The organism is Nereida sp. NH-UV-3, from assembly GCF_042939535.1.
Classification (GTDB): Bacteria; Pseudomonadota; Alphaproteobacteria; order Rhodobacterales; family Rhodobacteraceae; genus Nereida; species Nereida ignava.
Window position 1 is genome coordinate 908,250 of record NZ_CP132157.1, and the last position, 54,311, is coordinate 962,560.

The 54,311-nt window shown below is 51.7% G+C and carries 62 protein-coding genes and 2 tRNA genes (2 of these 64 cut by a window edge); 31 read left to right on the forward strand and 33 right to left on the reverse strand.

Going from position 1 to position 54,311, the window contains the following annotated elements; genetic code table 11:
• The 4 genes from NeNHUV3_RS04405 to NeNHUV3_RS04420 form a co-directional block, all read right to left on the reverse strand.
• A protein-coding gene (locus NeNHUV3_RS04405; RefSeq protein ID WP_048597307.1) for a hypothetical protein crosses the window boundary here: on the reverse strand, window positions 1–449 show its 5' portion. Its footprint begins 355 nt before the window's first position; only the first 449 of its 804 coding nucleotides appear in the window; the start codon lies at window positions 447–449; its stop codon lies beyond the left edge, outside the window.
• A gap of 107 nt (window positions 450–556) precedes the next feature.
• Complete coding sequence (gene gatA / locus NeNHUV3_RS04410) at window positions 557–2,035, reverse strand: Asp-tRNA(Asn)/Glu-tRNA(Gln) amidotransferase subunit GatA (RefSeq protein WP_391482709.1); 1,479 nt, start codon at window positions 2,033–2,035, stop codon at window positions 557–559.
• Window positions 2,036–2,040: 5 nt separating this feature from the next.
• The gene (gene gatC, locus NeNHUV3_RS04415) at window positions 2,041–2,328 is read right to left on the reverse strand and encodes an Asp-tRNA(Asn)/Glu-tRNA(Gln) amidotransferase subunit GatC (protein WP_341246004.1); all 288 of its coding nucleotides are present in this window, start codon (window positions 2,326–2,328) and stop codon (window positions 2,041–2,043) included.
• 177 nt (window positions 2,329–2,505) lie between these two features.
• A complete protein-coding gene (locus NeNHUV3_RS04420; RefSeq protein WP_391482710.1) occupies window positions 2,506–2,955 on the reverse strand; it encodes a nucleoside deaminase in 450 nt (149 codons plus the stop codon).
• Window positions 2,956–3,108: 153 nt separating this feature from the next.
• Here NeNHUV3_RS04420 and NeNHUV3_RS04425 point away from each other — a divergent pair, with 153 nt between their 5' ends.
• The 8 genes from NeNHUV3_RS04425 (at window position 3,109) to dtd (ending at window position 11,131) form a co-directional block, all read left to right on the forward strand.
• Entirely contained in the window at window positions 3,109–4,236 is a 1,128-nt protein-coding gene (locus NeNHUV3_RS04425; protein WP_391482711.1) for a pseudouridine synthase, read from the forward strand.
• Window positions 4,237–4,333: 97 nt separating this feature from the next.
• The gene (locus NeNHUV3_RS04430) at window positions 4,334–5,161 is read left to right on the forward strand and encodes a TerC family protein (protein WP_391482713.1); all 828 of its coding nucleotides are present in this window, start codon (window positions 4,334–4,336) and stop codon (window positions 5,159–5,161) included.
• Window positions 5,162–5,323: 162 nt separating this feature from the next.
• Window positions 5,324–6,223 carry a 5-bromo-4-chloroindolyl phosphate hydrolysis family protein gene (locus NeNHUV3_RS04435; RefSeq protein ID WP_391482714.1) on the forward strand — a complete coding sequence of 300 codons (900 nt, stop codon included), beginning with the start codon at window positions 5,324–5,326 and terminating at the stop codon, window positions 6,221–6,223.
• Between the two features lie 4 nt (window positions 6,224–6,227).
• Window positions 6,228–7,424, forward strand: coding sequence for a toxic anion resistance protein (locus tag NeNHUV3_RS04440; protein ID WP_391482716.1), 1,197 nt, complete (start codon window positions 6,228–6,230; stop codon window positions 7,422–7,424).
• Window positions 7,425–8,417 (forward strand): DUF2927 domain-containing protein, encoded by a 993-nt coding sequence (locus NeNHUV3_RS04445; RefSeq protein ID WP_391482717.1) that lies wholly within the window; start codon window positions 7,425–7,427, stop codon window positions 8,415–8,417. It begins immediately after the preceding gene.
• 42 nt (window positions 8,418–8,459) lie between these two features.
• Window positions 8,460–9,578 (forward strand): SPFH domain-containing protein, encoded by a 1,119-nt coding sequence (locus NeNHUV3_RS04450; RefSeq protein ID WP_391482718.1) that lies wholly within the window; start codon window positions 8,460–8,462, stop codon window positions 9,576–9,578.
• 12 nt (window positions 9,579–9,590) lie between these two features.
• Window positions 9,591–10,691: a primosomal protein N' (replication factor Y) - superfamily II helicase gene (locus tag NeNHUV3_RS04455; protein ID WP_391482719.1), complete on the forward strand. Its 1,101-nt coding sequence runs from the start codon at window positions 9,591–9,593 to the stop codon at window positions 10,689–10,691.
• Entirely contained in the window at window positions 10,688–11,131 is a 444-nt protein-coding gene (dtd, locus tag NeNHUV3_RS04460) for a D-aminoacyl-tRNA deacylase (RefSeq protein ID WP_391482720.1), read from the forward strand. The genes NeNHUV3_RS04455 and dtd overlap by 4 nt, the downstream gene beginning before the upstream one ends.
• A 125-nt stretch (window positions 11,132–11,256) precedes the next feature.
• Here dtd and NeNHUV3_RS04465 read toward each other — a convergent pair.
• Window positions 11,257–11,331 (reverse strand) — tRNA-Thr (locus NeNHUV3_RS04465).
• On the opposite strand from NeNHUV3_RS04465, the gene NeNHUV3_RS04470 reads away from it, so the two are divergent.
• The 11 genes from NeNHUV3_RS04470 to NeNHUV3_RS04520 all read left to right on the forward strand — a co-directional run bounded on the left by NeNHUV3_RS04470 (window position 11,301) and on the right by NeNHUV3_RS04520 (window position 18,192).
• Complete coding sequence (locus NeNHUV3_RS04470; protein ID WP_391482722.1) at window positions 11,301–11,576, forward strand: hypothetical protein; 276 nt, start codon at window positions 11,301–11,303, stop codon at window positions 11,574–11,576. The genes NeNHUV3_RS04465 and NeNHUV3_RS04470 overlap by 31 nt on opposite strands.
• Window positions 11,577–11,591: 15 nt before the next feature.
• Entirely contained in the window at window positions 11,592–12,863 is a 1,272-nt protein-coding gene (murA, locus tag NeNHUV3_RS04475; protein ID WP_048600118.1) for a UDP-N-acetylglucosamine 1-carboxyvinyltransferase, read from the forward strand.
• Window positions 12,860–13,336, forward strand: coding sequence for a DUF2948 family protein (locus NeNHUV3_RS04480; protein ID WP_391482724.1), 477 nt, complete (start codon window positions 12,860–12,862; stop codon window positions 13,334–13,336). The genes murA and NeNHUV3_RS04480 overlap by 4 nt, the downstream gene beginning before the upstream one ends.
• 95 nt (window positions 13,337–13,431) lie before the next feature.
• Window positions 13,432–14,745, forward strand: coding sequence for a histidinol dehydrogenase (gene hisD / locus NeNHUV3_RS04485; protein ID WP_391482725.1), 1,314 nt, complete (start codon window positions 13,432–13,434; stop codon window positions 14,743–14,745).
• Complete coding sequence (locus tag NeNHUV3_RS04490; protein ID WP_391482726.1) at window positions 14,742–15,221, forward strand: UPF0262 family protein; 480 nt, start codon at window positions 14,742–14,744, stop codon at window positions 15,219–15,221. The genes hisD and NeNHUV3_RS04490 overlap by 4 nt, the downstream gene beginning before the upstream one ends.
• Before the next feature lie 2 nt (window positions 15,222–15,223).
• On the forward strand, window positions 15,224–15,685 hold the full coding sequence (locus NeNHUV3_RS04495; RefSeq protein WP_391482728.1) for a low molecular weight phosphatase family protein: 462 nt from the start codon (window positions 15,224–15,226) through the stop codon (window positions 15,683–15,685).
• Between the two features lie 312 nt (window positions 15,686–15,997).
• Window positions 15,998–16,216, forward strand: coding sequence for a translation initiation factor IF-1 (gene infA, locus NeNHUV3_RS04500; RefSeq protein ID WP_007205486.1), 219 nt, complete (start codon window positions 15,998–16,000; stop codon window positions 16,214–16,216).
• On the forward strand, window positions 16,216–16,794 hold the full coding sequence (locus NeNHUV3_RS04505) for a Maf family protein (RefSeq protein WP_391482732.1): 579 nt from the start codon (window positions 16,216–16,218) through the stop codon (window positions 16,792–16,794). The genes infA and NeNHUV3_RS04505 overlap by 1 nt, the downstream gene beginning before the upstream one ends.
• Entirely contained in the window at window positions 16,791–17,822 is a 1,032-nt protein-coding gene (locus NeNHUV3_RS04510; RefSeq protein WP_391482733.1) for a ribonuclease E/G, read from the forward strand. The genes NeNHUV3_RS04505 and NeNHUV3_RS04510 overlap by 4 nt, the downstream gene beginning before the upstream one ends.
• Window positions 17,822–18,016 (forward strand): DNA gyrase inhibitor YacG, encoded by a 195-nt coding sequence (locus NeNHUV3_RS04515; protein ID WP_391482735.1) that lies wholly within the window; start codon window positions 17,822–17,824, stop codon window positions 18,014–18,016. Before NeNHUV3_RS04510 ends, NeNHUV3_RS04515 begins: the two co-directional genes overlap by 1 nt.
• A gap of 101 nt (window positions 18,017–18,117) precedes the next feature.
• A tRNA-Phe gene (locus tag NeNHUV3_RS04520) sits at window positions 18,118–18,192 on the forward strand.
• A 155-nt stretch (window positions 18,193–18,347) separates the two neighbouring features.
• Here the strand turns inward: NeNHUV3_RS04520 and NeNHUV3_RS04525 are convergent.
• Complete coding sequence (locus tag NeNHUV3_RS04525) at window positions 18,348–18,899, reverse strand: histidine phosphatase family protein (protein ID WP_391482737.1); 552 nt, start codon at window positions 18,897–18,899, stop codon at window positions 18,348–18,350.
• 136 nt (window positions 18,900–19,035) lie between these two features.
• On the opposite strand from NeNHUV3_RS04525, the gene NeNHUV3_RS04530 reads away from it, so the two are divergent.
• Window positions 19,036–20,277: a tyrosine-type recombinase/integrase gene (locus NeNHUV3_RS04530; protein WP_391482739.1), complete on the forward strand. Its 1,242-nt coding sequence runs from the start codon at window positions 19,036–19,038 to the stop codon at window positions 20,275–20,277.
• A 218-nt stretch (window positions 20,278–20,495) separates the two neighbouring features.
• Here NeNHUV3_RS04530 and NeNHUV3_RS04535 read toward each other — a convergent pair whose 3' ends face one another.
• The 8 genes from NeNHUV3_RS04535 to NeNHUV3_RS04570 all read right to left on the reverse strand — a co-directional run bounded on the left by NeNHUV3_RS04535 (window position 20,496) and on the right by NeNHUV3_RS04570 (window position 27,702).
• On the reverse strand, window positions 20,496–21,356 hold the full coding sequence (locus NeNHUV3_RS04535; protein WP_391482740.1) for a TauD/TfdA family dioxygenase: 861 nt from the start codon (window positions 21,354–21,356) through the stop codon (window positions 20,496–20,498).
• 33 nt (window positions 21,357–21,389) lie between these two features.
• Window positions 21,390–22,181, reverse strand: coding sequence for an SDR family NAD(P)-dependent oxidoreductase (locus NeNHUV3_RS04540; RefSeq protein WP_391482742.1), 792 nt, complete (start codon window positions 22,179–22,181; stop codon window positions 21,390–21,392).
• Window positions 22,178–23,614, reverse strand: a complete 1,437-nt coding sequence (locus NeNHUV3_RS04545; RefSeq protein WP_391482744.1) for an AMP-binding protein — start codon at window positions 23,612–23,614, stop codon at window positions 22,178–22,180. Before NeNHUV3_RS04545 ends, NeNHUV3_RS04540 begins: the two co-directional genes overlap by 4 nt.
• Window positions 23,614–24,201 carry a thermostable hemolysin gene (locus NeNHUV3_RS04550; protein WP_391482745.1) on the reverse strand — a complete coding sequence of 196 codons (588 nt, stop codon included), beginning with the start codon at window positions 24,199–24,201 and terminating at the stop codon, window positions 23,614–23,616. Before NeNHUV3_RS04550 ends, NeNHUV3_RS04545 begins: the two co-directional genes overlap by 1 nt.
• 95 nt (window positions 24,202–24,296) lie before the next feature.
• Entirely contained in the window at window positions 24,297–25,622 is a 1,326-nt protein-coding gene (locus tag NeNHUV3_RS04555; protein WP_391482747.1) for a sensor histidine kinase, read from the reverse strand.
• Window positions 25,623–25,657: 35 nt separating this feature from the next.
• Window positions 25,658–26,335, reverse strand: coding sequence for a response regulator transcription factor (locus NeNHUV3_RS04560; protein ID WP_391482748.1), 678 nt, complete (start codon window positions 26,333–26,335; stop codon window positions 25,658–25,660).
• Between the two features lie 13 nt (window positions 26,336–26,348).
• Window positions 26,349–26,957 (reverse strand): DUF6134 family protein, encoded by a 609-nt coding sequence (locus NeNHUV3_RS04565; protein WP_391482750.1) that lies wholly within the window; start codon window positions 26,955–26,957, stop codon window positions 26,349–26,351.
• Window positions 26,958–27,135: 178 nt separating this feature from the next.
• Complete coding sequence (locus tag NeNHUV3_RS04570; protein WP_391482752.1) at window positions 27,136–27,702, reverse strand: tyrosine-type recombinase/integrase; 567 nt, start codon at window positions 27,700–27,702, stop codon at window positions 27,136–27,138.
• 376 nt (window positions 27,703–28,078) lie between these two features.
• On the opposite strand from NeNHUV3_RS04570, the gene NeNHUV3_RS04575 reads away from it, so the two are divergent.
• Window positions 28,079–28,519: a BLUF domain-containing protein gene (locus NeNHUV3_RS04575; RefSeq protein ID WP_391482753.1), complete on the forward strand. Its 441-nt coding sequence runs from the start codon at window positions 28,079–28,081 to the stop codon at window positions 28,517–28,519.
• 670 nt (window positions 28,520–29,189) lie between these two features.
• Here NeNHUV3_RS04575 and NeNHUV3_RS04580 read toward each other — a convergent pair.
• From NeNHUV3_RS04580 to NeNHUV3_RS04595, 4 genes are all read right to left on the reverse strand, one after another.
• Window positions 29,190–29,477 (reverse strand): hypothetical protein, encoded by a 288-nt coding sequence (locus NeNHUV3_RS04580; RefSeq protein WP_391482755.1) that lies wholly within the window; start codon window positions 29,475–29,477, stop codon window positions 29,190–29,192.
• Window positions 29,478–29,531: 54 nt separating this feature from the next.
• Entirely contained in the window at window positions 29,532–29,858 is a 327-nt protein-coding gene (locus tag NeNHUV3_RS04585) for a DUF3768 domain-containing protein (protein WP_391482757.1), read from the reverse strand.
• Complete coding sequence (locus tag NeNHUV3_RS04590; protein ID WP_391482759.1) at window positions 29,851–30,309, reverse strand: hypothetical protein; 459 nt, start codon at window positions 30,307–30,309, stop codon at window positions 29,851–29,853. Before NeNHUV3_RS04590 ends, NeNHUV3_RS04585 begins: the two co-directional genes overlap by 8 nt.
• Window positions 30,310–30,398: 89 nt before the next feature.
• Window positions 30,399–30,683, reverse strand: coding sequence for a hypothetical protein (locus NeNHUV3_RS04595; protein ID WP_391482760.1), 285 nt, complete (start codon window positions 30,681–30,683; stop codon window positions 30,399–30,401).
• Between the two features lie 407 nt (window positions 30,684–31,090).
• On the opposite strand from NeNHUV3_RS04595, the gene NeNHUV3_RS04600 reads away from it, so the two are divergent.
• Together NeNHUV3_RS04600 and NeNHUV3_RS04605 are read left to right on the forward strand one after the other, a co-directional pair.
• Entirely contained in the window at window positions 31,091–31,417 is a 327-nt protein-coding gene (locus NeNHUV3_RS04600; RefSeq protein WP_391482762.1) for a DUF6626 family protein, read from the forward strand.
• A 156-nt stretch (window positions 31,418–31,573) separates the two neighbouring features.
• Window positions 31,574–31,930 (forward strand): hypothetical protein, encoded by a 357-nt coding sequence (locus tag NeNHUV3_RS04605; RefSeq protein WP_391482763.1) that lies wholly within the window; start codon window positions 31,574–31,576, stop codon window positions 31,928–31,930.
• 410 nt (window positions 31,931–32,340) lie between these two features.
• Here NeNHUV3_RS04605 and NeNHUV3_RS04610 read toward each other — a convergent pair whose 3' ends face one another.
• Together NeNHUV3_RS04610 and NeNHUV3_RS04615 are read right to left on the reverse strand one after the other, a co-directional pair.
• Window positions 32,341–32,706: a hypothetical protein gene (locus NeNHUV3_RS04610; RefSeq protein ID WP_391482765.1), complete on the reverse strand. Its 366-nt coding sequence runs from the start codon at window positions 32,704–32,706 to the stop codon at window positions 32,341–32,343.
• 216 nt (window positions 32,707–32,922) lie between these two features.
• Window positions 32,923–33,432 carry a helix-turn-helix transcriptional regulator gene (locus NeNHUV3_RS04615; RefSeq protein WP_391482766.1) on the reverse strand — a complete coding sequence of 170 codons (510 nt, stop codon included), beginning with the start codon at window positions 33,430–33,432 and terminating at the stop codon, window positions 32,923–32,925.
• Between the two features lie 908 nt (window positions 33,433–34,340).
• Here NeNHUV3_RS04615 and NeNHUV3_RS04620 point away from each other — a divergent pair.
• The 3 genes from NeNHUV3_RS04620 to speB all read left to right on the forward strand — a co-directional run bounded on the left by NeNHUV3_RS04620 (window position 34,341) and on the right by speB (window position 36,976).
• Complete coding sequence (locus NeNHUV3_RS04620; protein ID WP_391482768.1) at window positions 34,341–35,072, forward strand: hypothetical protein; 732 nt, start codon at window positions 34,341–34,343, stop codon at window positions 35,070–35,072.
• Window positions 35,073–35,090: 18 nt separating this feature from the next.
• A complete protein-coding gene (locus tag NeNHUV3_RS04625) occupies window positions 35,091–35,666 on the forward strand; it encodes a PepSY domain-containing protein (protein ID WP_391482769.1) in 576 nt (191 codons plus the stop codon).
• 341 nt (window positions 35,667–36,007) lie between these two features.
• A complete protein-coding gene (speB, locus tag NeNHUV3_RS04630) occupies window positions 36,008–36,976 on the forward strand; it encodes an agmatinase (RefSeq protein ID WP_391482771.1) in 969 nt (322 codons plus the stop codon).
• Between the two features lie 164 nt (window positions 36,977–37,140).
• Here the strand turns inward: speB and NeNHUV3_RS04635 are convergent, their stop codons facing one another.
• The 4 genes from NeNHUV3_RS04635 to NeNHUV3_RS04650 all read right to left on the reverse strand — a co-directional run bounded on the left by NeNHUV3_RS04635 (window position 37,141) and on the right by NeNHUV3_RS04650 (window position 41,508).
• On the reverse strand, window positions 37,141–37,866 hold the full coding sequence (locus tag NeNHUV3_RS04635) for an alpha/beta fold hydrolase (RefSeq protein ID WP_391482772.1): 726 nt from the start codon (window positions 37,864–37,866) through the stop codon (window positions 37,141–37,143).
• On the reverse strand, window positions 37,863–39,416 hold the full coding sequence (locus tag NeNHUV3_RS04640; protein ID WP_391482773.1) for an ABC transporter permease: 1,554 nt from the start codon (window positions 39,414–39,416) through the stop codon (window positions 37,863–37,865). The genes NeNHUV3_RS04635 and NeNHUV3_RS04640 overlap by 4 nt, the downstream gene beginning before the upstream one ends.
• Entirely contained in the window at window positions 39,413–40,465 is a 1,053-nt protein-coding gene (locus NeNHUV3_RS04645; protein WP_334067949.1) for a betaine/proline/choline family ABC transporter ATP-binding protein, read from the reverse strand. Before NeNHUV3_RS04645 ends, NeNHUV3_RS04640 begins: the two co-directional genes overlap by 4 nt.
• Before the next feature lie 77 nt (window positions 40,466–40,542).
• Complete coding sequence (locus NeNHUV3_RS04650) at window positions 40,543–41,508, reverse strand: glycine betaine ABC transporter substrate-binding protein (RefSeq protein ID WP_391482775.1); 966 nt, start codon at window positions 41,506–41,508, stop codon at window positions 40,543–40,545.
• A gap of 253 nt (window positions 41,509–41,761) precedes the next feature.
• Here NeNHUV3_RS04650 and NeNHUV3_RS04655 point away from each other — a divergent pair, with 253 nt between their 5' ends.
• On the forward strand, window positions 41,762–42,646 hold the full coding sequence (locus NeNHUV3_RS04655) for a LysR family transcriptional regulator (protein ID WP_391482777.1): 885 nt from the start codon (window positions 41,762–41,764) through the stop codon (window positions 42,644–42,646).
• Between the two features lie 11 nt (window positions 42,647–42,657).
• On the opposite strand, the gene NeNHUV3_RS04660 is transcribed toward NeNHUV3_RS04655, so the two are convergent.
• Window positions 42,658–43,671, reverse strand: a complete 1,014-nt coding sequence (locus tag NeNHUV3_RS04660; RefSeq protein WP_391482779.1) for a D-cysteine desulfhydrase — start codon at window positions 43,669–43,671, stop codon at window positions 42,658–42,660.
• A gap of 171 nt (window positions 43,672–43,842) precedes the next feature.
• On the reverse strand, window positions 43,843–44,442 hold the full coding sequence (locus tag NeNHUV3_RS04665) for a dimethylsulfonioproprionate lyase family protein (protein WP_391482780.1): 600 nt from the start codon (window positions 44,440–44,442) through the stop codon (window positions 43,843–43,845).
• A gap of 327 nt (window positions 44,443–44,769) precedes the next feature.
• Here NeNHUV3_RS04665 and NeNHUV3_RS04670 point away from each other — a divergent pair, with 327 nt between their 5' ends.
• Window positions 44,770–45,900, forward strand: a complete 1,131-nt coding sequence (locus NeNHUV3_RS04670; RefSeq protein WP_391482782.1) for an aminotransferase class V-fold PLP-dependent enzyme — start codon at window positions 44,770–44,772, stop codon at window positions 45,898–45,900.
• Between the two features lie 558 nt (window positions 45,901–46,458).
• Here NeNHUV3_RS04670 and NeNHUV3_RS04675 read toward each other — a convergent pair.
• The 4 genes from NeNHUV3_RS04675 to NeNHUV3_RS04690 form a co-directional block, all read right to left on the reverse strand.
• Window positions 46,459–47,832 (reverse strand): SLC13 family permease, encoded by a 1,374-nt coding sequence (locus NeNHUV3_RS04675; protein ID WP_391482783.1) that lies wholly within the window; start codon window positions 47,830–47,832, stop codon window positions 46,459–46,461.
• A gap of 185 nt (window positions 47,833–48,017) precedes the next feature.
• Window positions 48,018–48,887: an MBL fold metallo-hydrolase gene (locus tag NeNHUV3_RS04680; protein WP_391482784.1), complete on the reverse strand. Its 870-nt coding sequence runs from the start codon at window positions 48,885–48,887 to the stop codon at window positions 48,018–48,020.
• Between the two features lie 63 nt (window positions 48,888–48,950).
• Window positions 48,951–49,394, reverse strand: coding sequence for a Dps family protein (locus tag NeNHUV3_RS04685; protein WP_391482785.1), 444 nt, complete (start codon window positions 49,392–49,394; stop codon window positions 48,951–48,953).
• 93 nt (window positions 49,395–49,487) lie between these two features.
• Complete coding sequence (locus NeNHUV3_RS04690) at window positions 49,488–50,132, reverse strand: peroxiredoxin (RefSeq protein WP_391482787.1); 645 nt, start codon at window positions 50,130–50,132, stop codon at window positions 49,488–49,490.
• A 104-nt stretch (window positions 50,133–50,236) separates the two neighbouring features.
• Here NeNHUV3_RS04690 and NeNHUV3_RS04695 point away from each other — a divergent pair, with 104 nt between their 5' ends.
• Window positions 50,237–51,112: a hydrogen peroxide-inducible genes activator gene (locus NeNHUV3_RS04695; protein ID WP_391482788.1), complete on the forward strand. Its 876-nt coding sequence runs from the start codon at window positions 50,237–50,239 to the stop codon at window positions 51,110–51,112.
• Window positions 51,113–51,595: 483 nt separating this feature from the next.
• On the opposite strand, the gene NeNHUV3_RS04700 is transcribed toward NeNHUV3_RS04695, so the two are convergent.
• Both NeNHUV3_RS04700 and NeNHUV3_RS04705 read right to left on the reverse strand, forming a co-directional pair.
• Entirely contained in the window at window positions 51,596–51,880 is a 285-nt protein-coding gene (locus NeNHUV3_RS04700) for a hypothetical protein (RefSeq protein ID WP_391482789.1), read from the reverse strand.
• Window positions 51,877–52,170, reverse strand: a complete 294-nt coding sequence (locus tag NeNHUV3_RS04705; RefSeq protein ID WP_038010195.1) for a DUF1330 domain-containing protein — start codon at window positions 52,168–52,170, stop codon at window positions 51,877–51,879. The genes NeNHUV3_RS04700 and NeNHUV3_RS04705 overlap by 4 nt, the downstream gene beginning before the upstream one ends.
• 140 nt (window positions 52,171–52,310) lie before the next feature.
• Here NeNHUV3_RS04705 and NeNHUV3_RS04710 point away from each other — a divergent pair, with 140 nt between their 5' ends.
• Window positions 52,311–52,784 (forward strand): winged helix-turn-helix transcriptional regulator, encoded by a 474-nt coding sequence (locus NeNHUV3_RS04710; protein WP_391482791.1) that lies wholly within the window; start codon window positions 52,311–52,313, stop codon window positions 52,782–52,784.
• A 155-nt stretch (window positions 52,785–52,939) separates the two neighbouring features.
• A complete protein-coding gene (locus NeNHUV3_RS04715; protein WP_391482793.1) occupies window positions 52,940–54,166 on the forward strand; it encodes a tyrosine-type recombinase/integrase in 1,227 nt (408 codons plus the stop codon).
• Window positions 54,167–54,191: 25 nt separating this feature from the next.
• On the opposite strand, the gene NeNHUV3_RS04720 is transcribed toward NeNHUV3_RS04715, so the two are convergent.
• Window positions 54,192–54,311, reverse strand: partial view of a rod shape-determining protein gene (locus tag NeNHUV3_RS04720; RefSeq protein ID WP_391482794.1) — the end only. 897 nt of this gene lie beyond the right edge of the window; 120 of the gene's 1,017 nt are visible here — the last part of the coding sequence; the start codon falls outside the window, past its right edge; its stop codon occupies window positions 54,192–54,194.

The following is a 54,311-nucleotide window of genomic DNA, read 5'->3' on the forward strand; positions in this document are numbered from 1 at the left end:
ATATCGCGTAACTGCGAAACCGCGTCAAAGTCGTTCTCACGGCTGATACCGGTCACAGCAACGGCTTCGGGGGCGGGATTGCTCGGGGATGCCTCAAGGGGTGCTTGGCCCGAATTATTCAACGCAGCCGTTGTGGCCGCTGCAATCTCTTGGGCGTCAGTCAGGCCTGAGGTTTGTGCGCCACTGACCCCTTGCGCGGCCCCGTTCACTGGGCCCGTTCCTGCGGGAACTGTGATGCCATTTACCTGCGGGTTAAGCGAAGCGGTGGTCACTGCGGGTTCGTTTTCAACCGGCAAGCCAACAGATCCTGTGCCGCGCAATTCTGCATCGCGTTGCTGGCTGCGCAATTTGAAATCATCAAACCCAACGCCGCGTGCACTGTTGGGCACTGCTGGCTGACACGCCGCCAAAAGAGCCACACCAAGCCCCAAGATCACAAAGTTTTTCACCGCAAATACGTCCTTACACTCAATTCAATTGCGTGCGTGGATCACGTGGCGGCTTCGGGCGACAAAACGTCAAAGGCCACGCGATTTTTTACCGCACGGCCAAGGGATTACCACCATTTGGTTGGTTTTGCTACAAATCCTGCGGCGCGTTCCAACGCGTAGGCGGAATTCAACAAATCGCCCTCTTCCCAAGGACGACCGATCAGCTGCAAACCAAGCGGCAGCCCTGACGCATCTGTCCCCGCAGGAACAGCGATGCCCGGCAGACCAGCCAAGTTAACTGTGACGGTGAAAACGTCATTAAGATACATTTGCACTGGATCCGCTGACTTCGCCTCACCAAGGCCAAAAGCCGCAGACGGGGTCGCAGGGGTCAAAATGGCATCCACACCCGCATTAAAGACGTTCTCGAAGTCTTGCTTGATCAACGTGCGCACTTTGCGGGCGCGGTTGAAATACGCGTCATAAAAACCTGCAGACAGCACATACGTACCCACCATGACGCGGCGCTGAACTTCGGCGCCGAACCCTTCGGCACGGGTCTTTTCATACATCTCAGTAATGCCATCACCCGCATCAAGCGTGGCGCGATGGCCGAACCGAACGCCATCATAACGGGCAAGGTTTGAGGACGCCTCGGCAGGGGCAATCACGTAATACGCAGGCAGCGCGTATTTGGTGTGGGGCAGCGAAATATCAATGATCTCGGCACCTGCGTCTTTGAGCATTGCTTGGCCATCGGCCCAAAGCTGTTCAATCTCGGCGGGCATGCCCTCCATGCGGTATTCTTTGGGAATACCAATCTTTTTGCCGCGAATATCACCAGTTAGCGCCGCTTCAAAGTTTGGTACAGCAAGGTTGGCTGATGTGCTATCCTTGGCGTCAAAGCCGCACATAGCCTCAAGCATAATAGCCGCGTCGCGCACATCTTTTGTCATAGGACCCGCTTGATCGAGCGATGACGCAAACGCCACAACACCCCACCGCGAGCACCGCCCGTACGTAGGCTTGATACCGGTGATGCCCGTAAAGGCCGCCGGCTGACGAATTGAGCCACCAGTATCCGTGCCTGTTGCCCCAAGGCACAAATCAGCAGCAACCGCAGCTGCCGACCCACCAGAAGAACCACCCGGCGTCAGCGCACGGTCATCGTGTTTCCACGGATTGATTGCGTCACCATAAACAGAGGTCTCGTTTGAGGACCCCATGGCGAATTCATCCATGTTCAACTTACCAAGCATTACCGCGCCCGCGTCGAACAACTTGCCAGACACCGTGCTTTCGTACTCGGGGCGGAAGCCTTCAAGAATACCCGAAGCGGCCTGCGACGGCACGCCCTTGGTGCAGAACAAATCTTTGATGCCCACAGGGACACCGTTCATATCCGGTGCATCTGCACCGCGACGCGCATCAGCGGCTTTGGCTTGCTCACGGGCGATCTCGGGCGTGTTGTGAACAAATGCGTTCAGCGCCGAGGCACCTTCAATTTCAGACAGGCACGCATCAGTCAGTTCAACGGACGTCAGCTCACCTTTGCGCATGGCGTCACGGGCAGCGGCGATAGTAAGTTTAGACAGATCAGACATCGGGTTTACTCCACCACTTTGGGCACGGCGAAAAAGCCTTCGCGTGCATCGGGGGCATTTTTCAAAACTGCTTTGGGTTGGTTGCCATCAGCGACCACATCTTCGCGGCGATAAAGGCGCTGCGGCGTCACGGATGTCATTGGCTCAACGCCTTCAACATCGACCTCGTTGAGCTGTTCGATAAAGCCCAAGATATTGCTGAATTCCGTGGCGAGCGCGGGCAGCGCGTCGTCTTCCACTTTGATCCGGGCCAGCTTGGCCACTTTGCGGGCGGTATCTATATCAATCGACATTTGGGGTGCTCCGAAACCTATTTAGGGCGGTTTAGCGGGGCGCGCCGGAATTGCCAAGCACGTGCCGCGCCCGCAACGTGCAATAGAGCCTAAAAACGTCAATTACCGTTTTGTTTTCGCACATTGATCGGCTTGAGGTAATCTTCGCCCCAACGCACAACGCATCAGGTCGTTTATTTAGCCGCGCAAACCAGAAAAGAAACGAGTTAACATATCTTGGGCCGCAGAGGCGTTGATGCCGTCATAGACTTCAGGGGCGTGATGACATTGTGGGTGGCTAAAGACGCGCGCGCCTTGGGCAACACCACCGGATTTCGGATCAGCCGCGCCATAATAAAGCCGCGCAATCCGAGCGTTGGAAATAGCCGCTGCACACATCGGACACGGCTCAAGAGTGACGTAGAGATCACATCCCGTGAGCCGCTCAACCCCCAACATTTTACACGCGTCACGGATGGCTAATATTTCCGCATGTGCGGTGGGGTCCGATCGCGCACGCGTCTCATTGCCCGCAGCCGCGATCACATCTCCTTGCCGGACAATCACTGCACCTACGGGAACCTCGCCGCGCTCTGCCGCGGCCGTTGCTTGGCCTAAGGCCACATCCATATGAGTTTGAAACCGCATAGACGCAGTTTACGCCCGCCTGTGCCTGCGTGAAAGCTCTTTGTGAAGTTTCCGCCATCCCCGCCCGCCGTTTCACGTGCTGCCCACAAACGGATCAACGCAGCAAAGGTTATGCGCTAGCCGTGGGCGGGCTTGCGTGCTACGAGCGCGCGTATGAGCAACACACCCAAAACGCCCGCCGACAAAACCGCCGCGAAAACGCCCTCCTCTGCTGCTGAGGCCATTGGTGCGCCGCGCCCTGACGCCAGCGGTGAACCAGTCAAAGGTGAGCGCATCGCCAAGGTTCTGGCTCGCGCCGGTGTTGCCAGCAGGCGCGAGGTGGAGCGTATGATTGAAGCCGGGCGCGTAAGTGTGAACGGTAAGATTATCGACAGCCCCGCGTTGAATGTCGGTCCCGGCGCGCGGTTGATGGTGGATAATGCCCCCATTGGACCCGCTGAAAAAGCCCGTCTGTGGCTATATCACAAGCCAAGCGGCTTGGTGACAACGGACCGTGACGAAAAAGGCCGCACAACTGTCTTTGACGATTTGCCCGAAGACATGCCCCGCGTGATGTCTGTGGGCCGGCTTGATCTTACATCCGAGGGGCTTTTGCTGCTGACCAATGACGGTGACATCAAGCGCCGTTTGGAGCTGCCAAGCACAGGCTGGCTGCGCCGTTACCGCGTGCGGATCAAAGGTAGCCTGTCGGAGAGCAAGTTGGATGAGTTGCGTGCAGGGATTACCGTTGACGGGGTGAAATACCTTGGCATGGACGTGCAGTTTGACCGCCAGCAAGGGGCCAATGCGTGGCTAACGGTGGGTATCCGCGAGGGCAAAAACCGCGAAATTCGCCGCACGATGGAAGCGATGGGCGTGGTGGTGAACCGCCTGATCCGCATCAGCTACGGTCCGTTCCGCCTTAACAATCTCAAAGCCAGCGAAGTAGAAGAAGTCAAAGGCCGCGTCCTGCGCGACCAACTCGGGATCGAGGCTGACGACGACACAGGCTTCGCCAAAAAGGCAGGCAAGAAGCCAGCGTTCAAAGGCAAAGGTAAGCCAGCCTTCAAGTCGCGCGGCGATACAGATGACGCAAGCGGCAAGCCAAAGCGCACCGTAACGCGCAGCGCGCAACGTGATTTTGACCGATCCGGCCGCGTAGCACCTGGCAAGCGCGCGGGCAGTGCAACACGTGTAGGCCGGATGGAAAATCCGAATGGACCCAAAGGACCGTCCAAAGGACCGGGACGCGGACCAGCCAAAGGCCCCCAAGGTGGTGGCAAGCCAAAAGGCCGCCGGTAAACACGGGCGTTAAGCCAAACTGAACAGCCCTGTTCCTTTCTCCGCCAAGCTGCTTTACCCATAGGCCAAGTGTTTATGGTGTGAGGAGCCGCGTTTTATGGCTGATATTTTAACGATCGAAAACCTCGGTAACTTGTTGATGCTGTGCTTTTTGCAAGCGGTACTGGGCTTTGACAACTTGCTCTACATCTCAATCGAGAGCCAACGCGCCCCCGTCGCCAGCCAGAAAGCCGTGCGATTTTGGGGAATCATCATCGCTGTGGCGCTGCGCGTTGTCCTTTTGTTTGTGATGATCCGGCTGATCGACGCGCTGGCAGAACCGTTCTTCATTATGAACTGGGACGGTGTGCTAACGGGCGGCGTAAACTTTGCCACCTGCGTCTTTTTGTTGGGCGGTATTTTCATCATGTACACAGCCGTAAAAGAAATCAGTCACCTGCTGACTGTTGAGCACCTTGATCACGACGTTGAGGGCAAGTCGGGCAAATCTGCAATGAAAGTCGTGATGCTGATTGTATTGATGAACCTGATCTTTAGTTTCGATTCCGTGCTATCGGCATTGGCCATCACAGACGTGTTCTGGGTGCTTGCCACCGCGATTATTCTATCAGGCATCGCCATGCTGGCCCTTGCAGACGCGGTGACTGCGTTTTTGGAAAAGAACCGCATGTACGAGGTTCTTGGCCTTTTCATCTTGTTGATCGTCGGCGTTGTCTTGTTGGGCGAAAGCGGCCAAGCCGCAGCCCACGCCATGCATGACGACAGCCTTGCCTTGATGGTGTTCGGATATGAAGTCATCCCAATGTCTAAAACCACGTTTTACTTCAGCGTCGTGGTGCTGTTTGCGGTGGAAATCATCCAATCGGGCTATACCCGCAAACTAAACGCCGAGCGGCGCACAGGGGCGCGGCCTGGTGGGCACTAAAGGGTCCACAACCGGGCGCCATTGGTAGTTTTGCAAACCGTACATATGTAATCTGGTAAGAGAGTGAAAAGGTAAGCCGATGGAAGAAACGGGCCTTAGAAAAATTGCGTTCTTTTTGTTGATCGCGCTGATTGCCTATGTTGCGGCATCGGGGGGCGCGTGATGGCAAAACGGTATTCCAGCACGCATTCGCCACGCCAAAGCGGTGACCAAGCCACTAGCTCCGCTGTCCGTGCCGAAAGTTTTGCGGGCAAAAAACGCACCAAAGCGGGTGGCCGCGTAAACCTGATGTTTTTTGTGGCAATCCCTTTGGCGATCCGCGCATTCCAAGGCACCCCAAACGAGCTTGCACAGAACTTACTCGCATTTGGGCTGCTCATTCTGGCAGCTTGGCTAACCCGCGAAGGCGTCATCGCCCATGAGGCCTATGACGCGCGCAAAACCGCCCGAAAACCCGCCATACCACGCAAGATTTTAGCCAGCGTCGCTTTGGCGTTGGGGCTTGGCCTTGCTGGCTTCTCGGGGACTGCGTCGTTGATGAATGTAGCCGTATTTATGGTGGTGGGGGTCGTGCTGCATTTGTTTGCGTTTGGTCCTGATCCCCTGCGCGACAAGGGACTTGAAGGGGTCGATAGTTTTCAACAAGACCGCGTCACGAAGGCCGTTGATCAGGCTGAGGCGCACTTGCAAAATATGAAACGCGAAGTGCTGCGCGCGGGCGACCGCCGCCTCACCGAACGGGTAGAGCAATTTGGGGCAACCGCGCGCACGATGTTTCGCACAATTGAAGACGATCCGCGTGATCTGACCGGAGCGCGCAAATTTTTGGGCGTCTATTTGCAGGGCGCGCGGGATGCTACTGCAAAGTTTGCGGATCTTTATGCGCGAAACGGCAATGCGGATGTGCGCGCAGATTACGAGGCGCTGTTGGATGATCTGGAGTTGAATTTTGCAGCACAGACCGAAAAAATGTTGCTCGATGACCGAACAGACATGGACATTGAAATCAAAGTGTTGCGGGATCGACTGCGACGTGAAGGCTTAAGCGCAAGTGGGGAGTGAAAGTATGACGAGTATTCAAGCAAACAAGCAAAAGGCTGAGGCGGCGCTTCAGGATGTGGAGAAGGTCACAAAGGCTGTCTTGGCAGAACCCTCAAACGCGTTGGTAACGTTACAAGAGGCAGACGCGCCCGCAAGCGAGCAGATCAAAAAGCGTATGGCCGAATTGGACATGAGCGATACACAATCGATCATCAGCTTTGGATCAAACGCGCAAACCGAATTACAACAAATCAGTCAGTCCATGCTGGCAGGCGTGCGTAACAAAGACGTAGGCCCCGCCGGTGACAGCCTGCGCGGCATCGTGAGCACCATTCGCGGCTTTTCGGTTAGCGAGCTTGATGTGCGCCGCAAACAATCCTGGTGGGAGCGGCTGTTAGGTCGCGCCGCACCGATGGCAAAATTTGTGGCCCGTTTTGAGGATGTGCAGGGACAGATAGACAAAATCACCGATGATCTTTTGGCCCATGAACATGTACTGTTGAAAGACATCGAAAGCCTTGATGTGCTTTATGAAAAAACGCTGAACTTCTACGATGAGCTGGCGCTTTATATCGCGGCCGGCGAAGAGAAACTGGCGGAACTAGACACAAAAACCATCCCCGCCAAAGAGGCCGAAGTGAGCGCTGCCTCCGAAGAAGACGGTGTGATGAAGGCCCAAGAGTTGCGCGACATGCGCAGCGCCCGCGATGATCTGGAACGCCGCGTGCATGACCTTAAACTGACGCGACAAGTCACAATGCAATCACTGCCCTCGATCCGCTTGGTGCAGGAAAATGACAAATCACTGGTCACGAAAATCAACTCTACGCTGGTCAACACAGTGCCTCTTTGGGAGACACAACTGGCCCAAGCGGTGACCATCCAACGCTCGGCCGAGGCGGCGGGTGCGGTGCGCGATGCCAATGATCTGACGAACGAGCTGCTGACCTCAAACGCCGAAAACTTGCGCAGCGCCAACAAGGTGATCCGCCAGGAAATGGAACGCGGTGTCTTCGACATTGAAGCAGTCAAAAAGGCAAACGCGGATTTGATCGGCACCATTCAGGAAAGCCTCGAAATTGCCGATGAAGGCAAACGCAAACGCGCCGAGGCCGAGACCGAATTGCAAACCATGGAAGCCGAATTGAAGGCGACCCTTGCCGCAGCTACAGCCAAACGCACAGGTCTTGGTGACGCCGCGGGCACGTCTGTTCCTAAGTAAATGATAGGGCGCTGTTCATATCGCGCAGCGCCCTATTCTTTGGGCCGCCTTTTGCGCCACAATGCGCGTAAATTCGCAGCTACTTTTGGCCTTTTGGCAGCAACGGGCTGTGTTACGCCCGGACAAAACGATGCGTTCTATGACAACACAATCAGTATCGATGCCCTCCGCCCCGAGGTGATCCGCTCTGCCAAAAGCTACAAAATTGAGGCCCACTATAAAAAACTGCAGGACTACTTGTTGGTGCGCGGTCTTCTTCGCAAGGACGGCGGCGGTGTAGATACCCCCTTTAGCACCGAAGACTTGGTGCAAAACTTTGTGCGCATTGCGTTTTTTGACGAATACGACACCAATGGTGGCCTTCAAGCCGTTAACAATAAAGCTAGCCCTTTGCGTCGGTGGGACGGGCCCATTCGGATGTCGATCGAATTTGGCGATACAGTCAGCGCGCAAATCCGTAAAGACGACTTGCCGCGCATTAAGGCCTATGCAAAGCGCCTTGAGCGGGTCTCGCGCAAGCGGATCAATCTGACGAACCGCCACGCAAATTACCATGTGTTAGTGCTCAATGAAGATGACCGCCGCCAAATCGGACCACGCCTGCGTGACATGATCCCTGGTGCCTCTGACGGGTTGATCCGCACAGTTGAGAACCTGCCTAAGACGACCCTATGTTTGGTGCTGGCCCTGTCCGACGCCCAAAGCACCGGCGGCTATACCAAAGCGGTCGCCATCATTCGCGCAGAACACCCTGATTTACTCCGCTGGTCGTGCGTGCATGAAGAAGTTGCCCAAGGGCTGGGCCTTGCCAATGACAGTGCGGCTGCACGCCCATCTATTTTCAATGACGACGAAGAGTTTGCTTTGCTGACATCCCATGACGAGTTGTTACTGCGCATGCTTTATGATCCCCGCCTGAAGACAGGCATGAGCGCGCAAGATGCGCTTCCAATTGTGCGCCGCATCGCGGCTGAATTAACGGGTGGCACCTAGCGGGCCTGCCTTTATTTGTTTCTCCCCCAGCGAGGTTATTTCATGGGTATTTTTGATTTTCTAAGCGGCGAGTTCATCGATGTTATTCACTGGGTTGATGATACGCGTGACACAATGGTTTGGCGCTTTGAGCGTGAAGCCCACGAGATTAAATACGGCGCAAAGCTAACTGTGCGCGAAGGCCAAGCGGCTGTGTTTGTTCATGAGGGTCAACTGGCCGATGTGTTCACGCCGGGGCTTTACATGTTGGAAACCAACAACATGCCTGTTTTGACCACCCTGAACCATTGGGATCATGGATTTAAATCCCCCTTCAAATCAGAGATTTATTACGTCAACACAACACGTTTCAATGACCTGAAGTGGGGCACGAAAAACCCGATCATCTGCCGTGATCCTGAGTTTGGCATGGTGCGGTTGCGCGCATTTGGCACCTATTCGGTAAAGGTCAGCGATCCAGCAAAATTCTTGGTCGAGATCGTCGGCACGGATGGTGAGTTCACCATGGATGAAATCAGCTATCAAATACGAAACATCATCGTGCAAGAGTTCAGCCATGTCATTGCAAACGCTGGAATTTCGGTGCTGGATATGGCAGCCAACACCCGTGATCTGGGCAAGCTGGTTGCCCAAGCGATTGCACCCGCAATTGCAAACTACGGGCTGACCATCCCCGAACTTTATATCGAAAACATCAGTCTGCCACCCGCTGTTGAGACCGCCCTTGATAAACGGACCTCAATGGGAATGGCCGGTGATCTGGGCGGGTTTATGCAGTACTCAGCAGCCGAGAGCCTGACGAGCGATGGCGGTGCTGGCGCAGGTATGGGAGCTGGCATGGGCGCCGGATTGGGAATGGGGCTCGGCATTGCGATGGCGCAACAGGCAGGGCCATGGGGCCCACGCCCGAGTGGCTCTACGGGGGCGGTCGCCCCTCCTCCTCCGCCTGTCGAACATGTTTGGCACATCGCCATTAACGGAGAGACCCGTGGGCCGTTTTCAAAAGCAGCAATCGGACAGATGGCAAGCAAAGGCGAGATCGATCGCGCGACATACGTGTGGACCCAAGGCCAAGACGGCTGGCTCAAAGCGGATGATGTCACCGAATTGGCCCAGCTTTTCACGATTTTGCCGCCCCCACCACCTGCCCCAGACCGGTAGACCACAGACGCAATGGACGAAAAACTTGAACATCGCTTTCCATGCGACAGTTGTGGCGCGGACATGCGCTTTGCCCCTCAGCAAGGGCAGCTGGAGTGCGATCATTGCGGTAGCACCGACGTTCTTGAAGGATCTGGACATCACTTCAGTCCCATCCGCGAGCAGGACTTTTCCAACGCGCTGAAAGGCCAGCTTGACGCCAGCGAGACAGAACAAACGAACGTACTGGCCTGCACAAATTGCGGTGCGCAGGTAACGTTTGAAAGCGCTGTCCACGCCGCAGAATGCCCGTTTTGCGCAACACCTGTTGTCACGGGAACAGGCACGCACAGACACATCAAGCCCAAAGGGCTGCTGCCCTTCGCCCTTGACGAACGCGAGGCAAAAGCAGCCATGAACGACTGGCTGGGGCAGTTATGGTTTGCGCCAAATTCGCTCCAAGCGTACGCTCGCAAGGGCCGCAAGATGGAGGGCATCTACGTGCCCTATTGGACATTCGATGCCGCTACCAAAAGTACCTATCGCGGCCAACGGGGCCGGTATTATTCGACGACCAGAACAGTACGCGTGAACGGCAAAAGCCAAACACGGCAAGTGCGCAAAATTCGTTGGACCGCTGTGCGCGGCCGCGTTGCACGGGCGTTTGACGATGTTCTTGTGTTGGCCTCTACATCACTGCCGAAACGCTTCACTGACGCGCTAGAGCCGTGGGATTTATCCTCTTTGGAACCTTACCGCCCCGCGTTTTTGGCCGGTTTCCGCGCCGAGGCCTATACGGTACCCCTTGAGCAAGGATTTGATGAGGCGCGTCAAATTATGGACCGTGTGATTGAGCGTGACGTAAAGTTCGACATTGGCGGCGATGCCCAAAAGATCACCGCACTTGATACGCAAGTCAGCGATGTCACGTTCAAACATATCCTGCTTCCTGTGTGGATGGCCGCCTATAAATACCGCGGACAAACATACCGCTTTGTGGTGAACGCGCGCACCGGCCGCGTACAGGGTGAGCGCCCTTGGTCCGCGTGGAAAATTACGTTAGCCCTGTTGGTCGGTGCCCTGCTTGCAGGTGTGTCGGGCTATTTTTATGCGCTAAGCGAGGGGCTGATATGAGGGCATTGATCCAACGGGTAACACGGGCTGAGGTCGTGGTTGAGGGCAGCGTTATTGGAAAATGCGACGCGGGGTTGTTGGTGCTGATCTGCGCGATGCAAGGCGACACAGACGAGGACGTGGCGCAACTGGCACGCAAAATTCCCAAGCTGCGCATGTTCAACGATGAAAACGGCAAAACCAACGTGTCATTGCTGCAAACCGGTGGTGAGATGTTGATTGTCAGCCAATTCACTTTGGCCGCCGACACCAAAAGCGGCAACCGCCCCGGCTTTTCCGCCGCCGCCCCGTCCGATGAAGGCCACGCAAAATATGAAGCATTCATTGACGCCATCCGTAGCCAAAACATCGTTGCCCAAACCGGCCAATTCGGTGCCGCGATGGAAGTGTCTTTGGTGAACGACGGCCCGTTCACGATCTGGATGGACACGCGCGCTTAGGCCACAACAGTAATCTAACGGCCTAGCCGTTAAACTCGACCCATGCCGCCCGCGGATACAATTGGTGCTCACCGCGAAGACAAACGCAGACTGAGCGTAATAGGCGACAACATCTGGCTGGTAAATGGTGCTGCTGGAGAGAATTGAACTCTCGACCTCTCCATTACCAATGGAGTGCTCTACCTCTGAGCTACAGCAGCGCCGTAAAGTGAAGCGTCTTTACGAGCAATTGGGAAATCGTGCAAGCGCAATCTGGACCCTTTTTGGCAACTGCGGTATGCCGCTTGATATGAGCGATAAACAAAAAACAACCCAAGCCAAAAACGCCGCACAAGCCCGTGACGTGCGATTGAAAGCTGCGCTGAAAGCAAACATGAGCCGCCGCAAGGCACAGGCCCGTGCGCGCGCATCAGACACGGATGAAAAAGCCCAGACGGGCGATTGAGGATAGGACACCCCGATGGATAGTATTTTGGTAAAAGGCGGCGGTGCTGTTTCTGGACAAATCCCGATTGCTGGCGCGAAGAACGCAGCACTGACACTGATGCCGGTCACGCTGCTGAGTGATGAGCCACTGACACTGACCAACACGCCGCGATTGTCAGACATCAAGACTATGACAACGCTGCTGGAAAGTCTCGGCGCGGAAGTAACCAGCCTGCAAAACGGCAAGGTTGTTGCCATGTCGACCCACGGCACAATCAACACCACCGCGCATTACGATATCGTGCGCAAGATGCGCGCCTCTAATCTGGTGCTTGGCCCCCTCTTGGCCCGTGAGGGGCATGCAGTTGTGTCTTTGCCCGGTGGCTGTGCGATCGGCGCGCGTCCAATGGATATCCACACAGATGGTCTGGCCAAAATGGGCGCCCAGATTGACCTTAAGGACGGTTATTTGCACGCCAAGGCGGACGGCGGAAAGCTCAAAGGTGCCGTCATTGATTTCCCGTTTGCATCCGTTGGTGCCACAGAAAACATCATGATGGCAGCGACCCTTGCGAAAGGGACCACTGTTATCAACAATGCCGCGCGCGAGCCTGAAATTGTTGATCTGGCGACCTGTCTGCGCAGCATGGGCGCGCATATTGACGGCGACGGTACATCAACCATTACGATCGAGGGCGTTGAGCGTCTTGGCGGCGCGACCCACCCCGTTGTCACCGACCGGATCGAGCTTGGCACATATATGCTGGCCCCTGTCATCGCGGGTGGCGAGGTTGAGTGTCTGGGTGGCACATTGGCTTTAGTTGGCGCGTTCGCCGAAAAACTGGATGCAGCAGGCGTCAATATTTCCGAGACGAAGAACGGCCTCAAAGTCAGCCTGCGCGGGGACCGTCCCAAAGCGGTTGACGTCACCACAGAGCCTTTCCCGGGTTTTCCAACGGATTTGCAGGCGCAAATGATGGCGATGTTGTGCTTTGCGGACGGTACATCGGTTTTAGAAGAGAAAATCTTTGAGAACCGCTTTATGCACGCCCCAGAGTTGGTACGGATGGGGGCCAACATCGATGTACAGGGCGGCGTTGCCCGCGTTACCGGTGTAGACAGCCTCAAAGGTGCGCCAGTGATGGCCACAGACCTGCGCGCATCCGTTTCGCTTATTCTGGCGGGTCTTGCGGCCCAAGGTGAGACGCTTGTGAACCGCGTTTATCACCTTGATCGCGGCTATGAGCATGTGGAAGAGAAACTGGCTGCCATCGGCGCCAATGTTCAGCGTGTGCAAGGCGCATGAGCGACGCGCGTTTTGAAGACGCGGCAGACAAGCCCCTTCGCCTATTGGGGCACACACCCGAAGATATCCCCGTGATATCGGCGTTACTTCAAGACGCGGTTTTTCCTGCGTCAGAAATGGCGTGGCAACCAAGCAAGCGTCGCTTTGCTATTCTGCTCAATCGGTTCCGTTGGGAAGATGCCCCAAAAGCCCGCAAACGTGGGCGCGCCTTTGAGCGTGTTCAATCGCTGCTGGCCGTGGAGGACGTTCTGAAGGTGTCCTCAATGGGCATCGACCGTGCTGACAAAGAACAAATCCTGTCCCCCTTGGCGCTTGAATGGCAAGCCGGTGATGACGGCGCAGGGATCTTGACGCTTGTGCTTGCGGGTGACGGCGCTATCTCGCTGCATATTGAGGCAATAGAGGTAAGCCTGCGCGACGTGACACGCCCCTATGTTGCAGCCGCAAAAGACGCACCGCATCACCCCGAATAACACCCTCATTTCGCCTTTGCCGATCTGGCTCACCATTTGAAAATCGCGCGTCTGTCCGTATTGAGGCGCACAGGACAACAAGATAGACATATCATATGCCCCAGTTTTTGACCCACACAGACCCTGACTTTGAGACGCGCTTTACCGCCCTTTTGTCCGCAAAGCGCGAAGACAGTGTGGATGTGGATGACGCTGTAGCGGCCATTATTGCAGATGTTCGTAAACGCGGCGACGCAGCGGTGATTGAGCTGACATCCAAGTTCGACCGGCTTGATTTGACACCCGACACCCTTGCGATCAGCGCAGATGAAGTTGACGCCGAAATCGCCAAAGTAAGCGATGCAGATCGCGCAGCGCTCGAAATGGCCGCCGAACGCATTCGTGCCTACCACCTACGCCAGTTGCCAAAAGACGAAAGCTGGACCGATGACACAGGCGCGACCCTTGGATGGCGTTGGACGCCTGTATCCGCGGCAGGCCTTTATGTGCCCGGAGGCTTGGCCTCTTACCCATCGTCGGTATTGATGAACGCGGTGCCTGCAAAAGTGGCTGGTGTGGGCCGTCTTGCGATCACCGTCCCCACGCCCGATGGCATCATCAATCCGTTAGTGTTGCTGGCCGCACGTATCTCAGGTGTTGATGAAATTTACCGTATCGGCGGCGCGCAGGCGGTTGCTGCCTTGGCGTATGGCACACAGACCATTCCCGCTGTCGATAAAATTACCGGTCCGGGGAACGCGTTTGTCGCGGCTGCAAAGCGTCGTGTGTTCGGCAAAGTAGGCATTGATATGATCGCCGGTCCATCAGAGATTTTGGTCATCGCCGATAAGCACAATAATCCTGCCTGGATCGCGACTGATCTGCTGTCACAAGCCGAACATGACGAGAGTGCGCAAAGCCTGTTGATCACCGACGACGCTGCATTTGGTCAGGCCGTAGCCGACGAAGTTGAAGCGCAACTCAAAACCCTTGAGCGGACGGCTATTGCCACGCCAAGTTGGCGCGATTACGGCGCAATTATTGTGGTCAAAGACCTTGATCAGGCTGCAGAACTCTCGGACCGTATCGCGCCTGAGCACCTTGAACTTTGTGTTGAAGACGTTGATGCACTTGCGGCCAAGATCACACACGCAGGTGCTATTTTCTTGGGCCAATGGACCCCAGAAGCGATCGGCGATTATATTGGCGGGCCAAACCACGTTCTGCCCACAGCGCGTTCTGCGCGGTTCAGTTCCGGTCTGTCCGTCATGGACTTTGTCAAACGCACGACCTTGGCGAAAATGACCCCCGCCGCCTTGCGTGCAATTGGCCCCAATGCAGTTCGCCTTGCGACTTCGGAAAGCCTAGAAGCGCATGGTCTGTCAGTGCAGGCCCGCCTTGATCACCTGAACGAGCCGCAACCTGAATGAGCCATATCGCCGCCATAGATTTGGACGACAGCAACCTCGCCCCGCCGACGCCCGAGATCGAGCAAGAGCGCAAGGTAGCAATGTTCGATCTGTTGGAGGACAACAGTTTCGCCCTGCCCACGCGCGACGACCGCGACGTGCCAGCCGGCCCCTATAACTTGCATCTATCGATCAAGGAAAAGCGGCTGGTCTTCAGCCTGACCACTGCTGATGCTAAGCCAGCAGCACAGTTCTTGTTGTCCCTCGGGCCGTTTCGTCAGGTTGTGAAAGACTATTTCCAGATTTGCGAAAGTTATTTCGAGGCAGTCAAAACTCTGCCTCCCCACCAAATTGAAACGATCGATATGGCACGGCGCGGCATTCACAACGAAGGGGCCCGCGTGCTGCAAGACAGGCTAGACGGCAAAGCCGATGTCGACAATGACACGGCCCGCCGCCTCTTTACGCTTATCTGCGTCTTGCATTTCGGACGATAGATTTGGAACAGCACCTTCCCACGTCAATCTTGTTTTGCTGTGACCACAACGCGGTCCGCTCACCGATGGCCGAAGGATTGATGAAAAAGTTCTACGGCCAAGAAACATACGTGCAATCGGCCGGCGTCAAATCCGACATGGATATAGACGGCTTTACAGTTGCCGTTTGTGAAGAAATGGGGATCGAGCTGTCACGCCACCGTGCGCGCTCGTTTGATGAAATGGAGCAATGGGGCGACGATTTGGGCAGCTTTGATGTGATTGTCGCCCTGTCGCCTGCGTCCCAACGTGCGGCCCTTGAACTAACCCGCACCCATGCACTTGAGGTTCTGTATTGGCCCATCATGGACCCGACCGGAATGGGTGACCAGCGCAACGAAAAGCTTGAACATTACCGCGCGGCCCGTGACCAGATCATCAAACACATGACTGATAATTGGGGCGCACCTGTCGTTTCAGAGTAAGATCAGTAGTTGAGTGCGCCCGAATAAAGCCGCCAACTCTTGAGCCTGCTATTGGCAACAAACCAAACCAAACGGCTACCTACGCTGAAATTGCCACAAAAAAGCTGCACCCAGGAACCATGCAACCGCGTAAGGTTCGACAAGTCGCACGTCAGTTTCATGCATAAATGATACAACCACGTGCTAATTCAGCAGATAAATCGCTGTTTCGACGCTCTTTGTGGTCACATTTCAGAAACGCCTTGAAAACAGCGCGGCGCTGCATCATATCGTGCCGTGTTCGCACAGGGCGGACGCATTACAGGAGTGAACATGGCTAAGGAAGAACTGCTCGAATTTCCAGGTGTCGTTAAGGAACTCTTGCCGAACGCGACATTCAGGGTCGAGCTGGAAAACGGCCATGAAATTATCGCTCATACGGCAGGCAAGATGCGCAAAAACCGCATCCGTGTTCTGGCTGGAGACAAAGTCCAAGTCGAGATGACACCGTATGATCTGACCAAGGGTCGGATCAACTACCGCTTTAAATAATGAAGCTGATCCTCGGATCTGGCAGTCCCCGGCGGCGTGAGTTGCTGGGGCAGTTGGGTGTGTCGATCACCGAAACCCGCTCACCAGACATTGATGAAACACCGCTAAAGGCCGAGCAACCCCGCGCCTACTGCATGCGCATGGCTGTTGAAAAGTCTAACGTCCTTGCTGCGGCTGAAGATGAAATTATCCTTTGCGCTGACACAACCGTCGCCCTTGGCCGCCGCATTCTTGGCAAGCCCGAGGACCGCGATGAGGCCGAGCGTTTTCTACGCCTTCTTTCGGGCCGTCGTCATAAAGTAATCACGGCAGTAAGCGTCAAGACAGCAACCAAGCTATGGACCCGGGATGTTGTGACGGACGTACGGATGAAACGCCTGTCTGAGCCAGAGATCACGACCTACCTCAATACAGATGACTGGCAAGGAAAAGCCGGCGGCTACGCCATTCAAGGCCCTGCTGGCGCATTCATCCCGTGGATTTCTGGCAGCTACTCTGCCGTCATGGGCTTGCCGCTTGCACAAACCGCCACGTTGCTTGAAGCAGCGGGCTACCCAATTTACGGAGCCGCCTCATGAAGGGTCGCCAGATTGCACTCGATCACCTCAACGGCATCGAAGCCGCGGCACTGCTGGTCGATGGACGTCTTGACGATATCCTGATCGCGCCTCCGGCCGGAACGCCGACTGTTGGGACCATTTACGCAGCACGCGCAGACCGCCCTGTCAAAGGCCAAGGCGGCATCTTCGTCAGCACACCAGACGGCCAAGGATTTTTGCGTGGTACCAAAGGCATTGCCCAAGGGGCCCGCATCTTGGTTCAGGTGACAGGGCACGCCGAAGACGGCAAAGCCATCCCCGTGACGGCGAAACTGCTTTTCAAAAGCCGCTACGCAATTGTAACCCCATCCACGCAGGGGCTGAACATCAGCCGCCAAATACGCGACGAAGAAGAACGCGTCCGCCTCAAAACAATCCTGCATGACGTGGCAGGCGATGCCCCCTATGGCGTGATCCTACGATCGGCCAGTTTTGGCGCGGATGACGATGACATCGCCGAAGATATTGCCGCAATGTTGACTGCGGCGGATACAGTTTTAGCATCCGAAGTAGAGGCGCCTGCTGTTTTGTCGCAAGGGGATCAGCCACATCTGTTGGCTTGGCGCGAGTGGACCGAACCTGCCGAGGTTGCCCAGCAATCTGGCAGCTTTGAAGACTGCAACGTTCTCGATCAATTGGACGGGCTAACCAACATAGACGTACGGTTTGCCCAAAGCACGATGTTCATCGAACCAACCCGTGCATTAGTCGCCGTCGACGTAAATACCGGAGCAGACACATCGCCCGCATCAGGGCTGAAAGCGAACCTTTGGGCAGCCAAAGAGCTGGCGAGGCAACTTAGATTGCGCGGCCTTGGCGGACAGATCACAATCGATTTCGCGCCAATGACCAAAGCCGACCGGCGGCAAGTTGAAGGTGCGCTGCGCCAAGCGTTCAAGAGCGATCCAATCGAAACATCTCTTGTAGGTTGGACGCCGCTTGGCCACTTTGAAATTCAACGCAAACGCGAACGCCTTCCCCTTAATGTGCTTCTCGGAGACAGCTGATGCCCTGCCCTATCTGCAAACGCGACGCGGATAAAAGTTACAAACCGTTTTGCAGCAAACGTTGCGCCGACATCGATTTGGCCAAGTGGCTTTGCGGCGATTATGCAATTGCCAGCACAGATCCAGATGACGTGGATCAGATCGTAGATGCACTTGAAATAGAAGCCGAGCGGGCCGCGAAAAATATTCACTAGCGCGAATTGCAGTGAAATACACAATTGGGCAAAAAGGCGCTGGACACCATCTAATGCCTGACCTAGAACGACGCCACCCAAGGGGTTCAACCCCATCCCGTGCCCGGGTAGCTCAGGGGTAGAGCAGTGGATTGAAAATCCTCGTGTCGGTGGTTCGATTCCGCCCCCGGGCACCATTTATCAAGCAATATCAATGGCTTAGCAGGGCGTCACACACGCTTAAGTTGTGTTTTTCAAAAACACACCAAACACACACTTTTTGCCGTGTTGCTCGCTATTTTAGGCGCTGAATCACGGTGTTGAACACAGTGTTGGCTGGAGCGCTTAACGACTAGCTAACAGTAAGCCTTCGGGAAGCCTTAGACGTCGTGTCGTAAGCCACTAACCCTCCAGATTGAACACTGAGCGAGGTAACAGACCGAATTACTACTTGGTGTGTAACCATCAGCGTTAATTTATCTTTTGGAAGCGCGTCTAATTTTTCTGCTAGCAATTCAAGGGTTTGCTTCTTGGGAGCATGTGATTGGAAGAATGAATTTAGCCCAGCAAAAGTTTGAACCTCTCCTACATCCAGAAGCTCTGCAGTTTCTCGACAGCGACACCATTGGCTTGAGTAAACAGCATCAAAGTCCAATCCATTCAGTGTTAGCATTGATCCAATTTGCTGTGCTTGCCTCCTGCCCTCATCGTTTAAATTCCGCTGTGTTGCACAGTTACCAATTTCAAAGTTGTTTGGATCGCCAAAACCTGGAGCTAGCGCGTGCCGCATGAACAATACGTTAGAGCCCTCAGGTAGCAGCCCTAGCGCTTGATTACCCGCTCTTACGTAAGGAGCAGCTAAGGTAAAAAGCCCTATACCCGCTACAAACTGTCGTCTTTTCATGACTGGTCTCCTAACTCTCTTAGCTAATCACATTTAGCTCTAAGGCAGCAGGCTTAAAATCTGTCTGCTTCTCAAACACACACTTTGATAGACTTGTTGGTGCACCCTGCCATAGTGTTGCTGTGAGGAGCAGGACATGCGGCAGCTGCGCGAAGACACACATCTGATACTAGACGGCGAGGTGCGCGTGTATCGTCGCGAGCGCAGCAAGCGCTGGCAGGCTGCCTTTGTGATCGACGGGCACACCATCCGCATCAGCACCGGCAAGCGTGATTTGGCTGAGGCCAAGGAGTATGCCTGCGAGACTTTTCTTGAATACAAGTTCCGCCACAAGAACGACCTGCCTGTAGTCACCAAGAAGTTCTCTGACGTTGCCAAGCTGGCCATCGCCGATATGCGTAAACAGCTGGATGCCGGCTTAGGACGCAAAGTGTTTGCAGACTACATCGTGTGTATTGAGCGCTACCTCATCCCCTTTTTTGGGGCACAGTATGTAACCACCATTGATTATGAGAAGGTGCAGCAGTTCTACGACTGGCGACGAGCTAAGATGGGGCGTGAGCCAAAGGCTAGTACGCTGAACACACACAACTCGGCGATGAACCGAGTGTTTGAAGAAGCTGTGGCGCGGGGCTTTATCGCACACAAGAATGTGCCACTGCTGGTAAACCGTGGTGAGAAGAGTGAACGCCGCCCTGACTTCACCCGGGAAGAATACGCCACACTGATCCGCAAGCTGCCCAGTTGGATCAATGCGGGCAAGGCAGGCAAGCCCACAGACATGCGGCACCTCATGCGGGACTATGTGTTGATCATGGCCAATACGGGCATGCGGCACGGGACAGAAGCGCTGAATCTCAAGTGGAAGCATGTGACGCTGTTTGAGGAAAAGGATCTGCAGTATCTAGAGATGAGCGTCACGGGCAAGACCGGTCGCAGGGACATCATCTGCCGCAGTGGTACGATTAACTACCTCAAACGCATACACGAGCGGTCAGAGGACATACGGCACATCCCCTTTGAAGATCTACTCAAGCAGCGAGTAGATTTGCCAGTGTTCAGATTGCCCGATGGTACTGTGTCAAAGAACATCCACCAGACCTTCCGCAAGTTCCTCACAGACACAGGGCTGATCACATGCCCACGCACAGGGCAGAACAGAACCCTGTATAGCCTGCGCCACACCTATGCGACCTTTGCCCTACTCAACGATGGGATGGATATACATGCGCTTGCCGTACAGATGGGCACATCAATCGGTATGATTGAGCGGCACTACAGTCACCTCACGCCAAGGCTCAAGAAGGACATGCTCACGGGGAAAAGGTATGAGTTGAGCAGCGATGAGTTTGAGAACCAGAAAAACATCAGCGAGTGATAGAGGGCTACACCTTGGACGAAATGCGGACCTTCGCTGCACAGAGCATCAAGGTCAGCTATGCGGACAAAGCACCATTTCGCTGCGGTTGCGCTAATGGCTGCTTTCGATCCTTTACGGCACTGGCAGATAGCACGGCGTTACAAAAGAATGCCATCCGGCATAGTTGAGGATCACTCCGTGGCGCTAGCGCGATCCTCAACAGTGTTAGGGACAAATTAGAGGCGGCCCATTCCAATAAATAACTGCCGATCCTGGTCCTTTATTGCGCGACGGCCATGCATGACGCGCGTGTTATCGATCACTGCGACATCACCGTCCTGCCAATTGATCTCGACTGTGCAGGTCTCGGCAATGTCTCTAATCTCTTCAATTTCCTCATATGTCACAACGGTACTGTCATCTAATGTATAAACCGGCGGCTCGTAATTATGCGACGGCCCCAGAATTGCGTTTGCAAAAGCATGCCCGTTTGACAAAGACGATGGACGCACGGGTGAAACTTTGATGCGATATTCTAGAGACCCGTCCTCATTCAGCGTAAAATCTTGGTCTGGAATGGATGCTTTGAATTGTAGGATATGTTCCTGCGTGACCTCTTCGGGTTCGCTTATGGCCGGGTGTTCGTTTGCTAGGTAGCGCTTCCACAGAACCTCAGGCAGTGTTCTTGTGACCATCATACGCTGAGACCAACGCGCCTTTTGCGCATCCGAGAAGGCCTCAAAAACGCGGCGGCCATCGCAGATCGTGGTTTGAGATCCTTCAAATGCTGCTTTGGTGCTGTAGAATGCAACGATGTCGGGGCAAACAGGGGTATTTCCGTTCTCGATATGAAGGCCAATTGGCCCAAGGCCTGCATCCACTTTTTGAGTGCTTTTATTCGTATTCTCACGTGCAGGATCAAAGGTGATGGTCTTGCAAAGCTGTGATGTGATGGCGCTGAACGATGTCATGTCCATATCAAAGCCACGGAGCAGGGCCCAGCCGTCTGATTTCAGGTGGTCCTTGATTTTGGAAAGTATAGCCGGGGTAACGGAAGCCTCACCAACTTCCGAAGCGCGGATTACATTGTAGCTCATATCATGTGTCCTGTAGATTTTAGATGTTTTGCATCAAGATTGGTTTGACGGACGAAGAGCCGCCAAGGTTTTTGGGTCACGCGCCTGTGCGCCCACCGATTTGTCGACCAGCGATGGAAACAGACGCTGCACCTTGACGAAAAACCGCTCTTTGCCTCTGGGGAAGCTCTCGCGTTGGCCTTTAAGGATCGCATCCCAAGCTTGCGCAGCTACTACTTCAGCAGAGTCGAGCGTCATATCCAAGGGCTCAACCAGTACGCTGAATGCGCTTTCTGCTGCTGTGCGCGCTGCGCGCGGTGCGATGTAAGTTACGCCAATACCAGCCCCCGACAGTTCGCGGCGCATGGCATCCGAAAACCCGCGAAGACCAAATTTTGTCGCGGAGTAGCCTGCGAAAAATGGATAGGCTATGTCGCCGAAAACCGACCCGATGTTGACGATACGGCCCTTTGATTTACGCAGTGCAGGCAGCAGATCGCGGGTCAACGCTATGGGTGCGACAAGATTAGTGGTCGTCATCCTCTCTAAGTCAGCATCAGCCATGTCTGCGAGGTGTCCAACGCTCAGGACACCGGCATTGTTAATGAGAATGTCCAGCGTTCCAGCAACCGAGTCAGCGATCAAAGCCCGCCCCTCGACAGTTGTTACATCCGCGATGATACAACGGGCATTTGGAGTGTCACATTTGGAACTCGTTTCTTCCAACGTCGCGGAGGTGCGGCCAACAAGGATCAAATCAAAGCCATTTTGCGCGGCCTCAATCGCCAATGATCTGCCAATGCCAGTTCCTGCGCCGGTGATTAGGACTTTCTTGGTGGGGCTCATGATGCGATGCTTTCTGGTTTGGCGTTCAATGGTTGCGTCAAGCGTGTGTTGATCAAGGATGCCGCAACAGAACGGTTGGGTGTTCCAACGGGGAACAACAGACCAACCTCGGTCGGATCAGCCATGATCAACGCGGTTGGCTGCGCATAGATCGGCAGGTCTGATAGGTAAGCTTCGATCTCGCTGGGCGACACCGGTGCCACTGCCACGACTATCAAAACCAATGCGCCGTCAGATTTGCGAAGACCTAAGGCAGAACTGACAACGCGCGGATCAACGTTGACGCGCTGTTCTACCCATTCAGGAGAGATGTTGCGCCCTGCGCCTGTAACCAGAAGTGCGTCTTTCCGGCCATCAATAACCAACCTGTCATCGTCAAAATGGCCCAGATCGCCGGTGTGCCAGACCTCCGGTGCAGGATCGCCGTTCAAATACCCCTGCATGACTGTAGGGCCTGAGACGACTATCTCACCATTCTCAAGAGATACATTCAGCCCATCCAATACCGGCCCAACTGTGCCGGGGTGATTGTCTCCAGGCCGGTTCATTGCAACGACGGCACAGCATTCGGACAAGCCGTATCCTTCATGCACAGGAATCCCTGCATCTTGCGCCGTATTGATTAAGGAGGGTGAACTGGACGCGCCCCCAACGGCTACAAAGCGAAGGCTGTCTGGCGCGTTTTTGTTTCCAAGTGCGTTTACCCAACGTCCCAAGATGGCCGGTGCCAGAAGGCTTGTCGTGGGCCGTGTTGTCTCGAATGCATCCAGAAGAGGTTCAATCGGCGCGCCGAACAATGACTTCGTGGCTTCAAACCGGAAAACCGTTTTAGCACCAGCCACAACTGGCAAGAATATCCCGCAAATCTGCTCCAGAAGCTGTGCGAGGGGGAGAATGGACAGATGCGTGTCCGTCGCGTCCGCAGCAATGACGCGGCTTAAGGCACTGATAGAAGCTTTCAATTGACGATCCCCCAGCACCACGCCTTTGGGATTACCGGAAGATCCAGAGGTATAGATAATCCGCTCGGCACCGCCAGCGTAAGAACGCAAAACGCAAGCTTCACTTGATATGGCCACTGGGCTGATGGGTTTTAGGTGCGGTAAGTCTGCAAACATCTCTGGATTGCTGGTGATAACCGTGCCGACTTTTGAATCCATCAAGACATGCACATTTTGGGCTGTGCTGAAAAAGAATGGTAATGGCACTTGCCGCTTCCCGCTGAGTGTCAGCGCCAAATCAGTGACGACATAGTCGATACCACCCGCAAGGCCGATGCCGATGGTGCCATCCACCGCGTCTAACGCGCAGGCGAGGCTCTCGACACGCATGGCCAGTTCGCGCCAGCTTATCTGGCCTGTGTCATCCTCGAATGCGATGTCATCTGGGCGGGTTTGCGAATGGCGATTTAGCGCGTCAAAGACCTGTTTCATTAGGAGGCCTCCGAAGCAATTTGCGTGGCGCGCGCGCGGGGGGACAAGACAACGGATTGAGACAAAGCCTCGCTGAAAGCGCATACTTTCGGGTCAGTGTCGTAATAGGAACCCCAAGCCTTTGGATTTGAAACCTGAGATATGTCCGCTGGCGCCAATTCTACATAGTTCAGCGGGGTTCTTTTCAGTAGACGACGTAGGGGTTTGGTTGCGGTAAATACCCCACAGGTCATCCCGTTTTCTCGGCCCCATTCGATCAATTTGTCCAGCATGGGCAAAACTGGAAAAGGGGTCGTGGAGGCTAGAGAAACAACTTCCATTATTTCTTGTGCTGGGACATCAATATGCGCTGCGTGTTGTAGAGCGGTTGAAAAGTCGGACTTCAAGTAAGTATTTGAAAAAAATCCGTCTTTTTTAGTTCGGATGCCTGCCGCACAGAGGATTTCTCCGTCTACACGCTTGGCAACAACCAGCAATGGTGCGAACTCAGTTACTTCTGCGCCGTATACATGGCTATAGACCCCCTTGATGTGTTCTTGGGCCTCTTTGCTTCCGGGGCAATCCCCACTTAAAAACTCGATCTTCATATCCAACCTCAACGTGCCTTCTCATGACGTGTTGAGGTTGTTTTTGCCGATCAGGCTTACAAGAGACTTACATCAATCAAAAAAATCAAAAGGTCTTAAAGATTTTGGTCAAACATAAAGGAAAAAATGCTCCCACCTCCGTCACGGTCTTGGATAGAGATGGTCGCGTTGTGTGATTGTGCGACTGACTTTGCGATAGCCAGACCGATGCCCGATCCCTTAGTGCCTAGGTTTGCTTGATTGCCGCGATTGAACCGCTCGAACAATTCCATCTTGAGTGCGTCTGGCACACCTGGCCCACGGTCAAGAACCCGCCATCCGGCCGGGTTCGTGTGCAGCTCGATTTCGACTTCGTTGCTCTCTGTTGTATATTGCAAAGCGTTGCGTACGACATTGGCCAGAGCAATTCCCAACAGGCCTGCATTACCGTGAACAAGTACGGTCTCGTCCCCGATCACGGATAGGCGACGACCGGACCGGAGGGCCGCTGGTGCCAAACCAGAAGCAACCTCAACAACCACACTTCGTAAGTCCACAGCCTCAAAACCCGATTGCAAAGCGGCATCGGCCCGCGACAAGTCAATAAGTTGGCCAAAAATACGGTCCAGTTGTTTTGCATCTTGCGAGAGGATTTTCTTCAATGCAGGGTCATTGATCCGGTCGATACTGGATCTAAGCACCGCGATTGGTGTGCGAATTTCATGCGCTACGTTTGACGCAAAATCCCGCTGTGCTTTGTACCCTTGCTCCAGACGATCAAAGGCCATGTTCACATCTTTAATCAACGGGGCAATCTCGGCGGGTACACGGTCAGTCGCTAACCGCTGATTTGCTGCTGTTGGTCCGATTAGATGCGCTTGATCTGATAGTATTTTCAAAGGCAACAATGCACGACGGGTCGCAAACAGTGCGAAAGTTAGCACCACTACAACACCTAAAACCACCCACCAGATTCCCTCTTCGATCTCGTGCAAAAGTTTGCCGAACTGTGTTTCGTTATTTGCCTTCGGAGATGTGGATACCAAGACAAAAACATCCTGATCCGCGATCCGGGATTTCAATCCGATACCAAGCCTGTCACCAAGAAGCGCAATCGCTTGTGGATTACCCAGTTTAATCTGCGATAGTTGCTGCCAGACGGCATCAGACCCCTCACCACCGGCTACCATGCTGCCAGTTTCGTCATAGACCGTGTATCGATACGTTCCTTCGACACCCTGAAAACGTAGCGAACCAGCATCAAGGCCATGTTGCGGAGCAGCTGGGTCAACCTGGCCAACGATCTCCAGCGCTTCATCCAACATCGCGTCTTCGAGGCTTTCTTTCAGATGTTCGTAAAACTCACTGATCAGGACGGCTCCCGCGAGGAGGATGCATAGGCTTAACGCAGTGATGATGTTGAGTAGCAGGCTTCTCTTCAATGATCTTCGCTGTCCAAAAAGAAAATTCACAACCATCATGCAGAATTTTCCTGAAGTACGTATCCGATCCCACGCAGGTTGTGGATTTCGATACTGGCTCCGTTGTCGATCAACTTTTTTCTCAGACGATGAGTCAACACCTCGATGGCATTTGGTGTTGCTGCCTCATCAAACCCATAGAGCGCGTTTTCAATCGCATCTTTCGATACAACTCGCTCGGCACGGCGCAGAAACAGCTCCAGTAGGGCGAGTTCGCGCTTCGAGAAGCTTGTCAGTACTTCGTTGATAACAACCGATCGTTCGGCTGTCTCATACCTCACATTCCCCAATGTTAACGTCATCCCGAGCGCGCCGCCTGGTCGCCTCAGAACAGCATTTATGCGGGCGACCAGTTCTGAGATCGCAAATGGTTTGACAACATAATCGTCAGAGCCTGTATTCAGACCTTTGATCCTATCATCCAGCGCATCACGCGCAGTGCATATGATAATCGGTGTTTGTGGCTTGGACATTTTGATCATTGGCAAAACGTCTAAACCATCTTGATCTGGCAATCCAAGATCAAGAATAACCCCATCATATTCAAAGCTTTTCACAGAATGCAAAGCATCCGCCGCAGTATGGACAACGTCCACTACAAATCCGGCGTCACGCAAACTGGCGCTCGTATTGAGCGCCAGCTTTTCGTTGTCTTCAATATAAAGTATCCGCATTCGGCGCGTCGTCCTATTTTCGGATATACATCACAGTTGAGCCATCATCGGCCTTGAACATGACCTGTGCAAGGTTGCCCTCGCCGTCATACCAAACGTCGCGGGCCAGCCCACCTGAAAGCCGGTAATGATGCGCAGAAACATTGCCACCTTTTGTTTTTACCGTCTCCGACCCTAGATCTGCCGCGCGTACGCTCATGATCTTCCCGTCAATGGTATTCATCAACTTGCCACTACGCACGATATCGTCGTTCCAAAGGCTGGCCGGCAATGCGCCTTTATTCGCGGTTTTCAATTGGTGCGGTTCGCCATCATCATTTGTTGATGAGCTGAGTTGCTGCAACTTGCCGCCTTTCCAGCTCTCCACACTTTTATGTTTGAAGCTGTAGGCGGTTGTTCTGATCAAAGGTACCTTGACCGCGATATCAGTGGCTACTTTAACCGTGAATGAACCAGGATTCCCTGCAAAACTGTAGCTGTGATCGCCAATATCCTTGCCCTTTCGGACGACATCAAAACTTAGCTCACCGTTCGAAGGCAATGAGAGGGCGTTTACAGGGGCCGCAAGAGCGACTGCAAAACCAAGGGCAATTCCAAAAAGACGCATATCAATCTCCATCATGCTTTTAGATTAACCCGCTCATGGTCAGTGAGGCTTACATAAAACTTACAATCATGAAATATTGCGTTGGCAGTATCACCGAAGCAGCCGTTCGTAGATGGCGCAGCATCGGTTAAAGTGGGCTCAAAGAAGCCCTTCGCGGCAGCATGCTCGAAGGTCCACTTGGGGCTGAGAGCCCCTACAACAATTCCACCGCTTCACTCAGCTGTTCAGAATTCACGTCTATGTACCTCTGCGTGGTGGATATATGCGAATGCCCCGCCAGTTCTGCCAATAGGCGCACCCCTACCCCTTTGTTGGCCAACCTCGTGATGTAAGTACGTCTTCCCGAATGGCTTGAGGCATCCTTAAGCCCCACTGCTTTGTAGATATCCAAGAACAGCTGGCACATGGTGTTGGCTGAGAAGTGCCCACCCTTTTGACTAGCGAACAATGCGTGATGCGGCTTGGCTGTGCGGATTGATGCGCTGTACTCGACTAGTGCTTTGCGTAAGCGCTGGTTCATGTACACCGTGCGTGTGTGCCCACCTTTGCTTTGTTCCGCTGTAAGTATGAACTGCTCACGTACGTTACCTGCCTCATCAAACACATTGCCCACAGTGAGCGCTGCAATCTCCTTGGCCCTCAGCCCTGCGTAGAAGCTCGTCAGTATAATAGTCTCATCCCGTGTTGGATGACGCCGGCTGCGACAGTACTGTATAACCCTGCGCAGCTGCGCCTCGTTCAATGTCTGTGCTTGGCGCATGGCGCTATCTCCTCAAAACCTAATCATTTGTTAGCTTTGAGCATAAAGTCTGAGATTTTGGTCTTCCTACCGGAAAGACGACTTTCTTGAAGTCTATGTTTTACAATGACTTACGCAATAATCTCATGCTATGTGTGTTCTATGAGGTTTTGGGCTGTGTGATTGCGCTCAGTACAAGCCTTGCTGCTATGCTCCGCTGCCTACAACACATCCCTCCCAAAACATGGAGACAGCGGAGCTTTGCAGCGCCATAGGCACTGCGAAGCCAAGAACCTGGCATTTAAATCACCTCATGCCAAGTTATAATCCAATCAGCGAAGCAATAGCTGCTCAGGCTCAATTTGAAACTTTCGGCAATTTCAACTACGCATCGTGTATGACCCTCGACCCAAAGCATAACGACTTAGTGCGGCGCAGCTCTACGATGATCCGCTCAATATTGTACGAAAGCACTGCCACTACTGATTTTCCAAGTCCTGAAGACAAAGACATCATCGATACAGCATTAGCTCATAATGACGAGATGGACGTCTCTGGCTACTTGGTCAGGACAAGATTGAAGTATTATCAGGTGCTCGAAGGAGAGCACGACGTTCTTGAGGACCTATTGGGTATGATCCAACGAGATCGTCGCCACACAAACGTCAAAATACTATCGGACAAGACCACTGATAAACGACTGTTTGCCAAGTGGGGCATGGGTTACCATCTTGTAACTGAGCAAGAGCGTGATGTCTTTTTAGGTTGGGCAAAACAAGACGAAGAGTTTGTCGAATGCATGATTGATTACATGCGTAAAACAGCTGCACAGAGCTAACGGACAAAATGAGTGAACTGCATTTGCTCAATTACTAAGATCAGAGCTCTGCCAACCCTATCGTGTTTTATGTTTCTATCTGTTCAAGCTCAGCTTCGCCGAGCTGACTTTCGTTGTTTGTTCAATCGCTCACGCTCAATCACAAACACCTTCAGTCTTTTGCTTCACGATTCATTAGCTCAAACACATTTTATGATTTTGATCATATATGAATGGGATCTCATCCAGATTGTGTAGTCATACCAAGGCTGTCCGCAGCCTTGGTATGACGAAGACCTCATCCGAGTTGCTTTCGTCTGTCATGAGCGCAACCTTGTTTCAGGAAGCTGGGGTTTCTCGATCAGCTTTACACGCCACCTTTTCAGCAACGCACCCAATGCATCCAAAGCCATGACAAACCGTGGACACGGGCGTGGGGTTCTCTTGCGAGCCTTGTACTCCCACTCCTGCCATCTCTCTTTGCTGACGCTGGATGACACAGCGACGGTTGAACATGCAGCTCGGCTACTGCGCGGCATCCCTAACATCCTCCGCCACAGCGTGACCTGTGTTCGGATCTTCTTGGGGCATCTTACGATGCATAGAGCCTGTCGCCGATCTTAAAGACAGCACAACCATTTTAGTCTTCACGTGTATTTATCAACGACAGCAAAAAACCGTTTAAAACTGACTATTCTGCAGCCATTGGAACAGGCGCTCTCTTCGTGGTTTTACGCGCAGCGCTTTTGGCCTCAGCTTCTTTGATGATCTTTACAAATCTTGGGTGCACAAAGTCAGGTTCAAGTCCTGCCAGCATACACACTTCGCTAAACTCACGGGTTGGATAGCTCCCAACCCACCTTGCTGCAGTGGCAAAGTCTTTATGTCCTTCATGACTGCGGTTTGCGTCACGAATGTCCCGAAGAACTTGGAACAATACTGCCTGCCAGAGCAATTGGTGTGAGGAGGAATCGGACATTGTGATAGATTAGCCGAAATGCACAAAGTGTAACTCTGATAGTTAACAAATTGATTAATATTCTTCTGCTAGCATGATGGTGAGCACACTGGTGGTCACAGCAGGATCGCTGGGATCCGGCGACTGCATTTGCAGGTCTACGTCGTAGATATCGATCTTCCAGAAGATGGTTATGTCGCCGTGACGGAATGATCCAAAGTCATGCTCGCCATATGGATCGTTATCGGGCGTGAAGGCATCAAAGCGGCGTACTTGGTCCAGCACTGATGGTACGTCATCTAATGTCTGCACGCCTCGGGTGATCACAACACGACAGTCTGTGAATGAGCGCCGTGCGTGATCATTAAGTGCTGCTATTTTGGCTGTGGTTGCATCATGCATTTGCTGCAGCTTTGGCAGCCCCTGGCTTTAAGCGGGGCTGCCGCTCAGCTACTTTGGTGATGGCTGTGTCTAACTCCCCTGCAGCTGCTGCATTCAGGAAAGCATCTAGAACACCAGCGACATCTTCTAGTGTTTTGACCAGTACCGCGTTGTTGGTGCCATCGGCTGCAATCACACGTGCTCCGTATCTGCACTGCACGTACCAGCCACCGTCTTGTTCAAAAAACCATGGGCGCACTCGGCGGTGGGTTTTGACCATCACACGCTCTCCCATGTCATTGGTCATCCATTTGTGCCGCTCAACCCGGTGATCTTCATTCTTCAGCGCTGCCGCATGCACCAGCTTTTGCTCTTTGAGCCCTGCGACGAGTTTGTCACGTCGCGCTATGATGGGATCGCGTTTTGCACTGCGATCTACTGTCTTGAATGTAAGCTTTGCCAGATGTGTCATATCCGCTCCTTGCTGTGTGGTTACAGCTAAAGCGTATGTTCAAAGGAAACATTGGACGACCAGAAAGACAGTCAAGTGACTGTTTTTGCTTAATTAAGCTTAGATCCGCCTGAGTGAGTGATCGCTTCTTTGCGCCGCTTGCGCATCGTACAATCCTCAGGCCCGCACTTCATTGGCGGCAGCTCGTTGTAGCCGTTCAGCACATAGAGCTGCACTCGTTCTTCAAGTTGATCCCAAATCGGAAAGAACGCGTTACGCTCACCATCACTCATCTCAGATGTCGCCAAGCTCACAGTATCCGCCAGCATATGCTCTACTCGACCAAAGACATCGACGTTGAACTGCGCCGCGCCAAGCGTAAAGCCATTCAACATGATTTACGCTGTGCTCAGCATCTTATCGAAGGCGTTGGCAAAGGTCAGTTCCCTGTACGCACAAGCGGCTAACTTGGCTTGTAAGGTTGATAACCTTTAACGCTAGCTTATCGACCACCGACACAACCTAAAGAATATTAACCTTACCTCCTGATTTTGGAAGTTTCGCGCTTAGTTACAACGCCTTGTAGCCAGTGCTTAATCTAACCTCCCCAAAAACTTCACTGGTTTAAACCAGCAAACTAGTTTGCGGTGTTTGACAGCAAAATTTCCTCAAAACACAAAAAGGAGAGCTGTGTTTCACTTGTTTTGAACGGGTAAATCCTGAGCACTTCATCAATAAGTATGGCCGTGGGCCGGCTCATTTAAACTAAATAACAATGAACATCAGTTAACGAGGAGATGTCATGAGTATCAAACTTCTTGAACATATTAGAGATGAGCTAATCAGCTCAGGGGCTGCCGCCAATACACCTGAGTTTTGCCAAGCCTGGCTGGGCCGCAGTGAGGGATACATCCGCGTATTGCGCTACAACCGCATTGAGCCAAGTGTGGAGACACTGACCGTCTGCGCACACAAACTAGGGCACTACGCAGACAGTTTACGCGCCAGTGACGCCCAGTCCCACCAACAATGGGTAAGGCGCTTTGATCGTCTTAAAGCCCTCTGCGATCAGGCCATAGCGCGCCAAGCAGAGGCGGTATGGCGTGAGCCTGCAAGGATGGGCGCATGACATACATATATACGTTTTTGCATGTGATGTTGCAGCGTTCTTCGAAACGGGTTCTGCACCCGCAAAAATCTGCGCTGCGGTTTTTTAGCGGGAAGTACTTACAGAAGCTGGGTGGTGATTTTGCATCACCCCATTTTGTACAGTTGGGTGTTGCGCATGGATGACCGTGATGAACTGCGCAGACTAATCGATGTCATAGAGAAAGGCTCTGGCACGGGCAGTCTTGAGCAAGCAATTGATGACATTAAGACCTTTGCCAATACCGCAAGCTTTCTGGCCAACAAGCTGGACACACGGCTAAAAGGTGGCGACGTCAAAGCCAAAAAGCAGCCAAAGTCCCGTATGGGAAAGGCTATCGCAGCTGTGCCAAAGCTAGGTGCGTCTAAGCCCCCTGCTCAAGCCCCACAGCAGTCCACGTCAGGTATGCCTCAGGCTACCAGTACGGCAACGTCACAAGCCGATTATGACAGACTTAAGTCACAAGGCACACAGGGAACTGTGGGTGGTTTGTAGTGCAGTGGTACCTAGTGCGCTGTGTAAGCAGCTGTAAGGCGGTGAGTTTGCTGGGATCGCTACGTGTGAGTGTTTACGCGGGTTGATGTGTTACGTGCGCTTTTGGGCAGAATATATGCGGATGTTGGAATTTGTAGGGCTGTCTAGGTTTTGGTTGTGCAAAAACGCGAGAGGCATAGCTCAAATAATTGATACATAAGAGTGGTTCTTAGCCAGTTTAGACACTTTTTTCTTTATTCGCGAACAAGTTGGCACCTGAGAAGTCGAAGGGGTGATCTAACTTCACACAGGCCACAGGCGCCATGGGCCTGCTTGATAGCGACAAATGCCCCCTTAAACTCGAAGATGGGAGTAAAGCGACGAGCGAAATTGAAAGAGAAGTACAGCCGAAGCACAAGCGACAAGCCTCGTTACTCCACAGGCTGACACCGAAATACCTGCGACTGTACCGAAGGTGCTGACCCATATTTTACAATCGCTGCGTGCATAAGCACGCCATCCTCAAATCGAAACAAGTCGCTTCGGTCTTTGTTCTTAGCAGTTGCGCGGAACCCTCCGCCCCCAAGACGACGCATGTCGTAATCATTATGATAAAAGACGCCATCGCCAGACAAATTGCTCTCGGTCCAAGTAAACGTCAGAGAACGCCCTTCATAAACAGGCCGCATCGCACCTTCAGCTGAAAGTGAGACCCTGTCGAGTTCTTCACAAATAAAAGTTCCCAGAGCTTCAGCGGCGCTGGTGGTTGCAAGCAGGATAGCGATAATTTTCAGCATAACGCAAAGATAGCTTGGAACATATCTGGTTCAAGTTTCCGTTGATTAGTCGTTTTGTGCGAAAGTCTCCATCTGGCCCGCTCGATACCCGGACGCGGACCAAATTGTTGGCTACATTTAAAAAGTAGCCCATTGAACAATAATGCAATGACTGCTGACCTTATCACGCGAGTGTGAGAAGGCGCGAGAGGCATAGTTAAGAAGATGAAAGGCAGCTCACAATAACTCATCCTCAGCGGCAAAATCTAAAAACTCATCCATAAAAATAGCAGCGAAATCACTCCTCGATGCTGCATTAGACTTTTGCAAAACTTTATGTATCTGCATTTTAACAGTGCCAATTTTCGTGTTTCTCAAACTTGCAATGTCCGCAGTGGCGAAACCGCGCAACATAAGAAGTCCTACAGAAGCTTCGGCAGGCGTTAAGCCCCAAAGCGCAAATTTTGCGTTCAATAACTGATCGAAATCTTGTTTTAAGTTATATAAGCTTTGTTCTGCTTTGACTGTTTTCTGCCTAAGCAGCCGAACGTATTTGCCAGAAACAACTAAGCCACCGGCAAGAGCTGATACGGCAAATACTTCGAACCCAAGATGTATTAATCCTTCTGAGCTGTAACTTGTGTCCGTCCGTAAATGCTCGCGAACATCCATAAGCACGTCACTTACAAAGAAAAGCAACGCGACCAACTTCATGCCAAACACCGTAATTACAGCCTTTTGATTCATAATCAGAGGTCCCCCTAAGGCAAGTATGAACGAGCATAATTCATTATATATCAAACGATATACGCGCCCCTTTAATCGCAGTCTATACCGCTCGTGCAATATACAGACACCCTCGTCTCAAGCTAGTTACGGTTAAGAAATCGCAACTAGGAGACACGTAATGCTTCGCCGAAAATTCATCCAAACGCTACTCATAGCCTCTTCAACCCTTTCTATAAGCTCTCTCGCTACAGTCGCTAGAGCGAGTGGTGGCCCTTCAGCACCTTCAGGCCCCTCAGCACCATCGGCGCCTTCGGCCCCGTCACGCTCTTCGGGTCCAAGCCGTAGCTCAACCTCCGGCCCAAGCCGCAGCTCAACTTCAGGCCCAAGCCGCAGCTCAACTTCAGGCCCAAGCCGTAGCTCAACATCAGGTCCAAGCCGTAGCTCAACCTCCGGCCCAAGCCGCAGCTCAACTTCAGGCCCAAGCCGCAGCTCAACTTCAGGCCCAAGCCGTAGCTCAACATCAGGTCCAAGCCGTAGCTCAACCTCCAGCGCAAGCCGCTATTGTTCAGCTGGCGGAATCAACTGTACGGACGTTAGCACAGATGGCCTGACTACAGTGGATGCTTCAGATCTAGATGACGTGTTGGGAAGCTTTAACTAATGCCACTGAAAAATGTTGTCACAGCGCTAGTGCTATCTTGCCTGCTAACTGCTTGCGATACAGTTCGGTATGACTACAGCAACGCAGCTGCGATGTTTGCCGCACTTGATGCGAGCCCGGATCAAACGGAGGGCATCATTGACGCAACTTCTAAGTTTTTAATTGTATCAACAGAGGCTAACAATCAGCTTCTTTGCCGCCGCGTAAAAATCAGTGGACCACGCGGGCAATCACAACGCCGCTTTTGTAAAGTAAAGGGTGGCGATTGGCGGTGACCCAAGACAGGCACCTTTTAAAAAACTGGCAACTCACAGCCAATGGGTGGCGCATCTCGATGCGCTGTCCAACTTATTTTGCAGCCTTACTTGCAGACACTTTAGCAGGTTGGTCAATAACGAATGACGAGGCAAACGCTAAACCTGACGTTTCAATAAGTTTCAACGACGGTGAGTACACAATTGGCGGCAAATGTTACGACATTCACTTTAGACAGACAGATCTCATCAGTGCCCTGAATGATACGTTCATCTGCATGGCTTATCACACTTTAACACTGGTAGAAGGCGCAAGCCTCCTTCACTGCGCAGCGTATAGCATCAACGATGAGTGTAATATCGTAGTAGGTGCGAAAAACACAGGAAAGTCTACTTTCATTTATGAGAAGGCGAGACAAGGTCATCGGATTGCAGCAGATGACCTTTTATTATGGCTGCCCAAAAGAGGCTTGTTCAAAACTCTCGGCCTGCCAATTCGAATGCGCCGCCCAGTGTTAAAAGTTGATGGCGAATTAGCTGACAATGACAAGTTTTACCCTGGCGAAAACATAGCTTACTCAAAGTTAAGATCATTTGATGTTGTCGATGCAAACACCACTTTCCATCTAGATCGACTATGGCAATTAAATGATGAACGCACGTTGCGGAAGGTACCTTTATTGCGCGCCTTCAAAGTTCTCCGGCAGTACACAATTAGCATACCGAATATAGCTCTTACGTAAAAAATTAAGGAAATTGCATTGCCTAGAATTCTCAAATCTTTACGAAAAATACACTCGTACTTAGGCCTACTCATATTGCCTTGGATTATAGCGTTTGGGTTTACTGGATTTTATTTAAACCATTCAGAGCTGGTACTGTCAGCCTTACCACTCAATACTTACGAGGATAACGATCAAGCCTACATGGATTTGGAAGAACCGCTTACTTTAGAGCAATCGGCGAACATAGCGCGCGGCTATTGGCCTGAAAGTAAGATGCTATCGGTAGAGCGTATCTCTTATCACGAGCAGAGCGCAATCGAATTCAAACGAGAAAACGGTAGTATCATAGTGGTGCCAAAAACTGGCGTGTATTACGTCAAATCTGCGATTTCCAATAAGATGTTTACTCCTGATGGCCTGCTCCAACATAGAAAAATATATTGGAACTATATCTTCGGCATCTTCCACAGAACCGGCTGGCTAGACTGGCGGATAGGGACAATATTAGCAGACATTACTGCAATTGCGCTCATTACGTTTGGTATATCAGGACTGCTCATCTGGTACCTTCCTCGACACAAACGGGTAATGCGACGGTTCTCTGAGCAATGATGGCACGTGAGTTGAGCATTTGCGCTACCGCCCAACTGCGCCAGAGGCCATCATCCCGATGGACCAAAGGCCGATCATGCACTAACTTTTAATATGGACCATTCAGGTGGGGCTGCTCAAGGGAGGCTCATGATTTAAACATAGCTAATACGAACGTGGCGTCTCACAGAGCGCCAGTTGGACAGCATTACCCAAGCAAATAGCGATCCCTTATTTGATCAAGACAAAAACTATACGTGTTCTTCAATATATGGTTTCCTCAACAAACCAACGGCACTTTTGCCAACGCTGATCCTCTTAATCCACCTCACAATTAAGTGCTAAACATAATGGGGGCTTTCATGTCAGATCATAGTTATGACACCGGGCGACTAAATTTACCTTTTGTCGGCATCTCAACATTTGGCAAGAAACCCTACGTACAAGATTGGGACGCAATTGACGCAGATGTTGCCATTTTAGGCGCTCCCTATGATTTTGGATGCCAGTTTAGATCAGGGGCTAGGTTTGGGCCGCGCAGTGTTCGCGAAGCTTCGACACTATTTAGTTTTGGCCATGCAGGCGCTTACGATCATGAAGATGATGCGACCTATTTAGCTGAAGACGTTAGGATTATAGACATTGGCGATGCGGATATAATTCACACAAAGACTAAAGAAAGTCATGAAAACATTGAGCTAGGCGTTCAAAAAATCTTAGATGCAGGTGCTCTGCCAGTGACGATTGGCGGCGATCATTCAATCAACATACCATGCATAAACGCCTTCGCGAAAAACTGCCAAGAGCATGGACCAATCCATATTATTCAAATTGATGCGCATTTAGACTTTGTAGATGAGCGTCATGGGGTGAAAAATGGGCACGGGAACCCAATGCGCCGTGCAATCGAAAAAGACTACGTCTGCGGAATGACGCAGCTCGGCATCCGGAACGTTTCTTCAACTGCAAAAGACGGATACACTGACGCTCGAGCACGTGGCTCAGATATTTTATCAGTCCGACAAGTGCGCAAACTTGGAACTGCAGCAGTACTAGAGCGAATTCCCAAAGGAAGTCGCTATTACGTAACAATCGATATCGATGCATTCTGCCCCTCAATCGCTCCAGGCACTGGAACTCCAAGCCATGGTGGGTTTTTGTACTATGACGTTTTGGAAATCCTTCAAGGCTTAGCAAAACAAGGGAATGTTGTAGGCATAGATCTGGTCGAGGTTGCGCCAGCCTATGACCCCAGTGAAAGTACTCAAATTTTGGCGGCTCAAATTTTACTCAACTTTATTGGCTTTATCTTTCATGAGAAGGCCAAGTAGGCTTGCATGACACTCCGACGCGGTCGCACGTTAAGAGTAACACGGCGACCATTTTCAATCGCATAAATTATTTCGTTTACTGTGCAGCTAGTGAGGCGAGGAGCTTTACCTGTTTCAAGTTGTTGACCATCAAACCTTCAGACACTTCTTCTCATAAAAACCGGCTAAGAGCTCGGAGTTAGAAAAGCACTAACAATACTATTAAACAGTCCTGAACGTTCGAGGTGCGCCGTATGAGCACATAGAGGAATAACCGCAAGATTAGACCGTGTTATTGTATGCCAAAGTTGTTCAGTCTGCTCCCATGAATATGTCCGGTCGTGGTCCCCCCAAAGAATTAGTGTCTCTTTATCTAAGCTTTTAAGATGTGCTCTACCGTCCCATTTCCTCATCGCCTCCAAACCAGCCACAATAGCAGCTGCACTACTTTGTTCAGCAATTACAGCACATCCCTCGTATGCCGGATCATCTTCGCGAGCTAAAAACCAAGTTGCGGAAATACGGCGTGCTGTGGCTTTTGCCCCTTCAGATAGAGCCCGTTTTTTTGAAGTTTCAATTGTTTCAAATCGGCCAGGTAATACGCCTTGAGCACCTGTCCCATATAGCACCAAACGGCCAACATGATCTGGAGCCTGCGCCACCATTTCTTGTGCAATCATGCCGCCCATCGAATGACCAATTAGATCAAAGCAGCTAATTCCGCGCCTTATTAGCTCTGACAAAACCCAATCAGAATAAGCCTCAATGGTTGGCAATGGGGAGAGATGCGCATTTTGTCCGTATCCAGGCAAATCAACCGCAACAACACTCGCACTACCAAATGCAGTCTCTTGCGGCACCCATTGCGCGCTCCCCCCCATAAACCCATGCACGAAAACGATCGGATTCATTTACGGCCGCCTTGGACTATTCGATCAAGGATCATTGCACAGAATAAAATTGCAAACCCAGCAAGTATACCTTGCCCTACATTTGCGTATTGAAGTGCTTCAAGTACATCTTCACCGAGACCTTTTGCGCCAATAAGTGACGCAACAACAACCATCGCCAGTGAAAGCATGATTGTCTGGTTGATACCCGCTCTAATCGAAGGACTTGCCAATGGGAGATCAACTTTTGTCAGTAGGTACCATTTATTGGCACCAAAACTAATGGCTGCTTCCCGAACACTTTCAGGAACTCCACGTAAACCAAGAACAGTTAATCGTACAACGGGAGTACCACCAAAAATCATTGTAGTGACAACAGCGGCAGGCTTACCTGTCCCAAAGAAGGCAATGACTGGGATCATAAATACAAAGGCAGGCATCGTTTGCATAAAATCCATGATGGGTTGGATAAATGCGTAGAACCGAGGGCGCCTAGCCGCAAACATCCCCAATGGAATGCCTATTAGGATCGATAAACATGCAGCTGTTCCCAGGAGCGCAAGCGTCGTCATTGCTTTGTCCCAAAAACCCAAGAGGCCCATATAGGCAAGAAAAGCAGTAGAATAGATCGCCATTCTTACACCGGCGGTCAACCATGTCAGCAAAACAATCAACGCCGCGACAACAACCCAAGGCGTACTTACGAATACAAGTTCAAGTGCATCAAGAACGAGACGAATAAAGTAAGTTATGGCATCAAATAGCACCTCACCATTGAGCACGGCCCAGTTAAAAAAGGCCTCAACCTTACCTATACTGAATAGCCGTATATTGGGGTCGGTGGGAAAGTAACTCAGCAGCGCATAACGATCCGGGAACGAGTAGTGAAATGTTGCAGTTGCCACAATCAACAACATAAATACTGAACTGAGCACAATGTGCTGAAACGGCAAACCAGATCGAATGCTGTCGTCTGATAACCAGTCTGAGAAGCGCGCCTCTAAAGCCCAATTAGCGATTAATGATTGGCAGATCTTAACAAAAAGAAGAATAAGGACGCCACTTAAAGCGATTGTTGGCCCCTCAGCTGCCATTGCTGCAGCTTCATCTCGTATTCCACCAATATTGGCTTCTAAGGATTCAACGGTACGTCGATATACATCTTCTTTATCTGATTGGCTTTCTATAGCGGCAGCAAGCTGTTGTTTACGTAGTGCGAGTGTACCTTCGATCGATGCTATTCGAGCCATCGCTTCCGCACCAAGATCGCCAAATAAACCTCGTGCAATTTGTACAAAAGCTAGTGTTTCCAAAATCAGAAAAGGTAATGCCCAATTCCAAAGCCCCCTAGCACCGAACCAAATTGGACCAAATAACCCCGCCATCGCATTAAATGTGGCGGTAAAGCTTGCTGAGGCTCCAATCCGATCAAACATCATAATGTAGTAGGTTGGACTCGTTCGAACGAACGCACGGATGTTGTCTCTACGTGTCTCAGCATATTTTATCGCTGCTTCTGATGACGTGTCTTCCAGCGGATTGACACCAAGATCTGGATTTTGATCAATCATGACACTTCAGTCCCTTCGATTACAGTACGCAACAAATCGGCACGCGTGATAATTCCTGCGTCATCACCGCCAACTTGAACAACGATGGGCCTGTCATCATCGATAGCTAAATTAATTAATGTACTAAGCGTTGCATTCGCATCAACGCGCTTAGCATCTGCATTTACAGGCCCGTGGCTTGCTTCATGTAAATCTATGGGCTGCATAACCGCATGTGCGTGGACAACTTTTAAACGTGAAATCCCTGCAACAAAGTCAGCGACATAATCATCAGCTGGCTCCATCACGATGTCTTCAGCAGTCCCTATCTGAACAACCTTACCATCGCGCATGATTGCAATTCTGTCACCAATTCGTACCGCTTCATCCAAATCGTGCGTGATGAAAATTGTAGTCTTTTTCAATATTTTACTAAGACGAATAAATTCATCCTGTAATTGTCTTCTGATAAGAGGATCAAGAGCAGAAAAGGGTTCGTCCATTAACAAAACATCAGGGTTAGCAGCAAGCGCTCGGGCAAGGCCCACACGTTGCTGCATGCCGCCTGACAACTCGTGGGCAAATTTGGCACCCCACGCGCCAAGTTCGACGATATCAAGTATTGCTGCCGCTTGACGCATCCGTTCGTTTTTAGGCACTTGTCGGATTTCTAAAGGCATCGCAACATTATCCAAAACAGAACGATGGGGCATCAACGCAAAGTTTTGAAACACCATCCCTATTTTTTCATTTCTGAACTGTTGTAATTCGCGAGATGCCAACGCCATCACGTCAGTACCTTCAATTTTAATCTGCCCAGCAGTTGGTTCCAATAGACGATTAAAGTGACGCACTAACGTTGACTTTCCACTACCAGAAAGCCCCATAATACAGAAAATTTCCCCTCGTTTGACATCAAGGCTAACGTCAGCAACCCCAACCACAGCCCCAAACTGAGATAATACTTCAGATTTAGTCAAACCCTGTTCTTTCACTGCGGCTAAGGCTTCGGCCGATCGGGCTCCAAATATTTTCCAGACGTTGGAAATCTCAACAACAGTTTCCTGCATTTTGTACGTGCTCTTTCAATAAGGAAGACTACGATGCGGCACTTACATCAAAGGTAAGTGCCGCACGTTCTAAAGTGTTAAAGTCCAAGCATCGCATCAACACGGTCGGAGTTTGCTGCGATCCATGCTTTAGCCGCATCTGCTGGATCAACACCCTTCGCAGATACCTCAAAAGCTAAACTGCTAACGTCATCTGCAGTAACCGAGAAATTGGCAAAAAATTCTGCAATTGCCGGAGACCGGCCTTCAAGTGAATTGGACCAAGCAATTTGTACATTTTTCAATGCATCCTTAGTAGCGACATAGGAATTCTCATACCAATCAGCATCGTCTGAAGGCTGTACCATTTTATATTTTGCTTCATCAAAAGTTGGCTCACTTAGCATTTTGACATCGAACATAAACCACACAGCATGTGGCTTGTAGCAATAGAACGCATAACCTTCGCCTTTTGCGATGCTATCTTTGATACGAGCAGTCTTAACGCTTTCTTCGGCCCGTATAGGCTCGATGAAATCGAGTAGTCCGTAGTCGCGCGTTTTAACTTCGTTTACATTCGCTGACGCCCATCCTGGCGCACCAATCCACATCTCACCTTTTCCATTACCATCACTGTCCATTAACGCAGCGACATCAGGACGACCCAAGTCTGCAATGTCAGTGATATTATTTGCCGTGCCAAAATCGTTACTTACACAAAAGCCTTGATTGCCCTCATAAGGGTTAGATGACAGCGTTACTGTGCCTGCACCATCTACATACTTGTCGGTAAAGCTTTGTTGGTTTGGTAACCAGACATCAGGATGCACATCGATGTCACCTTTGCCCTGATCCATCGCTTGAAAAATCGTAGCATTATTACCAGGGACATACTCAACAGTTCCACCAATGCGAGATGTAACAATTTCTCCTAGAAGGTGACCAATGGCTTGTGCGCCTGTCCAAGATGGCAAGCCTATTTTCACGGACTCTGATGCAACCGCTGGCAAAGCAAAAATGCTAACGGCCATCGCCATGGCGCATGTTTTAAGTTTAGTTTTCATTTTTTGTTTCCTCTGTTGGGGGTGCGCCATTTCGACGTCTATAATTATGGTACATGAAAAAAGGAGATTCACTTTTCTCACTCATCCGGATTGCGGGAACGTGAAGGTAATGTTTGGCAACCGTCATGATATGCAAAGGTTAATCCAAGAAATTCGCTTAGTGCCAATTCGAACAACTCATAAAACTATGCTTAAGTTGCATAGTTTTGTGTTATGTCAAAAATAAAGTGATTTTATGAGAAGGTGATTCTAAGTGGACCTAAATTGGCTCAGAGATTTTGAATGCCTAGCAAGGACCTTAAATTTTACCCGTGCTGCAGATGAGCGGAACATAACTCAGTCGGCATTTAGTCGCAGAATCAAGGGATTAGAGAACTGGGTTGGATTGGCACTCATTAACAGAGCCACCTATCCCATTCAGTTAACAGAAGCTGGCCGGCAATTTCTGCCATCGGCACAAGCGGCAATTTTACATTTAGTAGATACTCGCCAGGCCATCAGAGATGCCGATGATGGAGGCAATAGCTTTGTACGAATTTCTGCACTACACACAATTTCAGTAAACTATTTATCCTCTCGTCTTGATGTCTTACAGCAAGAAATAGATGATTTCCGGGTCCGCGTAATTTCTGATTCACTGAGTTCATGCTGCGAACTCTTGGCCGAAGGCGCAGTAGATATTATGCTCTGCTACGATCATCCAGCCGTATCGCCGCGCATAGATGATAATAATTTCAACCGTAAAAATGTACACACTGAACGGCTATTACCTGTAGCACTAAAGGAGCAAGTAGAGCTTCTTGGCTGGAATTTGGCTGATGCAAAAAACCGTCCAATCCCATATCTGGCTTATGAACAGTCATCATTTTTGGGAACAGTTGCTGATAGCCTAATTTCGCAAAAAACTAAAAACTTAGACGTTATCTACATCGACGGACTAGTCGAAACTATCAAGCGGCGATTGATGAATGGAAATGGGTTTGCCTGGATGCCCGAAACTGCCATCGAGACTGAACTTGCTGCAGGCGCTCTGGTCCCCATTGGAAACGAGTCATCTATCGCAAAACTCAAAATTGCTGCATACACCAATCCCGCGGGATTATCCGGGCAAACCAAAGCCGTTTGGGAGCTACTGTAAGCCCCTAGGCTTTACATCGTAACCCAGTATTTTTTGTGATCAAAAGCGAAATCATACCCACCAAGAGCAGCCGCTCCACCAGTGTGTAGAAAGACGACACGCTCATCCTTGAAATGGCCCTTGCGCGCTAGATCAATCATCCCCGCTGCGCCTTTGGCAGAGTAGCACGGATCAAGCAGGATGCCCTCCAGCTCGGCAAACATTTTGATCGCCTCGATACCGCTTTCAGTTGGAATACCGTAACCTTCACCGACATAATCCGTGTTAGCCATCACATCCTCGCGCTTGACCACACCGGGACATCCAAGTTTCTCCGCCGTTTTACAGGCGAGTTCATAGACCATCTGTTCCTGCTTGGGCTGTGGGGCCCTGGTGCCAATGCCAAGGATCGGAATCTGAGCATTCATCGCGCACATGCCTGTGACCAGACCTGCTTGAGTGCCAGATGATCCAGTAGCATGGGTTAGACGATCGATTTTCATCCCCATTTTATTGGCCTGCTCGACCAATTCAAACGCAGCATTCACATATCCCAATGCACCTGTGGGATTGGAGCCGCCTCCAGGGATAACATAAACGGTATGACCTTTGGCACGCATTTTTTCTGCGGCTTTTTCCATCTCGCCAGGCATGTCGTGGCCTGCTGGAAACTTCTCCGTCGTAGCGCCATGCAGATGATCCAGCAAAACGTTACCGTTGGTGTTATAATTGCCGTCCTGATATCCGGTGCGATCTTCGAGCAGGATGTGGCACTTAAGACCCATCTTGGCGGCAAAGGCGGCTGTCTGGCGGCCATGGTTTGTCTGAGTCGCACCTTGCGTCATGACCATATCCGCACCCTGCTCAACCGCTTCGGCCATTAAGAATTCCAGTTTGCGTGTCTTATTGCCGCCAGTGGACATACCTGTGCAATCATCGCGCTTGATCCACAATTCGACGCCCAATTCTTTTGAAAGACGCTCCATCGGCTCAAGCGGTGTTGAGAGATGGGCAAGATGAACACGCGGGAAACGGGCAAGATGCATTGGAGAACTCCTAGTTGGCTTTTCTATAAATTATCTGACTAAATGCCTCAGTCCCAATGCAAAATTCGCATTACTGTTCGTGTATATTAACCAGCCATTACTCAGCGTGTATGCCCGTTTATTGGGCGCGACCAAGTTAGCTTCTAATCCTTAGCATAGAACAACAACTGATTATTTAAGCAGAGCCCAAAAAGCGAAAAGAGGAATGTCTGAAGAACGCATGGCATGAGTAATGTTATGTTGGTTATAAAATGTGCCCCCTTCACTCACCTGTACCCATTCCTGAAGTTCGTTTCTGAAATCACCTGAACTAATGACCAAGTAAGTTTCTTCAGGCGAGTGCCGATGATCAGGGTACCGTACATTTGGGGCCAAAAGCGTCACACCTAACTGCAAAGAACCTGGATTTTTGAGACCTCCAGGCCCTATTATTATTGCGTTTGCGTGATTGCTTGCGAAATTATCACTTGCGGCATCATTGCCTCCATGACGGATACGCCACTTCAGCCACGGTTCAATTTCTTCAAACTTTCTCATTAGAAACTGCAAATCTGGGTCAAGAAAGCTGCAATTTGCCAACACTTCATCCATGTGCTGGCATGCCGAAACACGGCCACTGACTACCTCCGCCTCAGGTGCAGTCTCTTCGATCACAGCAAAAAACTTGTTTAGTGATGCAATCAAATATGGGTCTTGCGTGCGCGACAAGTAGGCCGTCTTTGCTGCAATAATGAATTCATTAAGCACTTTTGTGTTGGTTTGAATATGCATTTTGAAGGCACCATTGTAGCTCTAATCTTGAAAAGATGAGCAAGAAAACCCAACGATTGTCTACATATTTTGCAAACAATAACTTTCCAGGTTTCAAGCGATGAGTTTGGTAAGATCGCTATGTGTGCCCGTACACCCGCTTTGAAGCGTTCCGCGGCCGCTCTAATCCAGGATCTTTACGTTCAACTACAATAGTTTCTGAAGATAAATTTTATCATCAACATCTGCAACATATCAGCCTAGTCAGCTAGAAAGTATACCTAAGTAGACTTTGCCAGCTCAGTTGTAAGCAGATAGCGTCTCCAACAACAGCAAACGGAGAGCCCAATGTCAGCATTACTTGATCACGTTGATCCAACAGGTCTGGAAGAGTTTTCTGTCGTATTTACAGACAGATCACTCAACCACATGAGCAGCACGTTTCAAGGCGTAATGAACGACATCTCTTCAATGCTAAAGGAAGTCTACTGTGCAGACGCAGTCGTCCTAATACCGGGTGGCGGAACATTTGGCATGGAAGCTGTCGCTCGACAGTTCGCAAGAAACTCAAAAGCACTGGTGGTCCGCAACGGTTGGTTTAGCTACCGGTGGAGCCAGATTATTGAAAATGGTAACTTAACATCCGAAACAACGGTTCTGAAGGCTCATAGGAAAGGTAATGAAAGCCAGTCGGCTTTTGCGCCAGCTCCTATTGAGCAAGTAGTAGAAACCATTCGGACCGAAGCGCCTGATGTTGTATTTGCCCCTCACGTGGAGACAAGCGCAGGCATTATCTTGCCTGACAGCTACATCGAAAAAATGGCAGAAGCGGCTCATGAAGTAGGAGCCCTTATGGTGCTGGATTGTATCGCTTCTGGGTGTGTCTGGGTTGATATGAGAAAGTTGGGTGTTGATGTACTAATTTCCGCACCACAAAAAGGCTGGAGTGCATCGCCTGCAGCAGGTCTTGTGATGCTATCAGATCGGGCTGTTCAGCGGCTTGAAAACACACAATCCGACAGCTTTGCCATCGATTTAAACAAATGGCACCAAGTAATGAAAAGTTATGAGAATGGTGGTCATTCTTACCATGCGACCATGCCCACTGATGCCCTCAAATTGTTTCGTGATACCATGCTTGAGACGCGCCAATATGGCTTTCAAAAACTTAAAGAAGCACAATGGGAATTAGGTAATCAGGTCCGCAAAATATTAGCTTCACGCGGCATAACATCAGTTGCAGCTGACGGCTTTGGTGCGCCGGGCGTTGTTGTATCCTACACTAACGATCCAGATGTTCAGAATGGTAAGAAGTTTGCTGAGAACGGTGTTCAGATTGCAGCTGGCGTGCCACTACAGTGTGATGAGCCTGCTGACTTCAAAACTTTTCGTTTGGGTTTATTCGGCCTAGACAAACTGTACGATGTAGCCGCTACGACAAATCGAGTGCGCAGAGCGCTGGACGCTGCAAAAATATAGCGACTGCAAACATGAGCGAAAGTAGCCGAGGGAGAGGTATGGCGCCCCAACTAAACGGTGGTCAACACAGCGTTTCCGCCCTGCCCTCAAAATGACACTAAAAACACACTTACGCGCACACCAAAAATATTGCTGCGCAAATCATTGATAATAAATGTCTAAATTACACCGCCTCCATTGAAAATCCTCGTGTCGGTGGTTCGATTCCGCCCCCGGGCACCATTTATCAATCAATATCAATGACTTAGACTAGCGCCATGCACGCTTAAGTTGTGTTTTTCAAAAACACACCAAACACACACTTTTTGCCGTGTTGCTCACTATTTCGAGCGCTGAATCACGGTGTTGAACACAGTGTTGGCTGGTGCTGTGTTGCTAACACTGTGTTGGCAGAGTTTTGGGCGAACATGGTTGGTAATACAAAGAACGCGATTGCTGGTTTTCCGCCCAGAGCGGACTTTGGCGCTAGGCGCGGCGAATGGCTGCTTCGAGCCCAGAGTGTCGGATGCTGCAGGTTGTACCAATGTCTGCAGTGCGTCGGACAGCCACCGTCTGTAATCAGATGACGCCGAGCAGTTTCCACCACAAAAAATCAAGCGGCACGAGGACGAGCAGCGTGATGATTGACAGGACAACCGTCACCTTCAACAGTGGGCGTGTATTTTCCCCAGCCAACCCCATAGCAACGATCAACGGGCCGACCTGATAGGGAAAGATGACGGTCGAAAACCCGATGACCTGTGTCATCAGAACAGCGGTGAGCGAGAACCCCGTGGTTTCCACCAGATCGCTCGCAAGCGGAGTCAAAACCGCCGGCGCGCCGGGCGCAGTAGTAAAGATCGACGTGCCCGTTCCCAAAACCGACAAGGACATGAAGTTCATAAAGTCTTGACCGGCTTGCAATGGAAGGACGGCAAATGCCTCGGTTGCGATGATGTCGCCCAGCCCGCTAGAGGCCACGATCGTGCCAAGCGTCAAAGCGCCGGCCACAAACAACAGCATCGAGAAGTCGACCGATGATTTGAAAACCGCCGGTGGCACGAAGCCCAGTTGCGGCACCATCAAAACCAGCGATGCGCCCAAGCCAATCCATGCAGCATTGATTCCGTGCAACTGGTCCGTCGCCCACAGACCAAGCGTCAGCAACAGGATTGCCATCAGCGCGGTCTGGCGCCCTCCCGCTACGGCACCTTGTTTCGTTGGGGTATCGGTGGACTGGACCTGTCCCGGAAAGAAATACAGCACGAGACCGACGATGACGGCAGATTTCAGCATGCCCAATACAGGGTAGTGCAGCAACAAATAGTCGGCGTAACTGAAATGCACCCCGAAGGATTGCTCGGCCACGCCTGACAGGATGATGTTGGGGATGTTGGACGGCAGGATCGCAAAGCTGGGCATGTTCGTCCCGATCGCAATAATTACCGCAACGCCCGTGCGCCCTTTTGATCCTTTACCAAGCCCCAAGGCATCCGCCAGCGCCATGCCGACAGGTACCAAAACCGCAGCCCGCCCAAGAGAGGACGGCATCACAAACCCCAGCAGCATCCCCAGTATCATAAGCCCTGCGATCAACGTCGCGTAGCTTTTTGATAGATGCGGCCGCGCCAAGGCTCCCATGCGTGCGCCCAGCCCCGAATGGGTGATCGCCGCCCCGATGACAAATCCCGCCACCACAAGCCAGATCGCGGTAGATGAGAAGCTGGAAAAGACCTCTTGTGGGGTGGCCAGATTGCCCAAGATCAGCGCAGTGAACAGGAACGTAGATCCGACATACCCAGGCACCACCCCTGTGCCCCAGATCGCCAAAGTTACAAGCATGACTCCAAAGGTCATGGCTTGCTCGCTTGTCATACTTGCAGGCTGCGCAATTGCGGCCCAAGCCGCCAACGCTACAGCCAGTACGAAGATATAGTCTTTTGCGCGTGTCATAGGGATCACTTTGTAGATGGAGTGTTCAATGGAAGCCTTAGGAGCATGAAATTTCACCGGAAAGAGTGGTCCGACCGCAATCGCAGTACAGTGGCAAAGTGGCACAGGCTTACGCCGAAATTCTCATCAGAAGAGACAGAATGACATCAACGAAGTGACGTCATTCTGTTAAATGGGGCCGCTGGTTAACGGCTCTCAAAATAGTTCAAGGGCACCTTCAGATAGGAACGGCCATTGTCCTCTGCCATTGGGAGGCGCCCACCCCGAATGTTGATCTGCAGCGCGGCCAGCATCAACTTTGGCAGTGCCAACGTCGCATCACGGGCATCCCGCACAGCGCGGTATTCAGCCTTTAACGGGTTGTCCTGCCAGTGGATGTTAAACGCACGGTGCTGCGCGACCGTTGCTTCGCATTCCGCATCCCGATCAGGGGCGTAGTCGTGACCGACAAAGACGCGCGTGTCCTCTGGCAATGCAAGAATAGCCGAAATGCTGTCATAGAGCGCTGCCGAACTGCCGCCCGGGAAATCCGCCCGAGAGCTGCCGCTGTCCGGCATCATCAGCGTGTCATGCACGAAGGCCGCATCCCCTGCCACGTAGGTGATCGACGCCATCGTATGCCCCGGCGAGAACATCACCGTAACCGGCACATTGCCCACCATGAATGTGTCACCATCGGCGAACAGGCGGTCCCATTGGCTGCCATCCGTCGGGAAATCCTTGGGGAGGTTGTAGATGTCCTGCCAAAGGCTTTGGACACCGGTCACTTTTTCGCCAATGGCCGTGGGCGCGCCAGTTTGGGCTTTTAACCACGGCGCAGATGAAAAGTGGTCAGCGTGGGGGTGCGTGTCCAGAATCCAGACCAGTTCGATGCCTGTCTCGCGCACATAGTTCAAAAGAATCTCAGCGTTCTTCGTGGATGTCGCGGCGGCCAGCGGATCGTAATCAAGGACCGGATCAACGATGGCCCCTTTCATGGTCTCGGGGTCGTGGAAAACATATTGCCAGCTTCCGGTCGGTTTGTCCCAGAAGCCTTTTACGATTGGATTGCTCATTGGTTCTCTCCTGTGCGTGATTGTAGGAAGGTGGACCAAGCCCGAAGGCTTGGGCAGGGAGGATCAGCGTGTGCTTGCTTTCATCATCCACAGTTCTTTTTCGTGATATTCCAGACGATCTGTCAGAATACCGGCAGAGACTTCGTCGCCCGCGTCGCCGCTTGTTTCGATAGCATTGCGCAGCGTGTCGGCAAGAGCCTCATGGCCAGCCGCCAGCTTTGTCACCATTTCTTCGGCGGATTGCGCGGGCATATCTTCCGGTGTGGCCAGTGCCATCAGGTCGGCAACAGACCCCGGCGCATAGGCGCCTTGAGTGCGGATACGCTCGGCGATCTCGTCCAAAGCGCCCCAGAGGTTTTGGTATTGCTCTTCAAACATCACGTGCAGCTGGCGAAAATTGGGACCTTCTACGTTCCAGTGATAGCCGTGCGTCTGGACATAGAGGCGGAATGTTTCACCCAATACGGCGTTCAGGGCGTCAATGTTCTTTTGGGATACGTCAGTCATGGGTCTTGCTCCTTGGGGTATGAATTCACTGCGCTAGGCAGATGTGGAAAAGTGGGGCGGTCGTGAGCGGGCCATGATGGCCCGCCCTTCGTGTCAGAGCATGCGGGTTGAAAAATACCAGTCCACAGTCTCAAAGCCTTCATCAGCACGGGCCATCGCGGCCTCTGGCGTTGCTGGCGTCGGCACGATCACAGGCTCACCGGGTTTCCAGTTTTCAGGCATCGCGCAAGAATTCTCATCGGCTGTCTGCATTGCGACCAACAGGCGGTAGATTTCATCCACCGACCGGCCTGCGTTCATCGGGTAATAGACCATCGCACGCAGCACGCCTTCGGGGTCGATCAGGAACGTGGCCCGCACAGCGGCGGTATCGGACGCACCGGGCTGGATCATCCCGTAGGCTTGGGCCACCGCCATGTTGAGGTCGGCGATGATCGGGAATTTGATCTCGACACCGAACTTTTCCTTGATGTTCAGCATCCACGCGATGTGGCTGTAGTGGCTGTCGACGGACAGGCCCAGAAGCTCTGTGTTGCGGGCGTTGAAATCGTCCTGTTTCTTGGCGAAGCCGATGAATTCCGTGGTGCAAACTGGTGTGAAGTCGGCAGGGTGTGAGAAGAGAACCAGCCATTTGCCCTTATAGTCAGCAAGCGTCTTGCGGCCGTGTGTTGTTGGGGCGTCGAACGCCGGAGCAGGTTCGTTCAAGCGTGCGCCGGGCTGTTGTACTTGGTCTGTCATATCATCTGTCCTTGGATTGATCGTTTTGATGAGACAGAGATACGCGCTGGACGCAGATAGAGGAAATTGAATATAAAACTAATAATGATAGAGGAAATCGATAAGTGATCACGCTCCGCCAAATGCGCTATCTTACAGCCGTCGCTGACACGCTGAATTTTTCGCGTGCGGCAGACCTGTGCTTTGTGACCCAGCCGACACTCAGTGCGGGCATCAAAGAACTTGAGGATCGACTTGGGGTTCAATTGATCGAACGCACCCGCCAAACCGTGATGCTAACAACCGTCGGAGAAGAGATCACGACGCGTGCCCGTCAGCTCTTGTTGGATACCGCAGAGATCGAGACCGTTGCAAAGGCCCATCGAAATCCGTTTGAGGGCGACTTGAAACTAGGGGCAATTCCGACAATTGGCCCCTTCCTGCTGCCACATGCCCTGCCCGCAATCCGCAACGCGTTTCCCGACCTGCGCGTTTACATGCGCGAAGAGATGACCGAAAGCCTCATTGAGGGGCTCCATGCAGGTCGCCTTGATCTGATCCTGATCGCGCTGCCCTTTGATACGGGGGCTTTGGAGATCATGCCGCTCTTTGAAGACGGATATCAGCTGGCCACCCCCGCGGACTGGCCTGTCCCGCGCGGGACAGAAATACTGACGAAGGGCGGACAGCTCATGTTGCTGGAAAAGGGGCATTGCCTTCAGCGTCATGCGCTGGAGGCGTATCCAGAACGCATCCTGTCGGTGCAGGATAGTTTTTCAGCGACCAGTCTGACGACATTGATTGCAATGGTGTCCGAGGGGTTAGGCGTTACTCTTTTGCCGAACCTCGCAATTGAAGCGGGGGTCGTGGGCGGCAGCGACGTTCGCCTCACCCCGCTCCCCGACGCCTGCCCACGTCACGTGGTTCTTGCGTGGCGACCTGGATCGGCACGCGACGAACTTTTCAGAAAACTTGGCGGCCTGTTACAGCGCGATGAATAAAAACTTGCGAGAGACTGAAACAGGAATGTTTAAGGTAATCGGCAGAGGGCGTTGATTAAAGCCCACACCACTGAATACCTGGTGCCCGTTGGTTTACATGTTTCCTACCGAATCCCCAGACGGGCACAAACACGTCTAATGATCCCGGGAACGCTGAACGTTCTGGCGTGGTAGCTATCATGTGTCGTGCTCGTGTCTCCGTGACGACACACATCTTATACTGGACGGCGAGGTGCGGGTATATTGGCGTGAACGCAGCAAGCGCTGGTAAGCGGCCTTTGTGATTGATGGGCACAACCATTGCATCAATAACTAAACAACCATGTTGGCTGTTGCTGTGTTGCTAACACTGTGTTGGCAGAGTTTTGTCTGGACATTATTGGTGGCATCATTGGTTTAATTGCCAACAGTGTGGGCTTCAGTAGGTCCCACACACCGACGTGACCAGTTTCAGTACTACAAATATGACGTGTCGATCTAATGCTAAACTACGAGATCACCTGTCATGGGCATCGTGTGACGATCCACATCGTTGTATTCTTGCAAGAGAGGTCTTTGGCTATCTAACCAATTTACCCCGCGTTTGATATTTTCTTCCAGCATTTCGCTATCTCGAACAACCATGGCAACAACTTCCTCATCCGTCCGCATTAGACGATGGTCACCATCTGCGAATACTTGGGCGTGCCAGTCTTGGATATTCTGCAAGAATTCATCAAAATATTCAGGCTTGGGTTTGAATCGTACAATCGATAGTTTTTTGGTCATTCCTGCATTCCTTCAATAATCATTAAATCAGCATCACATCCAGTATCGCGAATTGCCTTTGCGGCCTGATACTCATCGCTGAAATAGAACTTTTCCGCGGCCTCTTTGCTTTCAAATTCAAGCATAGTCACCACGCCCGATACATTGCCCTCATGGCGATCAGCGTGTGGGCCGCGTGCAAGTATTCTACCGCCATATTGTTCAATGGATGGCAATGCTGCTTCCGAAAATTTTTTAAACGCTTCTGGGTCTTTCACGCGTAAATTGGCAATTAAATAGCCTTTAGGCATTTTGATTTCCTCTCAGAATTTTCACTTCTATAGGCACTTTAGGTATCCTTTTCATCTGCAGTCGACGATGCTCATGTCTAGGTTGACCTTGCGATTGTCGACAGTCTAGTCTGCATGTTAAAGTGGTTTGGAGGCATGACATGCTTGACTTGAAAATCGTCGAAGAGGAAATGTGCCCAATCGGCCTGGCTGGACACCTGCTTATTGACAAGTGGATCCCAATAATTATCCGCGAAATTGCGCTATTTGATCGACGTGGCTTCAACGAGATATTGAAAAACAATCGTGAGGGAATTTCTTCGGCTTCGCTGTCATCACGATTGCACTATATGGTACAGCTGGGCCTGTTGAATGTTCAAAAATCGGACAATCACGCGCAGAAGAAGCTTTATTTCCTCACTGAAGCTGGGATCGCTTTCGTACCTATTTTGTTTCACTTGGCTAGTTGGACTGCCGAATTCAGAAACCCCTCGCCGGAATTTGTTTCGCGCACCAGTCCATTTCATTCAGGGGACGATGATTTGAAAAAGAAGCTACTCGAACGACTGTACCAGATTCATGTGACGAAGACGATTGAACCAACGCCTTTGTGGTGGCTGGCTGATAACCTATAAATTTTCAGTTACACGCGGCTGCGCGTTCGACAATGTCAACTGTGAAGCATAAACAATCCTGAACCTGTTTCAACTGCCAAGCCCTAGCAGGCTAACACACACTTTCGTAGACTTGTCGGTGCGCTCTGCCGTAGTGTTGCGGTGAGGAGCGGGACATGCGGCAGCTGCGTGAAGACACACATCTGATACTGGACGGCGAGGTGCGTGTGTATCGACGTGAGCGCAGCAAGCGCTGGCAGGCAGCCTTTGTGATTGATGGGCACACTATCCGCATCAGCACAGGCAAGCGCGATTTAGCTGAGGCCAAGGAATACGCCCGCGATACGTTTCTTGAGTACAAGTTCCGCCACAAGAATGACCTACCTGTTGTGACCAAGAAGTTCTCTGATGTGGCCAAGCTGGCCATTGCGGATATGCGCAAGCAGCTGGATGCGGGCTTAGGGCGTAAAGTGTTCGCAGATTACATCGTATGTATTGAGCGTTATCTGATCCCGTTCTTCGGTGCACAGTATGTGACCACCATTGATTACGAGAAGGTGCAGCAGTTCTACGAGTGGCGGCGTGCTAAGATGGGGCGTGAGCCAAAGGCTAGTACGCTGAACACACATAACTCAGCCATGAACCGTGTGTTTGAAGAAGCTGTGGCGCGGGGCTTTATAGCGCACAAGAATGTGCCGCTACTGGTGAACCGTGGTGAGAAGAGTGAACGACGCCCAGACTTCACCCGCGAAGAATACGCCACACTCATCCGCAAGCTGCCCAGCTGGATTGATACTGGCAAGGCAGGCAAACCCACAGACATGCGTCACCTCATGCGGGACTATGTGTTGATTATGGCCAATACAGGCATGCGGCACGGCACAGAGGCGCTAAACCTCAAGTGGAAGCACGTGACGCTGTTTGAGGAAAAGGATCTGCAATACTTGGAGATGAGCGTGTCAGGCAAGACTGGTCGCAGAGACATCATCTGCCGCAGTGGTACGATCAACTACCTCAAGCGCATACACGAGCGGTCAGAGGACATACGCCACATCCCCTTTGAAGACCTGCTCAAGCAGCGTATCGATCTGCCAGTGTTCAGATTGCCCGATGGTACGGTCTCAAAGAACATCCACCAGACGTTCCGCAAGTTCCTCAAAGACATAGGGCTGATCACATGCCCGCGCACGGGGCAGAACCGCACTCTCTACAGCCTACGTCACACCTATGCGACCTTCGCTCTGCTCAACGACGGGATGGATATACATGCACTCGCAGTACAGATGGGTACAAGCATAGGCATGATTGAGCGGCATTACAGTCATCTCACCCCACGCCTCAAGAAGGATATGCTCACGGGCAAGAGGTATGAGTTGAGCAGCGATGAGTTTGAGGTGCGTTAACTGTATTTTGAATAGTGTTATCTAGTTACGGATTACGCTCAATCGCATGCTCAAACTGCCGGCCTAAATTCATTGCCATTTGAGTGCCCAAAGCAACTGAGTGCTTGTTATTATCAGCTTTTACCGCATGAATACCCGTAATAGA

What these genes read in the sequence shown, in the direction of transcription:
- gatA (WP_391482709.1), bottom strand. Translation starts at nt 2,035, where the DNA reads ATGTCTGATCTGTCTAAACTTACTATCGCCGCTGCCCGTGACGCCATG.
- gatC (WP_341246004.1), bottom strand. Translation starts at nt 2,328, where the DNA reads ATGTCGATTGATATAGATACCGCCCGCAAAGTGGCCAAGCTGGCCCGG.
- NeNHUV3_RS04420 (WP_391482710.1), bottom strand. Translation starts at nt 2,955, where the DNA reads ATGCGGTTTCAAACTCATATGGATGTGGCCTTAGGCCAAGCAACGGCC.
- NeNHUV3_RS04425 (WP_391482711.1), top strand. Translation starts at nt 3,109, where the DNA reads ATGAGCAACACACCCAAAACGCCCGCCGACAAAACCGCCGCGAAAACG.
- NeNHUV3_RS04430 (WP_391482713.1), top strand. Translation starts at nt 4,334, where the DNA reads ATGGCTGATATTTTAACGATCGAAAACCTCGGTAACTTGTTGATGCTG.
- NeNHUV3_RS04435 (WP_391482714.1), top strand. Translation starts at nt 5,324, where the DNA reads ATGGCAAAACGGTATTCCAGCACGCATTCGCCACGCCAAAGCGGTGAC.
- NeNHUV3_RS04440 (WP_391482716.1), top strand. Translation starts at nt 6,228, where the DNA reads ATGACGAGTATTCAAGCAAACAAGCAAAAGGCTGAGGCGGCGCTTCAG.
- NeNHUV3_RS04445 (WP_391482717.1), top strand. Translation starts at nt 7,425, where the DNA reads ATGATAGGGCGCTGTTCATATCGCGCAGCGCCCTATTCTTTGGGCCGC.
- NeNHUV3_RS04450 (WP_391482718.1), top strand. Translation starts at nt 8,460, where the DNA reads ATGGGTATTTTTGATTTTCTAAGCGGCGAGTTCATCGATGTTATTCAC.
- NeNHUV3_RS04455 (WP_391482719.1), top strand. Translation starts at nt 9,591, where the DNA reads ATGGACGAAAAACTTGAACATCGCTTTCCATGCGACAGTTGTGGCGCG.
- dtd (WP_391482720.1), top strand. Translation starts at nt 10,688, where the DNA reads ATGAGGGCATTGATCCAACGGGTAACACGGGCTGAGGTCGTGGTTGAG.
- NeNHUV3_RS04470 (WP_391482722.1), top strand. Translation starts at nt 11,301, where the DNA reads ATGGAGTGCTCTACCTCTGAGCTACAGCAGCGCCGTAAAGTGAAGCGT.
- murA (WP_048600118.1), top strand. Translation starts at nt 11,592, where the DNA reads ATGGATAGTATTTTGGTAAAAGGCGGCGGTGCTGTTTCTGGACAAATC.
- NeNHUV3_RS04480 (WP_391482724.1), top strand. Translation starts at nt 12,860, where the DNA reads ATGAGCGACGCGCGTTTTGAAGACGCGGCAGACAAGCCCCTTCGCCTA.
- hisD (WP_391482725.1), top strand. Translation starts at nt 13,432, where the DNA reads ATGCCCCAGTTTTTGACCCACACAGACCCTGACTTTGAGACGCGCTTT.
- NeNHUV3_RS04490 (WP_391482726.1), top strand. Translation starts at nt 14,742, where the DNA reads ATGAGCCATATCGCCGCCATAGATTTGGACGACAGCAACCTCGCCCCG.
- infA (WP_007205486.1), top strand. Translation starts at nt 15,998, where the DNA reads ATGGCTAAGGAAGAACTGCTCGAATTTCCAGGTGTCGTTAAGGAACTC.
- NeNHUV3_RS04505 (WP_391482732.1), top strand. Translation starts at nt 16,216, where the DNA reads ATGAAGCTGATCCTCGGATCTGGCAGTCCCCGGCGGCGTGAGTTGCTG.
- NeNHUV3_RS04510 (WP_391482733.1), top strand. Translation starts at nt 16,791, where the DNA reads ATGAAGGGTCGCCAGATTGCACTCGATCACCTCAACGGCATCGAAGCC.
- NeNHUV3_RS04515 (WP_391482735.1), top strand. Translation starts at nt 17,822, where the DNA reads ATGCCCTGCCCTATCTGCAAACGCGACGCGGATAAAAGTTACAAACCG.
- NeNHUV3_RS04525 (WP_391482737.1), bottom strand. Translation starts at nt 18,899, where the DNA reads ATGAAAAGACGACAGTTTGTAGCGGGTATAGGGCTTTTTACCTTAGCT.
- NeNHUV3_RS04530 (WP_391482739.1), top strand. Translation starts at nt 19,036, where the DNA reads ATGCGGCAGCTGCGCGAAGACACACATCTGATACTAGACGGCGAGGTG.
- NeNHUV3_RS04535 (WP_391482740.1), bottom strand. Translation starts at nt 21,356, where the DNA reads ATGAGCTACAATGTAATCCGCGCTTCGGAAGTTGGTGAGGCTTCCGTT.
- NeNHUV3_RS04540 (WP_391482742.1), bottom strand. Translation starts at nt 22,181, where the DNA reads ATGAGCCCCACCAAGAAAGTCCTAATCACCGGCGCAGGAACTGGCATT.
- NeNHUV3_RS04545 (WP_391482744.1), bottom strand. Translation starts at nt 23,614, where the DNA reads ATGAAACAGGTCTTTGACGCGCTAAATCGCCATTCGCAAACCCGCCCA.
- NeNHUV3_RS04550 (WP_391482745.1), bottom strand. Translation starts at nt 24,201, where the DNA reads ATGAAGATCGAGTTTTTAAGTGGGGATTGCCCCGGAAGCAAAGAGGCC.
- NeNHUV3_RS04560 (WP_391482748.1), bottom strand. Translation starts at nt 26,335, where the DNA reads ATGCGGATACTTTATATTGAAGACAACGAAAAGCTGGCGCTCAATACG.
- NeNHUV3_RS04565 (WP_391482750.1), bottom strand. Translation starts at nt 26,957, where the DNA reads ATGATGGAGATTGATATGCGTCTTTTTGGAATTGCCCTTGGTTTTGCA.
- NeNHUV3_RS04570 (WP_391482752.1), bottom strand. Translation starts at nt 27,702, where the DNA reads ATGCGCCAAGCACAGACATTGAACGAGGCGCAGCTGCGCAGGGTTATA.
- NeNHUV3_RS04575 (WP_391482753.1), top strand. Translation starts at nt 28,079, where the DNA reads ATGACCCTCGACCCAAAGCATAACGACTTAGTGCGGCGCAGCTCTACG.
- NeNHUV3_RS04580 (WP_391482755.1), bottom strand. Translation starts at nt 29,477, where the DNA reads ATGTCCGATTCCTCCTCACACCAATTGCTCTGGCAGGCAGTATTGTTC.
- NeNHUV3_RS04585 (WP_391482757.1), bottom strand. Translation starts at nt 29,858, where the DNA reads ATGCATGATGCAACCACAGCCAAAATAGCAGCACTTAATGATCACGCA.
- NeNHUV3_RS04590 (WP_391482759.1), bottom strand. Translation starts at nt 30,309, where the DNA reads ATGACACATCTGGCAAAGCTTACATTCAAGACAGTAGATCGCAGTGCA.
- NeNHUV3_RS04595 (WP_391482760.1), bottom strand. Translation starts at nt 30,683, where the DNA reads ATGTTGAATGGCTTTACGCTTGGCGCGGCGCAGTTCAACGTCGATGTC.
- NeNHUV3_RS04600 (WP_391482762.1), top strand. Translation starts at nt 31,091, where the DNA reads ATGAGTATCAAACTTCTTGAACATATTAGAGATGAGCTAATCAGCTCA.
- NeNHUV3_RS04605 (WP_391482763.1), top strand. Translation starts at nt 31,574, where the DNA reads ATGGATGACCGTGATGAACTGCGCAGACTAATCGATGTCATAGAGAAA.
- NeNHUV3_RS04610 (WP_391482765.1), bottom strand. Translation starts at nt 32,706, where the DNA reads ATGCTGAAAATTATCGCTATCCTGCTTGCAACCACCAGCGCCGCTGAA.
- NeNHUV3_RS04615 (WP_391482766.1), bottom strand. Translation starts at nt 33,432, where the DNA reads ATGAATCAAAAGGCTGTAATTACGGTGTTTGGCATGAAGTTGGTCGCG.
- speB (WP_391482771.1), top strand. Translation starts at nt 36,008, where the DNA reads ATGTCAGATCATAGTTATGACACCGGGCGACTAAATTTACCTTTTGTC.
- NeNHUV3_RS04635 (WP_391482772.1), bottom strand. Translation starts at nt 37,866, where the DNA reads ATGAATCCGATCGTTTTCGTGCATGGGTTTATGGGGGGGAGCGCGCAA.
- NeNHUV3_RS04640 (WP_391482773.1), bottom strand. Translation starts at nt 39,416, where the DNA reads ATGATTGATCAAAATCCAGATCTTGGTGTCAATCCGCTGGAAGACACG.
- NeNHUV3_RS04645 (WP_334067949.1), bottom strand. Translation starts at nt 40,465, where the DNA reads ATGCAGGAAACTGTTGTTGAGATTTCCAACGTCTGGAAAATATTTGGA.
- NeNHUV3_RS04650 (WP_391482775.1), bottom strand. Translation starts at nt 41,508, where the DNA reads ATGAAAACTAAACTTAAAACATGCGCCATGGCGATGGCCGTTAGCATT.
- NeNHUV3_RS04660 (WP_391482779.1), bottom strand. Translation starts at nt 43,671, where the DNA reads ATGCATCTTGCCCGTTTCCCGCGTGTTCATCTTGCCCATCTCTCAACA.
- NeNHUV3_RS04665 (WP_391482780.1), bottom strand. Translation starts at nt 44,442, where the DNA reads ATGCATATTCAAACCAACACAAAAGTGCTTAATGAATTCATTATTGCA.
- NeNHUV3_RS04670 (WP_391482782.1), top strand. Translation starts at nt 44,770, where the DNA reads ATGTCAGCATTACTTGATCACGTTGATCCAACAGGTCTGGAAGAGTTT.
- NeNHUV3_RS04675 (WP_391482783.1), bottom strand. Translation starts at nt 47,832, where the DNA reads ATGACACGCGCAAAAGACTATATCTTCGTACTGGCTGTAGCGTTGGCG.
- NeNHUV3_RS04680 (WP_391482784.1), bottom strand. Translation starts at nt 48,887, where the DNA reads ATGAGCAATCCAATCGTAAAAGGCTTCTGGGACAAACCGACCGGAAGC.
- NeNHUV3_RS04685 (WP_391482785.1), bottom strand. Translation starts at nt 49,394, where the DNA reads ATGACTGACGTATCCCAAAAGAACATTGACGCCCTGAACGCCGTATTG.
- NeNHUV3_RS04690 (WP_391482787.1), bottom strand. Translation starts at nt 50,132, where the DNA reads ATGACAGACCAAGTACAACAGCCCGGCGCACGCTTGAACGAACCTGCT.
- NeNHUV3_RS04700 (WP_391482789.1), bottom strand. Translation starts at nt 51,880, where the DNA reads ATGACCAAAAAACTATCGATTGTACGATTCAAACCCAAGCCTGAATAT.
- NeNHUV3_RS04705 (WP_038010195.1), bottom strand. Translation starts at nt 52,170, where the DNA reads ATGCCTAAAGGCTATTTAATTGCCAATTTACGCGTGAAAGACCCAGAA.
- NeNHUV3_RS04710 (WP_391482791.1), top strand. Translation starts at nt 52,311, where the DNA reads ATGCTTGACTTGAAAATCGTCGAAGAGGAAATGTGCCCAATCGGCCTG.
- NeNHUV3_RS04715 (WP_391482793.1), top strand. Translation starts at nt 52,940, where the DNA reads ATGCGGCAGCTGCGTGAAGACACACATCTGATACTGGACGGCGAGGTG.